The sequence below is a fragment of the Arthrobacter sp. Y3225209 genome, assembly GCF_059090685.1.
In genome coordinates this window covers 1-53,749 of the sequence record NZ_JBNHFW010000013.1, presented here as the reverse complement: position 1 = coordinate 53,749, position 53,749 = coordinate 1, and the positions used below count along the sequence as shown (strand labels likewise).

Sequence of the window (53,749 nt, the reverse complement as noted above, 5' to 3'; positions counted from 1 at the left end):
GCCCCGGGTCATCGCCTGTTTCGACCATCAGCATTCTCATACCCCGCGATCGAGCTCGAATAATTGAACGTTGCATGAGTGCCCGCCCGAGCCCTTTCCCTTGGTGCGCGGGGTCGACAGCAAGAACATAGACCTCACCCATGCTGTCCACGGAATGAAGCCGCGTGCAGACCCACCCGGCAGGTGAGTTGTCGATGAGAGCGACGTCGATATTCTCCGGCTCCCCGTCGAGGGTCGCTCTAAGATCGTCAGTTTGCCGGCTACGCCAACCTTCGGGGTAGAACGACTCATAGACGAAGGCAGAGACAGCAGGTTTGAGTAACGGGAACACTGGTTCCCATGCCCGCAGTGAGAGGGCCAGCAGTGGCTCGCGGTGTTCGGCGGAATACGGGATAATTTCCATGCGCCAACAATAGCTAGAGGAGGTCAGCGCTGAGAGCGTAAGACTTCCGCAAGCCGATCCCTCAGCGCAACATCAGTACCCTGACAGCTGGGAGCATGCCGGCGGCCGGCTCTGCACACCGCAGCGATAGCCCGGGAACGCGGCGCTCCTTACCCGGGACTGGCCCGGGTATGTCGGATACGCCGCACTGTCGTCGATTAAGCTCATCTATGGTTGATCGGCGCTAGGGTAACGGCATGGGGAAGCAACTGCTGGAAGCCTTCGACGTCGTCAAGTCTTTCCAAGGTCAAGGAAGCGCACCCATAACTCGTGTGCTTCGCGGAATTAGTTTGCAGATACGGCCAGGTGAACTCGTTGCAATAGTAGGGCCCTCCGGGTCAGGGAAATCGACCCTCCTGTATTGTTTAGCCGGGTTGGAAACCTGCACGTCCGGAACCGTGAACCTCTTGGGCGGCCCGATCAACGGAATGTCACATAGCCGGCTGGCTGCCCTGCGGCAGCGATCCGTGGGTTTCGTATTTCAAACCTACAATTTGATCCCGTCGCTGAGTGCGCGCGACAACGTGGCGCTGCCCGCGCGCCTGGCAGGAGACAAAGAAGCACTCTCACGGGTTGACGGGGCCCTGGCAGCCGTCGGCCTGAGCGACCGGGGAAGACATGCACCGGCCCAACTCTCCGGCGGGCAACAACAGAGAGTCGCAATTGCCCGTGTATTAGTCATGGCGCCCCGGATCGTCTTTGCTGACGAACCTACCGGTGCTTTGGATTCTCAGACCGGCGCCGCTGTGCTGGATTTGCTACGCGGCATCGCTGCCGGTGAGCGTTCAGTTGTTCTGGTCACGCATGACCTGGAGGCGGCAGCTTGTGCGGACCGGGTCCTGGTGCTGCGTGACGGCATCATCCATGAAGAACTCCATCACCCGGCCCCCAGGGAAATACTCGAATCCGTGGAACGGGCCAGGCTGGAGTCCGGCAGTACAGAACCTAGGCCGTGACCATGGTTCATCTCGTGCTTTCCGAACTGCGGCATAACCTCAGACTCTGGCTTGGCGCTTTCATCATCATCTCCGCTGCGGCTCTCTTCCTGACCCTGTCCGCAGGGATCATCTCCACAGGACTGACCCTGCGGGGAACAGGTCAGATTAGTGCGAAGGACTTTGAAGGAATCGTAGGGTTTGCAGCCACACCAGCAGCCCTGACTACAGTAACCACGGCGGTGGTCATCACCTCGGTAGCCCAGCTCACCGTCAGCGAACAACGCCACTCGTATGCGTTGTGGCAGCTTGCGGGAGTGCTGCCTCGAAGAGTGACCGGTGTTGTGATGCGGCAGCTGGCCGTAATTTCGCTTCTCGCAGCTACCGCAGGTGTCCTTGCGGGGTGGCCATTGGTTAGCCCTCTGTTCGATTGGTTAGGCGCACGGGTGCCGTCTCTGGCGGGCCTGGATTCCTCCCTATCGCCGGCCGCTGCGGCAACCGTCGTCGCGTTCTCAGTTCTGCTGACTCTTACTGCGGGCCTCAGGCCAGCCCGGGCCGCGGGAAGAACGCCGCCGATCGTGGCGTTGCGTTCCCCTGAAACTCTCCGCGGCGTGGTGAGCGCCGTGCGTTGGATATGGTGCGCACTTTTAGTCTTTGCAGGAGTGGGACTGAGCATGGGGATCCAATCGATCCCGTTGCCCGGGATTGGTTCCAATGGTTTCCTCATCCCTTTCCTGTTCGGATGCGCCGTCGCCTGCGCCGGTCCCGCCGTTGTCCCGCTCGTCCTGAAAAGCTGGACAGCTGCTTTTCCGCCCGCACTCTCGTCAGTCTGGTTCCTGGCCCGCAACGCCAGTCGACACCGCGTTGGGCAAAGCGCGAGCACTGTAGTGCCACTGAGCCTGGGCCTCATTCTTGTATGTTCCTTTATGAGTGTCTTTACGATGTTCCAGCAGGCACTTAGCCTCACCTCCGGGACCCCAGGCCCTCCCGTCGACACTGCAGGAAATCTCCTGATCTACGGGGCCCCTCTGGTCTTGGCCACTTTGGCAGCAGCAGTCACCGTGTTCATGTCCGGGCGGGCCCGGGAGCGTGAGAATGCCCTGGTCCTTGCTGCTGGAGGCACCACGTCGACGATCGTGATCACCGCCATGCTGGAGGCTGTTATTTACACAGCCACGGCGGCCATACTCAGTCTGCTTGTCCTCATTCCTACACTGGCAACTGTCTGGGCCGCCATGAACAGCATGGTTCCGGGCACACAGTTTGTGATCAGTTGGACACCCTGGGCCGCGGTGGCCGGCGCTGGGCTGCTTGCTTTACTCCTCTCGACAGTCATTCCCACCCTCTACTCAACGAGGTCCAGCATTCAGGCGGCGCTTAGCGGCTAAGCCAAAGGGATATTGCCCCTCCCTTTAGTTCCACCACTGCGGCCCAAGAGTTCCTCCGCTTGACGTCCCGTAAGTCGGTAGTTCCTCGCGACGCCTAGCAGCGTCGGACGACGCACCTCAGGATTCATGTTTTAGGGATCCTCAAACAGGCGTCAATGCCCGGCCAGATGACTAGGGAAGCAAAGGGCTGAATCGGAGTATCCGTTAGAACAGCATCACGTGACAGTCAGATATGGTCCAGCACACCATCAGGGGACACGCCCTCGTTCAGCTTCTTCAAAGCTTCTTCTGCTTCCTCGAAGTCTTCGGCAAGTTTCTTCGATCGTTTCGTCAGCTTCAGCTGACCCTTCGAGTCACGGTCGCTCCAGTAGCCACCCTCTAGGCGTTTTGCAGGCGAGCCAGTGGCAGAAAGTACGGCTGACCCGTGGTGAATAGCGCTGCGTCCTCGCACCTCCAGGCGCGGCTTATTCGTATAGAGGTAGTACAGCACCCAGGAGCCGTCTTCTTCAGCCACACGTGCAACCGACGATTTCGAGGTGGACTCATCCGAGATAAGCGTGACAGAGGCGGTGGAGCTCGTCTGCCGAATCACTACGTAGACGGTCTTGGCCGGTGAAGACGTACCGGTCGAGGGATCAGTCCAAAACGACTCGAGAGTGGCCGCCCAGGTACCGCTTAAGTTGCGGCTTACCCCAGGGATCCACTGCACGAGTTTCCACTTCCAAATCCATTTATCCCAGACAAAAAGCAAAATCGTGCATGTAAGCACAGCGATGGAGAAAAATCTTAAAAAACTCGTTTCCGGTGTACCAGTGGTGACCCATGATCCGATGACAAAGACTGCCGCAATAATGACTGCGATTACTCGGATAAGAGCGCCGTTAATCATTTAAACTCCATATAATCCCAAGCGTCGCTCGAGAACTTGTGAATCTGTGCGCGAGTCCACTTCTGGGTAGCGTGGAATAAGAACTTCGACCCGTTTGCTTCCAGCCAGCGATTATCATCCGACTCATCCCGGATCGTGTGGTTGAAGATTTCTGCCAAGCATCCGCGCATGGTACCTCGCCAGGTGTCTCGCTTGAAGTACTCTTCGGGGCAGTTATAGATGAGGCACTCGAGCAGATAAGACGGAACCTCTTCGGTCAGGCCCTTCGAGACGAGCTCATTTTCGAGGCGCTTGAGGATACGCACGGTTTTCTTGTACGAGCCGTTGGTGCGAACGTTCTTGGCTTTGCCTTCCTCAAGCTGGAGCTTTGGGTAGTTCACGATGGATGTTCCATCCTTCTTGAACACTCTTGTGCCCTCGCGATACGTACCGTCTGAGAAATAAAGCTTGTACATGAACGACGGCACCACGTCTGCGTTGACTCGTGCTGAACTCGCATCGACCTCGAATGCAGTTGACCCTGCGGTGACGGAGCCCGGAAACTTCTTTTCGAGAGCTGCAGCCACCTCTTTCCTCAGCTTGTCTGGGCTCCAGGGGCCGGTATATGGATTCCCGGATGGGTGACCCCCCTTGGCAGGATCGTGCTCCTGCCAGTAGCAAACATCTCTGCACTCGACGACGACATCGACGTCGCTGTCCGACTTCACATTCGTGTTATTTGCATACGATCCTTTCGCATAAATTGAAAAATCGTTTCGATATCCGTCAAAGCCATCGTGTTCGTTGATGGCTTCGCGAATCATGCGTTCAGTGCGCTCCTGCTTCTCTTTCTCTGTCGGGCTCGAAGGACCCGTCCATCCGGCTAACTTCTCTTCAGTAATCATCGTGATCCTTCGTACTCACTGTCGAACATCTACTCTGTCAATACTCACATGAGCGTCCGCTTTAACGGCGAACACCGCGGGGCCTCGTTAAGCTGTCTGCCGCCAAGTCCGAGAGAAGAGCGGCGAGATTGACTTACTCCAGCTCAGCGAGAAAGCAATTGCGGATGTTCAGATGCTTCACATTCGTTCAGGTCGGCTACTCCACCCTGGAGTAGCTGCTGCAGCCCAGTTGATGATCGGTAGCTCTTGAAAACGGGAGTGAACGACCGCGCTCCCACAAGTACTTTGGTGGGTTTCCAACAAAAGGAATCAGTGGTACCACGACATTTAATTGCAGGTGTCCAAGTACTCTGCGGTAAGATCGCCCCGTAGCAATTGCCGGCACATTGAATAATCAACGTCAGGAACATAAATGTTCAGTTCAAAAAATCAAGAGCCCGAACCGCAGCGAAACCCTTTGGCGGAAATCGAAACGGCCGATCTGAGGCGCGCCGAGAACGCCAGCGAAATCCTATTCGGCCTAGCCCGCGTCCTGGAGGAATATGGGCAGAATCAGGACGTGACGAAATACGTGCGTTCCGCTGCTGATGCGGTTCGCGATATTACCGATCTCGACACTGAGCGGCGGGATAAGGGCGAGCGGGACAGTGTCTTTGGTGCGTGGGAACACAGCAGTGAAATACGCCGTGCGTTGCGGTTGACGGATAGCTAGACCCTTGCGGGGGGTGCAGGCATTGCGCGACGGCCGCCCCCCCCCCCCAGGTGCAACGGACAGGAGCGGCGACTGCCTGCCGTGGTGCCCTTTGGAAGGAAGTAAAAGAGGTAATAGGGCTAATGCCGACGGAGGATGTAGCGGAGCCACTGCCCCGGCAGATCGCCTTGTAGGCCGCGGAGTGCTGGCGGCCGGCTGTGCCCTGGCGGCCGGCCGCCGGCTGTCCTGATTGTTGGCAACCCTCACCCACGACCTCGGCCACCCCGGCTGCTGCGAACAGGGGGATGGCTCCTGGGGTTGGTGCCTGGTAGCTTGCAAGCGGCGCCACAAAGCTGGCTGTGCCCCGCCCGTAAGCCGGTCCACCACCGCTACGGTTCCAGAGCGCCCACCAACGCCTAAACTCGCTATATCGGCCGCATGAATTCCAGTAAGACTCGCCCACAATAGCGCCCGGTGAGGGCAGCTAAAACGCTACAGCCCTACAGTTGCTGGGGGTCTCCCTGCCTCCAGACACACCCTGCGGACCCTTAGCGGCAGGGCCCCTGTCAGCCGCGGAGGAAGGTCAGCCGTTGCTTTCGGCAATCTGGATAAGGTTGCCCACGGTGTCGGAGAAAACCGCCGTCGTCACCGGTCCCATCCGGGTGGGCGGCTGCGTGAAAGCCACGCCCAGGTCCGACAGCCGCTGATATTCATCCTCCACGCTGTCCACGGCGAAAGACGTGAACGGGATCCCGTCCGCTGCGAGGGCCTCCATGAACGGTGCGACGGCGGGATGCCCGGCCGGCTCGAGCAGCAGTTCCACCCCGCCGTCCTCCCCCGGCACCCCCACGGTCAGCCAGCGCGCCCCGCCCGCCGGCACGTCCTGCCGCGGTTCGAAGCCCAGCACACGGGTGCAAAAATCCAGTGCCCTGTCCTGGTCGTCTACAAAAATGCTGGTCACTACAATCCTCATGTATGTTCCCTGCCTGTTCGGGTTTTCGGGGCCGGCTGGCCGGCGGATCCGGGTGTGCACGGCCAGTATCCGGCTTCGCACGCAAAGGCGGGAGGGTGGACGGCGGGTAATGTAGTTCGGCGCAGCCTAGTCCAGCCCCTCGAAAACATCACCGAGCACCGGCGCCCCCGGTGGCCGCGGCGGCCATGCGATGACCAGCGGCTCTGCCCCCGACGTCCGCGTCCACCCCGCGTCCTCCTGCGCGTCCGAAGGCACGCCCGGGGACACTGCGTAGCGTTGGGTGCGGTGTTCCATCAGCCCTGCCACCACCCGCCCCGCGACGCTTCGGACGTCCACCTCGATCCCGATCAGCTCGTCCGGGACCGGACGCAGGTCATACACGCGGGCCTCGTTCCAGGGCTCCAGGCCGTGCCGGATACGGCCGCGGTTCCAGCGTTCCCAAGTGGAGCGCCGCATGGCGCCGTGCAGCAACCGCCGCAGCCCCGGTCCGCCGTCGGTACGCAACAGCTCGAAGGCTGCGTCGGTGGCAGCGCCGACGGCAATGTGATCGGGATGACCGGTGATCCCATCCGGACCAAAGGTAGCCACGACGTCGGGCCGTTCCTGCGCCAGGATCCCGCCGATGCGTTCCACCAGCTCGGTGCGCGGGACATCGCTGAGCGTCCCGTCGTCGTAATCCAGCCATTCGTGGCGGTCCGGAGGGCGGCCGTGCGCGGTCCACGCGGCCTCCATTTCCCGGCGCCGGACCTGGCCAAGCGGCTCATTCAGGGGAGGATAGGCAGGGTCTACTCCTCCTGCACCGCCGTCGGTCGCGTGGATGAGGACAAACCGGAAACCCGGATCGCGTTCATGCAGCGCCACCGTTCCAGCGAGTCCGTACGCGTCATCGTCGGGATGGGCGACGACGAGGGCAAGAACATGGGAACCACCCATGCCGGCACCTCCTGCAGTCCGCGGTTCCGCCACCGTTCCAGCCTAGGACTTCCTCCGCAGTCCGGCAGGGGTTTCCCGAAACCGGTTCGGGTATTCCGTTGCGTCGGGAGCTAGGCTGGACTGCCATGGAGTGGTTCAGCGCCGGGGGCGATGAATTCGCGCGGCAGGTGCTGCAGCGCGGAATCGCCGCCGTCTTCCTGATCGGGTTCCTGAACGCGGCCTTCCAGTTTCCGGCCCTGCTGGGGGAACGCGGCCTGCTGCCCGCTCCCCTGTACCTGGACCGGATCAGGGGCCGCGGTATTCCCACACTTTTCCATTGGCGCTACTCGGACCGTCTCCTGCTCACTGTGGCCTGGTCCGGGGCTGCGGTCTCCGCCCTGCTGGTGGCCGGAGTGCCGCAGTCCGGGCCGTGGTGGCTGCCGATGGCGGCTTTCCTGCTGATCTGGGGGCTCTACCTGTCCATTGTGAACATCGGCCAGACCTTTTACGGCTTCGGCTGGGAATCACTGCTGCTGGAGGCGGGATTCCTGGCTGCGTTCCTTGGGTCAAACGACGTCGCAGCACCGGTGACGGTGCTCTGGCTGTTCCGCTGGCTCGTCTTCCGGCTGGAATTCGGCGCCGGGCTGATCAAACTGCGCGGCGATAGGGTCTGGCGGGACCTTACCGCCCTGTACTACCACCACGAGACCCAGCCCATGCCGAACCCGGCCAGCTGGTTCTTCCACCACCTGCCCAGGCCCCTGCATCGGATCGAGGTGCTCGGCAATCACTTCGCCCAGCTGGTGGTGCCCTTCTTCCTGTTCTTCCCGCAGCCGGTGGCCTCGGTTGCCGCTGCCGTCATCATCCTCACCCAGCTGTGGCTGGTGGCATCCGGCAACTTCGCGTGGCTGAACGTGCTGACCATCCTGCTGGCCTGTACGGCGGTCAGCGATTCCACCGTCCAGGCACTGCTGCCGTGGGCGCAGTTCGGTTCACCGGACCCCGCAGCCACACCGGCGGTGTTCGTCGTCGTGGTGCTCGCCGCCACTGCAGCGGTGCTCTACTGGGCCTGGGCACCGCTGAAGAATCTCTTCAGCCGCAACCAGCTGATGAATGCCAGTTTCAACCGCTGGCACCTTTCCAATGCCTATGGTGCCTTCGGCAGCATCACCCGGCACCGCAACGAGGTGGTCATTGAGGGCACCAATGACCCGCCGGGACCCGGCGCCCGCTGGCGCGAGTATGAATTCCGGGGCAAGCCCGGGGATCCGCACCGGCTGCCCCGCCAGTTCGCGCCCTATCACCTGCGCCTGGACTGGATGATGTGGTTCCTGGCCCTGGGTTCCTACGGCGCCTGGTTTCCCGAACTTCTCCGGAAGCTGCTCGCCGGGGACGCACGGACCCTGCGCCTGTTGCGCAGGGACCCGTTCAACGGCGAACCGCCCCGCTGGATCCGGGCGCAGATGTACCGCTACCGTTACTCCACTGCCGCGGAACACCGCAGCGAGGGTGTCTGGTGGGTGCGCGAACCGGCCGGGATCCTGGTGGATCCGATCGAAGGTCCGGGGCCGGTCAGGCGCCGACCTCCGGCTTGGTAAGAACCGTGTGCGTGGCGTGGTCGTAGAGGAAGCTCAGCGGACCGCCGGCATGCTCAATCTGGATGTTCCCGCCGTCGCGGTGTGCTCCGAATCCGTAGTTTTCCGCCCAGGAACCGTTCAACGCCACCTTGTACTCGTAGCTGCCGGCAGGCAGGTCCAGGGTCAGCTTCCACAGTTCGTCATGACGGTCAAAGCTGAACGTTGCTCCGGCCGGATCCCAGTCGCTGATACCCAGGGCGCTGCCGAAGCTGCCGGCAAGGGCAACGGATTCGGGCTGCGGGAAGGACGGTTCGTAGCCGTTGCCGCTGTCCTGATGTGAACCATTCGGCTCAGCGGGCACGGTGGGAACGGAAACTGCGTCCCGCACCACGTCCTCCAGCACTTCCGCTGCGGGCGGGGTCTTCCGCGCTGCCGACGGGGCGGCGCCGTTGCCCTGCAGGGCGGCGGCGAGCCGGGTGGGTTCGGGGAAGTCCACCAGCGCCTGGCGTCCTCCGCTGGTGATGCTCCAGCCGGACCGGCCTTCCTTGAGGATCCAGCCGGCTTTGACGAGCTTGGTGGTGGCGTTGACCAGGGCGCGTTCCCCGCGGGTGGTGCCGCTGGCCAGTTCTTCGGCTTCCCGCCCGGTCAGCGGGACGCGGTGCAGGGCGGCGGAGATGACCGTTCCCCGGCTGACCTTGCCGGACGGGTCCTCTGCAGCGAGGATCTCGAGGACCGCCCGAAGCCGCAGTGCTGTGTTTTCAACGGTGTCTGAACCCAATGGAAATCCTTTGTGACGTGTGTACTGATCAGCCTGCTGTCAGTTTCCTACCCTAGTCCGGGCACTTCCAGGCGGGAAGCACCGCCGGGCCGGTGTTGCGTCACATCACCTGCCGCAGCGCCTCGAAATCCCCGCCCGCCAGGCGGGCGTACCCGCCGTAGGCCTGCAGGACCGCGTCTTCCACGTCCGCCACCGACAGGCCGGGCACCAGGTCCCGGGCGGCGCCGGCGGTCCGCGGATCCCAGCCCAGTCCCAGTTCGGCATAGCAGTCGGTCAGCACCCTGCGCAGCGGGGTCCCGTTGCCTACCACCAGCACCGTGGAGAACAGCCAGGCGCCGGCCACCACCCGCTGGGCGGTGCCGGCGAGCTTAATACGCTCCCCCGCCGGGCCCTCGCCGTACACGGTGAACTCGCCCGGACAATACTCACCGGGGATTTCGCCGACGCCGGTCTTCAGCCCGGCCTTCTCCAGTGCCCCGGCCAGCAGGACGCCGAAGTCCGCAAACCGGCCGCGCGAGCCGGTGAGGGCGTCGGCGTCGGGTTCCACATGGTCCAGGACCAGACAGTCGGAGTGGTAGGCGGCGGCCCGCCCTCCGGCTTTGCGGACCAGGGGCTCAAAGCCGTGACGCCGGCAGGCAGCCTGGGCGGCGGCGAACCCGGGCAGTTTCGCGTCCCGCTGCCCCAGCGCCACCGTGGGGCGGGGCCGGTAGATCCGCAGGGTGGGTTCCAGCGCCCCGCGGCGGGCGGCATCGAGCATCGCCAGCGCGAAGTCCAAATCCGCGGCGGCGCCCAGCGATTTCTGCTGGCGGACCACCGTCAGGGCGCCGGACACTGTCTAGGCTCCGCCGAGCGGCCGGACGGTGAGGATCTGCTCGCTGCGGCCGAACGGGCCGTGCTCGTCATGCAGGATGGCCGAGGTCAGCCCGATGCCGTCGGTGCCGAAGGTAACCTGCGTGTCCAGGCCCAGCCATTCACCCACCGGGTCGCGGTGCAGGTGCAGCTGCAGGTCCACGTTGGGGAACATGTAACTGTCCCCGCCCGGCGGCACACGGGTGGAAATGCCGTTGGCGGTGTCCGCCATGCCGATCAGCCGGACCAGGTCGGAGGTGGGCATACCCTCCACCATCTCGTGCGGGGTCCGCAGCCAGGCCCGTCCGCGGCCGGGGCGGAGCCCGGGCAGGGCACGCATCTCCACCGATTCGATGAAGGCGCCCGGCCATGCGGTCAGGCCCTCGCGGGTGCCCGCCTCGGCGGGGCCGGGCATGGTCCCGTCCTCCACCGCGGCCACCTCCGACGTCGTGCCCCGGGCCAGCCGCCATGCCGTCGCCCGGACCGCGGTGCGGCCATCCGCGACCATTTCGGCCTGCAGCAGTTCGATGGTGCGGCCGGGGCGCAGGAGCGAGGTCTTCACCTCGAACGTGCTACGCGGAATCAAACCCAGGATGTCATAGCTGATGCGGGCCATCCGCAGGTCCGGCCGCGGCTGGAACTGCTCCAAGCAGTGCGCCAGCAGACCCGAAATGGGAGCCATGTGCTGCTCCTGCGGGTTCCAGGCACCCTGGGTGTGGATGGTTGCTTCATAGACGCCGTTGCCCAGTGAGCGGTAATACGATTCAGCCACGTGCTTTGCTTCTCCCTGCCGTTCGGAATTGGCTTTCAGGCTACCCCAGCACAGTGACCGGTCTGGCCTGGGGTTGCGGTGCGGGTCACAATGGCCCGATGGAATACACCCATCTCGGCCGCTCCGGCCTGTCCGTTTCCCGCTTCTGCCTGGGCACCATGAACTTCGGCCCCAAAACCGACGAGGCGGACGCGCACGCCATCATGGATTCCGCCCGGGACACCGGCATCAATTTTTTCGACACCGCCAACGTCTACGGCTGGGAGCGCAAGGGCTGGACGGAGGAGATCGTCGGCCGCTGGTTCGCCAAGGGCGGCGGCCGCCGCGAGGACACCGTTATTGCCACCAAGCTCTACGGCTCCATGAGCGAGCGCCCCAATGACACGTTCCTGTCCGCCCTGAACATCCGCCGCGCCCTGGACGCCAGCCTGAAGCGTCTGCAGACGGACTACATAGACCTCTACCAGTTCCATCACATCGACCGAAACACTCCCTGGGACGAGATCTGGCAGGCCATGGAAGTGGCCGTGACCCAGGGCAAGATCATCTACAACGGCAGCAGCAATTTCGCCGGCTGGCACATTGCCCGGGCACAGGAGAACGCCGGGCGGCGGAACTTTGCCGGCCTGGTCAGTGAACAAAGCATCTACAACCTGATCAACCGGACCGTGGAGCTGGAAGTTATTCCCGCCGCCCGCCAGTACGGGCTGGGCCTGCTGCCCTGGTCACCGCTGCAGGGGGGGCTGCTGGGCGGGATCCTGCAGAAGGAGGCCGACGCCGGCGGGCGCCGGGCCGAGGGCAGGGTACGTGACCTGCTGGAGAAGCACCGGGGGCAGATCCGGCAGTACGAGGATCTGGCCGCCGAACTGGAGATCCCTCCGGGGGTCCTGGCCCTGGCCTGGCTGCTGCATCAGCCTGCGGTCACGGCTCCGCTGGTGGGACCGCGTACCCAGGAACAGCTGGATGAGGCGCTCCTGGCCCTGGACGTGCCCCTGGACCAAAAGACCCTGGACCGGCTGGACGAAATCTTCCCCGGCCACCGCACAGCACCGGAGGACTACGCCTGGTAGCCGGTCGGCTCAGGCGCTCGCAGGCACGCGCTCACCCTCAGGCGCTCGCAGGCTCAATCAGTTCCGGGCCGTTGTTCCGCACGGAGTTGACCTGACTGGAGACCACCCGCGGGGTCAGGACGGGTTCGGGCACGGCGTCGAGCAGCTGCGCAACGTCGCTGCCCCCGGTCAGCTTCGGGTCGAGCCAGTCCGCGTAGAGGTCCGGCGGGATGATCAGCGGCGTCCGGTCGTGGATGTGGCCCAGGGCGTCGGTGGCCTGCGTGGTGATGATGGTGACGCTCAGCAGCCACTTGTGCTCGTGGTCTTCGGGCAGTGCCGGGTCGGGCCAGAACTCGTAGAGACCGGCAAAGGCCAGCGGATCCTGTTTCTCCGAGTACAGGTACGTGGGGATCTTCCCGTCGGCGGTTTTCTCCCACTCGTAGTAGCCGTCCGCGGGCACCAGGGCCCGGCGCTTAACGGCGGCTTTGCGGAAGGCGGGTTTCTCCAGGATGGTTTCCCGCCGGGCGTTAATCATCCGTGCTCCGATTTTGGGATCCTTGGCCCAGACCGGCACCATGCCCCATTTCGCCGTCGCCAGCCGGCGGACCGGCTCCTCCTGCCGGAACCGTTCAGTGACAATCCGCACGTCATCCGTGGGCGCCACATTCCAGGACGGCAGCACATCCGGGCCCACCGACTGTTCGACGGCGAACGCTGACACGAGGTCCGACGTCGCCCTGGCCATGACATAGCGTCCGCACATGGCACCCATTGTGCACCATGGTCCGCCCGGCCAGGAGCGGCAACCCTCCCCCGCACGGCAGGAACGGTTACTTTCTTTCGAACATATGTTCTATTTTTAAAGCATGAACCAAAACGCTGCCGAGCGGCTCGCTTCCCGCTTGGTCCGGCGGGCAGAGCCCATCGGCCTGACGCCGGAGGAGCTGGACTTCGAGCACAATCCGGTCACCACGTCGGTGCCCGGCGTGCCGGTCTGGGCCTGGATCAGGTTTCCCGGAGCGGCCGAACGGGTAAAGGGTGAGGCCTGCAGCTGGTCCTCCCGGGCAGTGCAGGTGCTGTGGGAGGACGCCGGGCTGCGGCGGGCCACCTGGGTGTGGGCCTCTGCCGTGACCCGGCGGGAAAACAACAGCCGCAAACAGGCGCTGGGCGACAGGACGGCCCGGGACCGGACTCAGGGCTGAAGGACGCAGGGCTGAAGAACGCAGTGCTGAACGACCCAGCGGTGAAGGACGCAAACCGCTAAGGTGCCGCCCGGCAATTGATTTCATGCAAACCCGGCCAGACTGGATCACCGTTGCTGTGAAGGAGGAGCGAACCGCCGTCGGAGTGCCACTTGAGCTCATAATTTCCACTGCTAACCGGCTCGTACCCGTCATCGGCTGTCCAGGAACTGACCTTCCAGCCGATGCCGGCGGCGTTGACGACGTAGACCGTACCGCTGCCGGCAAACAGGAACGAGACTTCGCGCACTGCCACACGGCAACCATCGCTGTTGGCCGGTGAGAGGACGTGATACTTGGCGCTGGAAACATCATCCAGTGCACCCAGCCCGCTGAAGAGGACCGAGACAACCGCCGGCAGGGTCACGAACCAAGGCCACCGGTTGCGCCGGTTCCGGCCCCTGAAGGTACTTGATGATCGCCGTCTGGACGAATCCACTTTCAGCAACGCCACAGCGGCCAGGAGGAGAACACCGCCGACGGCCCACCCGGGAACCGCCTGCTGGCCGAGAACGAACAAAAATCCAGCCCGGCCCATAACACTGCACAGCGGGGCGAGCACCAGCAAAATAACTGAAGCCCGGAAAAGCCTGGACGAAGGCTCCGCCCCGGCCCCGACTGGTCCTGCGGCCCCGGCTGTTCCGGCGGCCCCGGCTGTTGCGGAAGCCCCGTCTAGTCCTGAAGCCCCGGCTCCACGGGCATCACCTGGTCCCACGATCCTCCTTCATCAGCGGTGGCAGATTCCCGACCCCGGACACGTATGCCGGGCGCCGTCCCTCAGTATTGGCTGAAATCGGCCGTCGCCGGGTCCGCACCCAGCCGGCTGCCCTCGTCCAGGCCGTCCAGGACGTCCAGGTCCTCCTGCGCCAGGTCCAGCTGTGCGGCGGCCAGGTTTTCCCGCATCCGCGCTGAATCCGCTGATTTGGGAATGACGATCCTGCCCGACCCCAGATGCCAGGCCAGCACCACCTGGGCCGGTGTGGCAGCGTATTTATCCGCGAGCGCGGCAACTTCGGGCGCGTCGAGGCCGGTGCCCTGCCCCAGCGGCGAGTACGCCTGCACCGCTATCCCCCGCGCCGCTGTCTCGGCGGCGAGCGCTGCCTGGCGGAAACCGGGATGAAGTTCAATCTGGTTCACGGCCGGCAGTATCCGGCTCTGCTCGGCCAGGGCGTCAAGATGCTCCACCAGGAAATTGGAGACGCCGATGGCCCGCATGAACCCGTCCTGATAGAGGCCCTCAAGTTCCTTCCAGGCCTGGACGAAGCGGCCCTGCGACGGGACCGGCCAGTGGATCAGGTAGAGGTCCACGACGTCGAGGTTCAGAGTATGCCGGCTCTCCAGGAACGCCGACCGGGCCCGGCCCTGGTCCCCGTTGCGCAGTTTGGTGGTCACAAAGATCTCCGAGCGCGGAATGCCCGACGCCGCGATGGCCGCCCCCACTCCGGCTTCATTGCCGTAGGCTGCCGCGGTATCGATGTGCCGGTATCCGGCGGCGAGCGCGTCCTCGACCACTTCCTGCGTCCGCTCCGGCGGAACCTGGAAGACACCGAACCCAAGCTGCGGAATGGGCACTGAATTGCCCAGTGTCAGATCCGGGACAGGGATGCCTGGGCTGTCGGTCATTGCGTCGCCCTTCCTGGGAGTCCGCCCCGGCCTGTGGCTTAGGCTGGGTGCAGTTGGGTGCCGGGAACCTCCACCTAAGCCCGGCTTCCCGACCCCGTCAAGGAGCGGGCCGGAGGAACTTCGGTCATGGAACTCTCGAGTAAGGCATCGCGTGGCATTGAATCTGCTCTTCATCGGCGGGACCGGCGTGATCAGTTCCGCCGCCGTCGCCCGCGCTCGCAGCCTGGGGCACCGCGTGGCCGTACTGAACCGGGGCGTCTCCGGGGCGCGCCCGGCACCGGCCGGCGTCGAGCATCTCAGCGCCGATGTGCGGGATCCCGCCGCCGTCCGCGCCGCCTTGGGGAACCGGGAGTTCGACGCCGTGGCGGACTTCGTGTCCTACACTGCCGACCATGTGGCCGCTGCCGTGGAGCTGTACCGCGGCCGTACCGGGCAGTACGTCTACATCAGTTCCGCCTCGGCGTACCAGAAGCCGCCGTCGCAGTTGCCTGTCCGGGAGTCCACCCCGCTGCGTAATCCGTTCTGGCAGTACTCCCGGGACAAGATCGCCGGTGAGGATGTCCTGGTGGAGGCTTACCGTGCGGAGGGGTTCCCGGGAACCATCGTGCGCCCTTCACATACCTATGACGCGACCAAGGTGCCGCTGATCGGCGGCTGGACCGATATCCACCGGATGCGGGCGGGGCTGCCGGTTCTGGTGCACGGTGACGGCACGTCCCTGTGGACGCTGACGCACAGCCGGGACTTTGCCACGGGGTTCGTCGGACTGTTGGGCCGGCCGGCCGCCGTCGGGGAGAGCTTCACCATCACCTCCGATGAGTTCCTGCCGTGGGATGCCGTCTACCGCACCCTGGCCTCAGCGGCGGGGGTGCCGGAACCGCAGCTGGTGCACGTGGCGTCCGAGACCATCGCGGCCCATGATCCGGGGCGCGGCCCGGGACTGCTGGGAGACAAAAGCCATTCCTCCGTCTTCGACAACACCAAGATCAAGGCCCTGGTTCCCCAGTACTGTGCGGCCATTCCCTTTGCTGCCGGCGCCCGCGAAATCCTGGGCTGGTATGACGCCCATCCGCAGGCGCAGGTTCCGGACGCGGGCTGGATGGATGTCAGCGACCGCCTGGCTGCGTGGGCCGGCGCCGGCGCGGCCGACGGCAGGCGGCGGAAGAAGTCGCCGGCAACCGGTGTTTGACTGTTAGAGTGCCTGCAAGAGGCCAAATGAAAGGCAACAGCATGTCGGATAAAAACCCGTTTGCGGGACTGGGTGACGGAGCACGTTCCAATTCCGGTCCCGACGGCGACCAGTACGCCTACCCGCAGTCCAACGAACCGCGGCCGGCACCGCGGCCTCCGGAGTCCCCGGCCCCGCAGCAGGCACCGTATCAGCAGTACCCGAACCAGCAGCAGGGCCAGTATCCGGCCCAGCAGTACCCGGGCCAGCAGCAGGGCCATGCCTACCCCGGCCAGCACCAGACGCCGCCGCAATACCCCGGCTATCCCGGCGGCCAGCCCCCGCAGGCCTACCCGAACCAGGTCCAGAACTACCCCGGCCCCGGGCAGCACCACCCGCAGCCCGGATACGGCCAGAACCAGTTCGGTCCCGCCCCGTACGGGCAGGGACCCTATGCACAGGGTTACCCGTCCCAGAAGTCCCGGGTGGTTGCCGGTCTGCTGGGCGTATTCCTCGGCGCCTTCGGGGTGCACCGCTTTTACCTGGGCAACTCCGGCATCGGCGCAGCCCAGGTGGTGGCGACCGTGTTCACCGGCGGCTTTGCCGGCGTCTGGGGATTTGTGGAAGGCATCATGATCCTCTGCAACGCCCAGCCCTTCCGCACGGATGCACGCGGCATCCCGCTCAAGGGATAACGCGACGCAGGACTGTCCCGTCCGACGACGGCGGGACAGTCAGCCCTGCATGTTACGGCGGTAGCGGTGCTCCAGCAGCAGGCGGGCTCCGTTGACCACCAGCGTTTCGACCGGCACCCCCTGTTCCTCGGCCAGTTCCTCCAGTTCCCGTCCCAGCTTCGGCGGGATCTGTACCTCAATGATCATGGCTTAAATCGTATAGCCGCCGCTGGCCCCTTCCTGACGGAACGTCCGTCAGCTGCGTCACCCGGCAGTGTGCTCCGGCCGGATATGCCTGCCAGTCAGCGGCACGGATACCCGAAGACGGACCCGCCCGGCTGCCGGACCGCCACCGCTGCCCCCGCCCCGACGTCGGCGGTGCTAGTCTGGACATTCGAACGTTTGTTCTAGTGAAGCCCGGCGGGAAGGCGGATACATGGCGGTATTTTCAGCAGACCGTTCCCGCAGGACAACACCGCCGGCGGAGTCCGACGCCGCAGCGGCAGCCGGCTTCCCCAGCCCCGCCCGCGACTATTTCGACGGCCGGATAGACCTCAACCGGCACCTCATTCGCGACCCCACTTCCACCTACGTGGTGCGGGTGGACGGCGATTCGATGGCGGGCACCGGTATCTGCAGCGGCGATGAACTGATCGTGGACCGCTCACTCACTCCGCGGGACGGCGCCGTCGTGGTTGCCGTGGTGAACGGCGAGCTGGCGGTACGCCGGCTGCTGCTGGACGGCGGCCGGATCCTGCTGCGGGCGGACAGCCCGGGGTATGCGGACATCGAGGTGGCGGAACCGTCCGAACTCTCGGTATGGGGCGTTGTGACGCGTTGCCTGCACCATGTCTGACGCGCCCGGGACGGCCGCTTCCGGCGAACGGATTGCCCTGGTGGACGTGAACAGTTTCTACGTCTCCTGCGAGCGCGCCTTCGACCCGAAGCTTGCCGGTGTGCCCGTGGTGGTGCTCTCCAACAATGACGGCTGCGTGGTGGCCCGCTCGGATGAAGCCAAGGCCCTGGGCATCAAGACCGGGACCCCCTGGTTCCAGCTCGCGGAATCCGCCCCGCAGGTGGGCCTGATCCAGCGCTCCAGCAATTACGAGCTCTATGGCGACCTGAGCTCGCGGGTGATGGAACTGCTGGGCCGTTATGCCCTCTGGCAGGAGGTCTACTCCATTGACGAGTCCTTCCTTGGCCTGGCCGGCACCCCCGCCGAACTGGATGCCCAGGGCGCGACCATCCGCGCCGCCGTCGCCCGGCACACCGGCCTGCCCGTCTGCGTGGGCATCGGCAGCACCAAAACCCTGGCCAAGTTCGCCAACCGGATCGCCAAACAGAACCGGCACCTGCAGGGCGTGTGCAACCTGGACACCATGGACCCCGCCGTCGTGGACACCATCATGTCCCGGGTACCGGTGACCGGCCTGTGGGGTGTGGGCTCCCGGCTGGGGGTCCGGCTCGCGGCACTGGGAATCGAGTCCGTGGCGGACCTGCGGGCGGCAGACCCGGCAATGATCCGGCGGAAGTTCTCGGTGATCCTGCAGCGCACGGTGCTCGAGCTCAACGGGACCTCCTGCATCCCGCTCGACGACGAACGCGCGGACCGCAAGCAGCTCATCTTCTCCCGCAGCTTTTCCACGCCCGTGACCACCCTGGCGGATATGCGCCAGGTAATGAGTATCTACGCGCAGCAGGCCGCAGCGCGGCTGGAGCGGGAAGGCCAGCAGGCCTCCGTTCTGACCGCCTATGCGGGAACCTCGCATTTCAGCACCTCCGCTGCGTCCTTCCCGTCCGCCACCGTCCGGCTGGCCGCCCCGACGTCGGACCCGGTCCTGCTCAGCCGGGCCGCGGTCAACGCTCTGGACGCCCAGGTGGTCGAAGGCGTGCCGTACACCAAGGCCGGGGTGATGCTCAGCGGGTTGGAAGCCGCCGGAGCGCAGCCGCTCTTCGAGGAATTCGTCTCCGCCCAGGAACGCCGGAACCTGGGCGAGCTGCTGGGCCGGGTCACGGACAAATACGGGGCGGCGAGCATCGGCCTGGGCATCGCCGGGATGGCAACCGCCAAACCCGAGTGGACCATGTCCCGCAAATACTCCTCCCCGCGCTACACCACCGAGTGGAGCGAGCTGCCGGTAGTGAAGGCGAACTGAGCGGATACCTGCACCCTCCCGCCCGCATAGGTAGTTCCTGACTGAGTGCCGCTGACAGCCCATGGCCCGGCGGGGTAGCCTGCCGACTCAGGAGCAGGGCGGACTCCATCCGCCCGCCGGCTCCTGTCTCGCAGCCGTCCCGGGGGTTCACATGGAAGTATTCTGGCCCGGCGCCGTCATCGGCCCGGTAGTTATGCTGCTCTGCTTCATCGGCTTCAGGAAACGCGAGGCGCTGGCCCGGGGTTTCTTTGCGGGGCAGGAAGCCCTCCACGGAACGCAGCGGGCCAACCGCATCATGGGCGAACCCGCGGCACGGCCGGGCAGGCTCACGGCTCCCCTGCTGGGCGGCATGGCGCTGGGCGCAGTGTTCTTTGTCCTCTCGGTCACCGGAGTCCTGGCGACGGACAGTCCGGCGGCCCCGGCCCCTCCCCCGGGCTTTTTCCTTCTCGCGGCTGCGGGCATCGGCTTTGGCGCGTCCGCCATGGTGTATGTGCTGACCCGGAAAGGACGCAAACCCGTAAGGGCACTGCTGTGGGCACTGGTCCTCTCCGGGATGGCCTGCATCCTCCTCGCCGGGGTGCTGTTCCTGCGCCAATGATGCTGCCGGCCCCTTGGTATCCCGGGACGGCTGATATCCGGGTACGGCCGCTTCCATGCGAGGCTGTAACCATGGATCTGGTGGTATCGCCTGCGCTCACAATCCCGGCAGCGGAGCTCACCTGGCGCTTCTCCCGTTCCTCCGGTCCGGGCGGCCAGCATGTGAACACCTCCGACAGCCGGGTTGAGCTGCTGTGGAATGTTGCCGGGTCGGCGGTGCTTACGGAGGAACAGCGCGGGATGCTGCTCGGGCGCCTGCAGAACCGGCTGGTTGCCGGCGTACTCACCGTGACGGCGTCGGAACAGCGCTCGCAGCTGCGCAACCGCGAGACCGCCCTGGCCAGGCTCGCAGCCCTGGTCGCAGACGGGCTCGCCCCCGCACCGCCGAAGCGGCGCAGGACCAAACCCACCCGGGGCTCGAACTACCGGCGGTTGGATGCCAAGAAACAGCGCTCAGCGACCAAGCAGCAACGGCGGCGTCCCCCACGGGATTAGCATCATCGCCAGGCCAGGTCCGCGCTGCCATAGCGCGGCGGAAGCCAGGGATACTCAAGCTGGTGACCGTTGATCTGCAGCGGCGGCGGTACGTAGGTCAGCGACCCATAGTCTGCAAACCCGCTGCGCAGCACCGGACCGGGCAGCGCCGCAGGCTCTGTCCCCGGCGGCGGACCCGGCAGCGCCAGCAGTTCCTGCGCCGTCCGGGCCAGCGAGAGGTGCGCTGAACCCGCGGCCCCCTGCCGGCGGGCCGCCACCAGGGCGAGCGCGGCAGCGGACATTCCCAGTCCGGTCGCGTAGTCCAGGGCCTGCACCGGGAGCGCGCCGGGCCGCCAGCCGCCGTCTTCCCCGGCACCGCCGTACAGGTACGAGATACCGGTGGCAGCCTGCACAATACTGTCAAAACCCCGCCGCCCGGCCCACGGTCCCCGGTCGCCCCAGGCGTCCAGGGACACCACGGCCAGCTGCGGGTACTCCGCCCGCAGCGAGCCGGCATCCAGGCCCAGCCGGGCCATCGATCCGCCGCGGTAGGCGGTCAGGACGACCTCGGCCTGCGCCAGCAGGGCACGCAGCCGGCGGCAGGCCTCCGCACCGGCGAGGTCCGCAACGGCGCTGCGCTTGGCGAATCCGGTGTCCACGTACTGGTCCTCCAGTTCCGGAATGGCCGGCGGATCCACGCGCAGCACATCGGCGCCGAGTGCGCCCAGAAGGCGGCTCCCCGAAGGGCCGGCGATGACCCGGGTCAGGTCCAGCACGCGCAGCCCGTCCAGGGGCCCGGCGTTTCCGGGGCGGGGCGGCAGAGCAGGATCCACTGCGTCGAGCTCCAGCCGCAGCCAGGGTTCGGCCTGCAGGACACGCCCCTGCTCCGAGTCCGCCCATGCCTGCGGTGTCCGCACCTCGGCTGCCAGCCCGCCGTGCGCCGTTACCACCGCTTCCACCTCCGCCGAGGTACGGCCCCGGACCGCGGCGTCCACCTCCCCGGGGTGCTCCGCCCCGAGTGCCGTGAACAGGGCCCGTTCATGGTGTGGATAGTTCGCATGCAGCCGCACCCAGCCGTCGGCCGTGGGGCGGAACCCGGAGAGCGGAGCGAACCCCTGGGCCTGCCTGTTGTTGATCCGCACGTGCGCGTAGGAAGCGAAGGCGGCAGCAGCGCCGTCGGACGTAAAACTGATCCGCGTCCCGCGACCAGTAGACGACGCGTAGGCGGCGACGGCGGCAGCCAGCATCTGCAGGGAACCCAGCGCGAGCCCTTCAACGTCCAGCCGGCCCGCCCACCACCAGCGCCGCCCGGACCAGGACACGGCGTCCCCGGCCTGCTCCGGCAGCAGGCGGGCCAGGCTGTGCAGCAGCGGCGGTACTCTCCCGGGCAGGCTCATGAAAGGATTATGCACCCGGCGCAGCTTCCGGAAACCACCGGGTTTAGGCTTGGCACATCGGGGCGGTTCCCGACCCTCGAAAGGCATTCCCGGACAAAGGAGCATCATGGCAGCGGATGTACTGGTAATCATTGGCGTGGGCGGCATGGGACTGGCTGTGCTGCGCCGGTCCGGGGCCGGCCGGAAGGTCCTCCTGGCCGATTTCAACGAGGACCTGCTCGAAGTGGTGCATGCCGCGGCGCTCGGCGAGGGGTTCGACGCCGTCTCCGCCCAGGTGGATGTCTCCTCCCGCGACTCGGTGGCGTCCCTTGCCGCCACTGCGCGCGAGCTGGGCACCGTGACGGGCGTGGTGCACACGGCCGGGCTCTCCCCCGTCCAGGCCCCGGTGGAGGCCATCTGGAAGGTGGACCTGTTCGGTGTGGCCGTGGTGCTGGAGGAATTCGAGAAAGTGATCGCTCCGGGAGGTTCCGGCGTCGTGATTTCGAGTATGGCCGGTTACCTGGGCGGCGGCGGGCTTTCCGCAGAGGATCTGGCCAGCCTCGCGGCCAAGCCCGCCGATGATCTCCTGCAGCTTCCGCTGGTTGCCGGCATCGATAACCCGGGATATGCCTACAGCGTGGCCAAGCGGGCCAACCAGGTCCGGGTCCAGGCCGCCAGCCCGCGCTGGGGTGCCCGCGGGGCACGGGTGAACAGCATCAGCCCCGGGGTCATTGCCACCCCGATGGGCCAGCAGGAACTTGCCGGAGAATCCGGCGCACAGATGCGCGCCATGATCGAGGGCTCCGGCACCAAGCGGGTAGGCACCCCGGCAGACATCGCCAATGCGGCTGCCTTCCTGCTCAGCCGCGACTCCAGCTTCATCACCGGCACCGACCTGCTGGTTGACGGCGGCGTTGTGGCCGCCGTCGAAACCGGCGGGCGCAGCAGGCTGGCCGGCTAGGTGTACTGAGACGGCCAGGAAGGCGGCTCCATGACTGAGCAGCAGGGACCGGATGCGGAGCACACCCCGTATCTGGCCCTGCTGCGCGGCATCAACGTTGGCGGCCGCAACAAGGTGCCCATGAAGGCCCTGAAGGGACACCTCGAGGACCTGGGCTACCGGGACGTTTCCACGTACATTGCCAGCGGCAACGTCCTGCTCTCCTCGGATCAGGACGCTGCCACGGTGGGGCGGGGCATCGAGGCAGCGCTGACCCGGCACTTCGACCTTGACGATGAACTGATCAGGGTCCTTGTCCTGACCCGGGATCAGCTGCAGGCGGTGGTGGACCGGAAGCCGGAGAACTTCGGCGAACGTCCGGACCTGTACCACTCCGATGCGGTCTTCCTCATGGATATCGACGCCGGAACCGCCATGGGTGCCTTCCGCCCGCGGGAGGGCGTGGACACGGTCTGGCCGGGCGACGGCGTGATCTACTCCCAGCGGCTCAGCGCCGAGCGTACGAAGAGCCGGCTGAGCGCGATTGTTGCGTCCCCGCTGTACAAGTCCATGACCATCCGCAGCTGGAACACCACCATGAAGCTCAGGGACCTGTTCTAACCGCTCAGTGTTAGGGTCCATGCATGGATCCGATGCCGACCGAGAATACTTTTGACCACAGGCGCAGCTGGGACAGCCAACACGTCGGGTACATCCATGTCACCGAGGACGGAAGGTTCGTGCCCTTCGACCTCCTGCACCGCATGCGTACCGGCCCCGGGGATCTGGATGCTGCCGAAACCCTGCTCGATGATCTGGGGCTGCAGATGTTCACCGAGGACTGGTGGCTGGACGTCGACGGCGGACAACGGCTCCCCGTGCTGATCCAGGAAGTCCACCGGGACCGGATCACGGTGGCGCCCACAGCGGAAGGCGCCATTGCGAAGGCAGTCGATATGACTGCCGCCACGGTCCTCCTGCTCCCAACCGACCGGCTGCATCAGGCCGGGCGCTAGGACCGTTTTTACGGGATCACGTTGCCGGAGATCCGGGCGCGAAGCTGCTCATTTTCCGCATCCCACTGTCGAAGCCCCGCGATAATCTTCTGCAGGAAGTCATCCACTCCATCCTGGTCATAACCCTCCCGGAATTTTGTGGGCGAGAACTTCTGGTTAATGACCTGATCTGCGCTCATGCCCGGGTTCGCGGTGAACACCGGCTGGCTGAGCGGATTGATGATGTGCCGTTGAAGCAGCTCATTTTCTTCCTGGAGCCGGCGCAGTTCCCCGACAATCGTGTCCAGGAACCTGTCCACTTCATCCTGGTCATATCCTTCCCTGAATTTGGTCGGCTGGAACCGCTGCGCCACCACGTCCTCGGCCGTCATTGCCGAGTTGCCCTGCGCCGCTTTTTGCCCGCCCGGCTGCTTATCCGCCGCTGTCTTGGACTTTTTGACCAGTGAAAACACGAAGTAAATCAGCAGGGCAATTCCCAGAGCCCACCAAAGGATTACGGAGCCGCCGTCGTCGCTGCTTTCCTGGGCCATTGCCGCAATATTCGCCAGGAACATGATGTGCTGCCTCTCCTCGGTCTGCCAAAACAATTCGCCCTGAATACTACCGGCAATACCGGATTCCTTTCAGCAATCCCGCAGGTTTTATTTTAGCTATTCCGTGCCGCCGTTAGTGACGAACCTGCCGCCCATCGCGTCAGCAAGTTCGGAGACTTCGTTGCTGCCCGGAACTGTACCGTCGCGGCCCGGAAGGACCAGCACATGCCAATTGTTCCCTTCGGCAAAATAGCCGGGCCCGTTCTCCGCACCCTCGATCAGTTCCGTGGCCTCCATCCGGTCCGCCTCGTTGTCGTAGCGGATGATCTCGACCGTTTCAGTGCACATACGGTACTGGGGCAAATAGCCGTCAATCTCCACGGTCACAGGCTCGGCCGTGGTGGCTGGATCGCAGTCCAGGGTCGCGGCAACGGCGTCGTAGGCTTCATCAACGGAGGCGAAGGAGGACAGGGCCGGTTCCGTGGAGGAAGCAGCGGTGCAGGCAGCCAACAGGAACGCCGCAGGCAGCAGCACCAGCGCAGAAGCAGTCCTTTTCATTCCATGTCCCCCGTCCGCGGCAATTTCGCATATCCTCGCACGCTTCGGCGCGTATGCCCACCACCTTCTGCCCGCCGGTGAGGCCTGCCGGGACGGCCGGCGCGCCGGAAAAAACGGATAGCGTAGACACATGAGCTACGCGTACGACGTCGAGATCCTGCACTTGCTCGTCTCGGGCGGACACGCCTACTTCGGCCGCGCCAAGGACGGTCCCGCCGATGTTGAGACCGCCGACGCAGATCGGGCAGAGGTAGTGGCGGGCAAGGGCATTGTGGGTGACCGGTTCTTCGGCAAGGCAGCCCACATGGACGCGGCCGTGACCCTGTTTGCAGTCGAGTCCCTGGAAGCCATCGCGGCCGATATTGGTGCCGGCCCCTTCAACCCGCTGCTCACCCGGCGCAACGTGGTTCTCCGCGGCGCCGAATTGGTGCCGCTCATCGGACAGGACTTCACCCTGCGGACCCCCGGCGGCAGCGTGGACTTTCACGGCGGCCGGCACGCGCACCCCTGTGCGTGGATGGATACCGTCCTGGCTCCCGGCGTACACAGGGCGATGCGGGGCCGGGGCGGGCTGCGCTGCCGGCCGGTCAGCAGCGGCCTGCTGCAGCGGGGACCTGCGGTGCTGATCAGTCCGGTCCCGCTGGACCCTGCCCGGGCGGGAGAACCCACGCTGCTGCGCCCCGGCCGGCTGCCCTAGGTGCCCTCCTGGTTTGTGGACGGGGCCCGCAAGTGATTGAATCCCCCGGCTTCGAGCACGGCGGCAAGACGCTGACGGGTGCGTGCAACGTCCCCCATCACAGCCTGACCATAGCTGGGTTAAAGCAACGCGCCGCAGCAGGCCTCGAAGGCCCGCCGCGGCAGTGCTTATGAGATTCCGCATTACTTAGCCATATCCCGAGATAGATGGTCATCCTCCAGTGTCGTTGGCCAACCGTTCTGCCGGGAGTCCATCTGGGCTGCCGCCGACCAGCCTCCTGATGACGAGGAGGTAATCGCTGATCGGACGCGAAGCCCCGGCAACGAGTGCGCCGGCAATAAGGGCGCTGCACAGGTCCAGCAGAGGAAAGACAGGCGAACGCGTTAGGATGGCGCCCACGCCGAAAAATTACACAATGGGGGAAGCATGATTTCGGAAAGCCAATTCTCGACACTTATGACAGAGGACGTCTTCGGCAAAATCGAAGCTCCCGAATGGCTTGTCTCAGAACCGGGCGGCCCTTTCAGCCAGCACGCGAGCTGGGCCGTCTGGAGCAAGCGCACAGATGTAGGCCCCGTAAAGGCATCCCAGGACATGACGGTGGTGGAATCCTACGACGCCCTCAAGGACATCATCCATAACAACGTCATCCTGCTTGGCTTCAACAGCGGGACGCACGCACCCGGTGCGGGTGCCGGACAGCCCTGGGCAAACTTCCACTGCGGCAGCCGTGACTACCTGACGGCCTACGGCACTGCTGGAACGCCCTTGGAGGGTGCCTACATCACCGACTTTTACAAGGGACTTCCAACCAGAAACTCGAAGGAGCTTAAAGACAAGCTCAAGGCGGGCGGTCCGGAATACGAAGCCGGTATCAACAAGCTGATGACGGCTGTCTTTGATCGGGAAATGGAGATTATCGGCGCCGCTCCCGAAGTCCCCGTTATTTGCCTCGGTTTCGATACCTACCAGGCATTCAGCAAGGCGTTCGGCGACAGCCGACCAGCTTTCCGTGCACCCCACGCCGGCCATGTTGCGCTCAACAAAGCGGACTTTGCCGACGAAATGCGCCCGGTCATCGCTGCCGCCGGCCTGTAGATCCCACTGCAACCCAGGCCGCCGAAGGGAAACGGAACTCTGCACAGGCGTCCGCCCCATCGCCCCGCCCCGCCCGGAGCCTTCTGGGACCGAGCGGGGCGGTCGTGCGTCTAGGCACACCCGGGAGATGCCCCTGGTTCAGGCTCGTCGCCTGGGTATCCGAATCCCGCCGCGTTTCATTGACTATGCCGCACACGTGTAGACACAAAGAGCAGCCGCGACTGCAAGCGCTGAATATTCAGAGTCTCCAGAAACATCAATATCCTAGGGCTGGCACTCCTTGAGGGAATCCAGCATCGCCTTTATTGAGTCCCCGCACCGGAAGATTGCATTGAAAACCTTCACTAAGTTCCTACTCCTCATCGCCACGGTCAGCGCTGTGATTACTGTCGCTATACTTTTCTCCGATCAAACCCGTGCGGTTGATGAACGGCTCCCTGTCCCCGCAGAGTTCGCCACCTCAGAGCACAGGGTCAGGGAAGTCGCACCAGACAGCGGAAGGAAGAGAGATTGGGAGTACGAGGATTCTTCAGGCAATAGCATGAAAATGTCGAAATGTGATGATTCCGGCTTTTTCTCGTCGTCCAAGACCTGCTTTGTAACTGAAGATAAAATGGTGTGGTTCGAATATATAGACACCAGAGGCCAATCCCAGGAAGTAATCACTTACGACGGAGTTGAGTACAAGGCAGAATGTATCCGGAACGGCAGTTTCTGGGACTGGAATGTCAAAATGTACTGCGGATCAGAGCCTCGCTGAATCTCCCCTCCCGCGGTGGTGGACACTGGGCCTGGCCGTCACCCGGCAGCTCCGAGACGGCCGCGATGATCACCGCCACCCGGCCGCCGGGCTTCAGTAAGTTGCCTGACACTGGCCAACTAACTTGTCAGCTCATAGTAAAAACCCGCGGCACCGGACCTTTCGATCCGGTGCCGCGGGTTTTTACTGCGGATTTTTTAGTTCTTCAGCAGCCAACCACCCGGGTGCTGAAAAACGGAACTAGAAGTCCCAGTCGTCGTCTTCCGTGTTCACGGCCTTGCCGATCACGTAGGAGGAACCGGAGCCGGAGAAGAAGTCGTGGTTCTCGTCGGCGTTCGGGGACAGGGCGGAAAGGATGGCCGGGTTCACGTCCGTCAGGGTGGACGGGAACATGGCCTCGTAGCCCAGGTTCATCAGCGCCTTGTTGGCGTTGTAGTGCAGGAACTTCTTGACGTCCTCGGCCAGGCCGACGCCGTCGTACAGATCGTGCGTGTACTGGACTTCGTTTTCGTACAGCTCGAAGAGCAGCTCGTACGTGTAATCCTTCAGTTCCTGGCGGCGTTCCTCCGGCAGGGTCTCCAGTCCACGCTGGAACTTGTAGCCGATGTAGTAGCCGTGCACAGCCTCGTCACGGATGATCAGGCGGATCAGGTCTGCCGTGTTTGTCAGCTTGGCCCGGGAGGACCAGTACATCGGCAGGTAAAAGCCGGAGTAGAACAGGAAGGACTCCAGCAGGGTGGAGGCAATCTTGCGCTTCAGGGGATCATCACCGCGGTAGTACTCGGTGACAATCTGCGCCTTCTTCTGCAGGTTCTCGTTCTCGGTGGACCAGCGGAACGCCTCGTCAATCTCCTTGGTGGAAGCCAGGGTGGAGAAGATCGAGGAGTAGCTCTTGGCGTGCACGGACTCCATGAACGCGATGTTCGTGTAGACCGCTTCCTCGTGCGGGGTGAGCGCATCGGGGATCAGCGACACGGCGCCAACCGTGGCCTGGACGGTGTCCAGCAGCGTCAGTCCGGTGAACACGCGCATGGTCAGCTGCTGCTCTTCCGGGGTGAGCGTGTTCCAGGACTGGACGTCGTTGGACAGCGGCACCTTCTCGGGCAGCCAGAAGTTGTTGACCAGACGGTTCCAGACTTCTACGTCTTTCTCGTCCTGGATGCGGTTCCAGTTGATCGCCTGCACGTGGTCGATCAGCTTCAGCTTCTCGGTCATGAATGTTTCCTTGTCTTCAAAAGTTCCGGGGAGGGAGTGCGGTTGGTGCAGGCCTTACAGCATGCAGGAAACGCAGCCCTCAACCTCGGTGCCTTCCAGGGCGAGCTGGCGCAGGCGGATGTAGTAGATGGTCTTGATGCCCTTGCGCCAGGCGTAGATCTGCGCCTTGTTGATGTCGCGGGTGGTGGCGGTGTCCTTGAAGAACAACGTCAGGGACAGGCCCTGGTCCACGTGCTGCGTGGCAGCGGCGTAGGTGTCGATGATCTTCTCGTAGCCGATTTCGTAGGCATCCTGGTAGTACTCCAGGTTGTCATTGGTCAGGTACGGGGCCGGGTAGTAGACACGTCCCAGCTTGCCTTCCTTGCGGATCTCGATCTTCGACGCCACCGGGTGGATGGAGGAGGTGGAGTTGTTGATGTAGGAGATCGAGCCGGTGGGCGGCACGGCCTGCAGGTTCTGGTTGTAGATGCCGTGGGCCATCACCGAATCCCGCAGCTCGGCCCAGTCAGCCTGGGTCGGGATCTTCACGCCGGCGAACAGTTCGCGCACCCGCTCGGTCTGCGGTACCCATTCGGAGTTGATGTACTTCTCAAAGTACTCACCCGTGGCGTACTTGGACCGCTCAAAGCCGGCGAACTTGCGGCCGGTCTCGATGGAGAGCAGGTTTGAGGCCCGCACGGCGTGGTAGACCACCGTGTAGAAGTAGATGTTGGTGAAGTCGATGCCCTCTTCGGAACCGTAGTGGACCCGCTCGCGGGCCAGGTAGCCGTGCAGGTTCATCTGGCCCAGGCCAATGGCGTGGGACTGGTCGTTGCCCTTGGCAATGGACGGAACGGAGCCGATGTGGCTCATGTCCGAGACAGCGGTCAGCGCACGGATGGCTGTTTCAATGGTCCGGCCGAAGTCCGGGGAGTCCATGGTCTTGGCGATGTTCAGCGAGCCAAGGTTGCAGGAGATGTCCTTGCCGGTCTCGTCGTAGGACAGGTCATCCTTGTACGTGGTGGGCTCGGAGACCTGGAGGATTTCCGAGCACAGGTTGGACATGATGATCTTGCCGTCGATCGGGTTGGCACGGTTTACCGTGTCCTCGAACATGATGTACGGGTAGCCGGACTCGAACTGGATCTCGGCAAGGGTCTGGAAGAACTCGCGGGCACGGATCTTGGTCTTCTTGATCCGGGCGTCGTCCACCATCTCGTAGTACTTCTCGGTGACCGAGATGTCGGAGAACGGCATGCCGTAGACCTTCTCGACGTCGTACGGGGAGAACAGGTACATGTCCTCGTCGCGCTTGGCCAGTTCGAAGGTGATGTCCGGAACGACGACGCCGAGGGAGAGGGTCTTGATGCGGATCTTCTCGTCCGCGTTCTCACGCTTGGTGTCCAGGAACCGGTTGATGTCCGGGTGGTGGGCGTGCAGGTACACGGCACCGGCGCCCTGGCGGGCACCGAGCTGGTTGGCGTAGGAGAAGCTGTCTTCGAGGAGCTTCATCACGGGGATCACGCCGGAGGACTGGTTCTCGATCTGCTTGATCGGCGCGCCGACCTCGCGGATGTTGGTCAGCGCGAAGGCCACGCCGCCGCCGCGCTTGGAGAGCTGCAGTGCGGAGTTGATGGAGCGGCCAATGGACTCCATGTTGTCTTCGATGCGCAGCAGGAAGCAGGAGACCAGCTCGCCGCGCTGGGCCTTGCCGGCGTTCAGGAAGGTGGGGGTGGCGGGCTGGAAGCGGCCCTCGATGATTTCATCCACCATCTGCACGGCCAGCTTCTCGTCGCCGCGGGCCAGGTGCAGGGCAACCATGCACACGCGGTCCTCGTAGCGCTCCAGGTAACGCTTGCCGTCGAAGGTCTTCAGCGTGTAGGAGGTGTAGAACTTGAACGCGCCCAGGAAGGTCTCGAAACGGAACTTCTTCTTGTAGGCACGCTGGTAGAGGTCCTTGATGAAGTTCATGGAGTACTGGTCGAGCGTTTCGCGCTCGTAGTACTCATTCTTCACCAGGTATTCCAGCTTCTCTTCCAGGTCGTGGAAGAACACCGTGTTGTTGTTAACGTGCTGGAGGAAGTACTGGCGCGCAGCAGCGCGGTCGGCGTCGAACTGGATCTCGCCGTTCTTGCCGTACAGGTTCAGCATGGCGTTGAGCTCGTGATAGCCCAGGTCCTTGTAAGCCTCGGGGAGCTCCTTGGAGGCTGTCATGCCGGCTTCTGCGACTGATGTGTCCAAAACTTTTCCAATCCTTCGTTAACCTTGGCGACGTCCTCGGACGTGCCCATGAGTTCAAATCGATACAGCACGGGGACCTGGCATTTCACGGCGATGATGTCCGCCGCGAGGCAATAGGAGTCCCCGAAGTTTGTGTTGCCCGCCCCAATCACTCCCCGGATCAAGGAGCGGTTGTGCTCGTTGTTCAGGAACTTGATGACCTGTTTGGGCACGGCGCCCTTGGCCGCGGCCCCCGGCTGTGCTGCGGTTCCCCCGTAGGTGGGGAGCAACAGCACATAGGGCCGGCGGGCCAGCAGGGTGGGCCGGGGAGTGTGGAGCGGGAGCTGGGCCGCGGGGACCCCGAGCTTTTGTACAAAGCGTCGGGTGTACCCGGAGGCCGATGAGAAGTAAATCAGGGACGCGTCCGTTTCCGGGTGCCTCTCTTCTGCGGATGCCTCTGCCGGAATGCCGGCCTGGTCTGCCATCCCCAGTGTCATGGTTGCTGCGCTCCTGACGGGTTCTGCGCGGGTGGTGCGTGGTGCGGTGATGCGAGGTGCTGCTAAGGGAAACCGTGGGCCGGAGGGCCCGTGGGATTCTTAGGCGACGGAGGAGACCTGCGCCTGGGCCAGCTCTTCGATCTTGTCGGGACGGAAGCCGGACCAGGAGTCCTGCTCGGTGACGACAACGGGGGCCTGCATGTAGCCCATGGAACGGACGCGCTCAAGGGCCTCGGGGTCCTGGGACATGTCCACGCTCTGGTACACAATGCCCTTCTTGTCGAGGGCGCGGTAGGTGGCGTTGCACTGAACGCAGGCGGGCTTGGTGTAAACCGTAACGGTCATGGTCTGGTCTCCCCTAGTGAAGCTGTGAAAGCTGTTCTGTTGCTGGGTTTTGGTTGCTGGTTGTAGCTGGGTGAAGTCTGTTGCTGCGGTGATGCGGGAGCTTTCTGTGAAGCTCGAAGTCTGTTCCTAGATACTACATCCAGTTACCTGCCCAGACACTACATCTAGTGCGCACCTCTAGGGGGAACCCCCACATGATGTATTACAAGTATGTCATTACAGGGGGTCTTCGTCCACAGTTTGTGCACAGGGATTACCGCGGTATTCGTGAGGTTTACGCGGTTCCGGCAGGGTTCTCCACAGCCTGTGCAGAACCGAATGCACATGTGACGAGATCGGCAAGATGCTTGCGTGTCGCGTACCGTGGGCGTGTCGCCTCTAGTACCCCCGAACACTAGATATTGTGGTCGACGCCCCGGGGCAACGAAGAAGGAGCTGGCATGGTGAACCCGATCCATTTGAAGACCCTCCTTGAGGTGCTCCGTACCGGCTCCTTCGCCGCCGCAGCCCTGCGCCTGGGGTACACCGCCTCCGCCGTGTCGCAGCAGATGTCCGCCCTCGAGCGGGACACGGGCACCCAGCTGTTTGTCCGCTCTGCCCGCACGGCCTCCCCCACTGAGGCCGCTGTTGTGATGGCCCGGCACGCCGCGAAGGTGCTGACGGACATGGACGCACTTCTGGCCGCAGCTGCGCGTACCGGCCAGGACACCGGACACGAACTGCGGTTGGGTATTTTTCCCAGCCTCGCCACGTTCGCCCTGCCGGAGCTGCTCTCCTCTCCCGGCTGGCAGGAGCTGGGCATCAGCCTGAAGCTCTCCGTTGCCGAGCCCGCCCAAACCATCCAGGGACTGCGCACCGGCGGGGATCTGGACGTCGCACTGGTGTACCAGGTGGGTCAGGGCGGACTTGCCTGGCCGTCCACGATCAGCCGCCAGTGGCTCGGGGATGACAATTTCAGGGTGGTGCTGCCGGAGTCCTGGGGAATCCGCGACGGCGCGGAAGTCACTGCCGAGCAGCTCGCCGGCATGCCCTGGATCATGCATCATCCCGGCACGCCGGATGCACTGGTGATTGAGCGGCTGTTTGCCAGCTGCAGCCTGCACCCCCGGGTCTCTGCATGGTGCGATGACTTCAACGCCAGCCTGGCCATGGCCGCGGCAGGCCTGGGCGCGGCCCTGGTGCCGGAACTGGCCATGCTGAACCGGCCCGCGGGGACGGTGGTGCTGGACGTGCCGGAGATCCGGCTGGCCCGCAGCATTTTCGCCCTTCTTATTCACGAACAGAACGTGCAGGTGCGCCTGTTCCTGGACCGGCTGGCGGACGTTTTGGGCAGTCGGAGCATTGTGCCGCTGCCCACATCCGGCAGCCGGGACGGCTGAAAAATCGTCGTCCCGGCACCGCCGGGGCAATACTGGCCTAATGACCACCGGCGAACAGTCCCTCTACAAACGGTCATTCAGTGCCGTCACCAACCGGGTTACCGGCTTCCTGCGCTACACGCGCCTTCAGCTCGCACTGAAGGCTGCCATCGCCGTCGGCATTGCCTGGACCCTGGCCCCGCACGTCCCCGGGGTGGCATCACAGTACCCGTACTACGCACCGCTGGGCGCGCTGGTGAGCATGTATCCCACCGTCTTCGGTTCCCTGCGAACCGGCCTGCAGACCCTGGCCGGTCTCGTGGTGGGCATGGCCCTGGCCCTGGGCGCGCTGCTCTTCGGTGCCCCGAATGTCCTGACCATTTCCCTGATTGTGGGACTCGGCGTCCTGCTGGCCGGCCTGCCCCATCTGGGCGCCTCGGGCCGGGATTACGTGCCTGTCGCCGCACTGTTTGTACTGGTACTAGGCGGTGATGATCCGGACGGGTATTCCTTCGGCTATATGGTGCAGATGCTGGTCGGAGTCGTCGTCGGGCTGGTCGTCAACGCCACCGTGTTCCCGCCGCTGCACCTGAACGGCGTCGTGAACGGACTCGTGGCCCTGCGCCAGTCACTTGCCAGGCAGCTGCGGGACATGGGCAGCGCCCTGGGAGAAACCTGGCCGCCGGAGCATGAGGAATGGTCCCGTCGCGAAAGCGAGCTGGACGGGCTTACCGGCGAGGTTCGGGAGGCCGTGGAACTGGCTGACAGCAGCCGCCACGGAAATATCCGCAGCCGCAAGTACCGGCGCGACTTCGACGCCGACTACCGGGCCCTGCGGGCGATGGAGCGCGCAACGGCACACGTTAAGGACATGACAGACGTGCTCACGGACGCCATCTGGCGCAACCCGGAGAACGTGGCAGTCCCGGCGCCGCTGGCCGAGCCGCTGGCCAGGGCCGTGGCGGCGTGCGCTGAAGCCGTGGAGGTTTGGGATCCGGAAAGCGACGAGCACGCGGCGGCCACCGAGTCCCTGGTCGAGCTGGTGCGCCTGGTGAACACCTCGGGTTCCGCTGACAGTCCGGTAGATGCCACCGCGGCAATGGCCATGGACCTTCGCCGCATCCTGCGCACCGTTAGTACGGTGGCCGAACAGTAGTTGCAGGACATCGGGAACAATTCTTTCCAATGTCTGAATCCCGCAGCAGCGCTGGGAAGGGCGGCCCTCATGGAACCCTGTACCCGCAGGCAACGGTTGACACTTTTCCGCACAGTGGCAGACTCGCACTACATAGTGGAAAGTTGACGCACCATCCGTTGGGGTCGGCCGCCCGTGAATCCGGGCAGACATTTATGGTGGGCCTCCCGAGTACAGGGGGAACCAAATGCCAGCGAAAATGCACAGGAGTACCGGCACGATATTCGCCGCCATGGCGGTGGCCGTCATGGCCGCCTCCGGATGTTCCGGAACGGAGACAGGCACCCGTTCCACGGACACCGGCGCCACTGACGTCCCGGTGACAGAGCAAACCCGATCGGTGAGCGGTACGCCTGCCGCTGCACCCCGGGACAGGGGCCCGCTCGTCACGCGGATCAAGACCAACGACGACGGCGCGCCCGGCTCCATGACGGTCGAAGGACTCACCACGGATTCGGAGGCCCTCGAGTTCGAGGTGGCCTGCGACCGGGAGGACACCATCAGGGTAGAGGTTGCGCGGATCGGTTTTGTGCAGATGACCTGCCCCATGACCGAGGGCCTGACCCATACCACCACCATGGACATCAGCGGCTTGGAACAGGACATAACGACGGGTGAGCGTGAACTGCAGATCACGGCCACCGGGACCGAAGGCACGGTTTGGGAAGTAGCGGTCACCAAGGCAGACCGGGCCTGACTCCGCGGCGGACCCGCGGCGCGGCCCCTCCCCTATTCGGCCTCGGTGAGCAGGCCCAGCTCGGCCAGCTGCCGTGACATTCCCGCCCCGTCAGGTGCATAGATCCACGGCACGTCAACCGGTGTCTGGCCGGGACGGCCCGTCCGTCCGCCAGCCAGGACCGCTTCGCCGGCAGAGAGCTGGCGGATGGCAATAGCCCGCACCTTGTCGGGGTGCTCCTGCGCGAAGGCGGCATAGATCTCTTCATCATGCTGGCCGTCGTCGCCGATCAGCAGCCACTGGATGTCCGGGAATTCCTCCGTCAGGCGGGCCAGCTGGGTGCGCTTGTGTGCCTGACCGCTGCGGAACCAGCGGTCGGTGGTGGGGCCCCAGTCGGTGAGCAGCAGGGGGCCGGCAGGGTAAAGGTTCCGCGTGATGAAACGGGTCAGTGTTGCTGCCACGTTCCATGCTCCGGTGGAGAGGTAAAAGACCGGGCCTACCGGATTCTGGCGGGCGAGCCTGTCCATCATCACGGCCATGCCGGGGGTGGGGGTACGTGCGTGTTCATCCAGCACAAAGGTGTTCCAGGCTGCCAGCATCGGCCGCGGCAGGGCGGTGACCATGATGGTGTCGTCAATGTCTGAAACCACACCCACCCTGGCCGCAGGATCCACCACATAGACCGGGGCCACCGTTTCTTCCCCGTCCTCGGAATGCAGGGTCACGGTGGTCCAGCCGGGCTCCATCTGCGCCGGCAGGCGAACATCAATCACGCCGCCGCGGTCCGCGGTGACTACGTGCTTGCTGTCCCCCACCTGAACAGTGATGGTGGCCTTGTTGACCGGGGGGCTGATGAAGTTGCGCCAGCCGCGGATGCCGTCGGCAATGGCCTTGGACGCCAGTGATTTTTCGTTTCCGCGGAAGTATCCGGGCTTGGCCAGGACGACGCGGCCCAGCACCCGCACCCAGGTGGTGGAACCGTACCCGGTGAACGGCAGGACAGTCTGAACGTCTCCCCGCTTTCGGGCATGTTCCTCACGCCACGCATGCAGGGAATCCTCCAGGCGCATACCGAGGTGGGCAACCGGGGTTTTCCCGGCGGGACGGTCCGTCGTGTTGTGTGCCATTTTCCCAGTCTGTCAGAAACGGGCGGCCGCCGTTTCCGGCGGCCGCATCGGCTTCCCTGCGTTAGACCCGGTATTTCGTTGTCACCGGGCAGTCGAACGGATCGCGGGCCGCAAGGCCCACCTTGTTCAGATACTTCACCACAATCCCGTAGGACTGCAGCAGGGTGGTTTCCGTATAGGGGATGGAGTGCTTGGCGCAGTGTTCCTTGACCAGTTCGCTGGCCCGGGCCAGGTGCGGCCGGGGCATGCTGGGGAAGAGGTGGTGCTCCACCTGGTAGTTCAGCCCGCCCATCAGGGTGTTCATGCCGCGGCCCACGATGTTGCGTGAGGTCAGCACCTGCCGGCTGAGGAAGTCCACCTTGGAGTCCTTCGGAATGATCGGCATGCCCTTGTGGTTCGGGGCAAAGGAAGCGCCCATGTACACGCCGAACACTGCCATCTGGACACCGATAAACGCGAACGCCATGCCCACGGGAAGGAAGAAGAAGACAGCTGCCAGGTAGAGGCTCAGCCGCAGCAGGACAACGGTGATTTCCCAGGCCCGGCCCTTGACCGCGTTCTTGGAAAACAGGTGCCGGATGGAGGTGACGTGCAGGTTGATGCCTTCAAACATCAGAATCGGAAAGAACAGCCATCCCTGCCGGCGGGCAAACCATGCCATAAAACCCTTTTGCCGCGCGGCCTGTTCCGGCAGGAAGGAGATGGTGTCCATCTCGATGTCCGGGTCCTTGCCCACGGTGTTCGGGTTGGCGTGGTGCCTGCTGTGCTTGTTCATCCACCACTGGTAGCTGATGCCCACCACTGCGTTGGCCAGGAAGCGGCCCGCCCGGTCATTTGCCGGACCGGATTCGAACACCTGGCGGTGCGAAGCCTCGTGCGAAATGAAAGCAAGCTGGGTCAGCAGCACCCCCAGTGCGGCGGCGATCAGCAGCTGGAACCAGCTTTCCCCGATAAAGAATGATCCCGTTGCAGCGGCAATAAGTCCGGCGAACAGGAATGCGGCGGTGGTGATGTAGAAAGACCGCCGGCGCTTCAGCAGGCCCTCGTCACGGACGGCCTTAAGCAGTCCGGAGTAGGTGCTGGTGATACTGGCCCGGCGGGGCTTCTTTTCACTCGGCTCTTCATTTACGGGTGCAGTGGGGGGTGCGGTTATGCTCATTCGGCCTTCTGGTCGTCTGCGACTTCCCAGCCGAGGTGGTGAACGGATTCGTTCTGTAGATGTGACTACCCTAACCCGGAATGCTGGTATTTCGCTGTGACCGTTCCGTAATCTGTCCGCCGTATTGACTCCCGGGGCGTCCGCGCGCCTGTCTCCGCACCGCTGGACACCGCGTTTAGGCTGTTCCAAAACGGAGGAGGGAACATGGCCGGCAACGTCAGCGGCGGAAGCCGGAAAGGCGGACTGCAGTTCTTTCCGCAGTCCGCACAGGAAAGCAGCAGTGCCCCGCCCCGCCCCTGGCTAAATCCCGCGGCGTACTGGCCTTCCCTGTCCGATGCGACAGCCGGGCTTCCGGCGCCCGTGGCAGTGCTGGGCATGGAGGCCCTGCGCTTCAACGCGGCTGACCTGGTTCGGCGTGCCGACGGCGTCCCGCTGAGGATCGCCAGCAAATCACTGCGTGTCCGCGGCATTATTGAGTCCCTGCTCCGGGCTCCGGGGTTCCGCGGCGTTTTCGCTTACACACTGGCGGAGGCCTTATGGCTGGCGGAGTCCTGTGCTGACGTCCTGGTGGGCTATCCCAGCACCGACCGTGCGTCCCTGAGCCGCCTGCTGGGTGACGACCGGCTCGCTGCACGGGTGACCCTGATGGTGGATGAGGAATCCCAGTTGGACCTGGTGGATTCCCTGGCTCCCCCCGGCCGGCGCGCGCCTGTGCGGATCTGCCTGGATGTGGACGCGTCCTGGCAGGCGCCGGTCCTGGGTTTTATTGGAACCCGCCGCTCTCCCCTGCACCGTCCGGACGACGCCGTGGGGCTGGGCGCCCGGATAGCCGCCCGCCCGGGGTTTCAACTGGTGGGCCTGATGATGTACGAAGCGCAGGTCGCCGGCGTGGGCGATGCCGTTCCCGGCGCCCGGGCGGGAAATGCCCTGATGCGCCGCATCCAGTCCCGGTCCATGGCGGAGCTCCGCGCGCGGCGGGGCAGGATTGCCCGGGAGCTGCGGAACCTGGCGGATCTTGAATTCGTCAACGGCGGCGGCACCGGCTCCGTGGAGGCAACCCGCGAAGATGCCTCCGTGACCGAGATCACCGCGGGGTCCGGCCTTTTTGCCGGGCACCTCTTTGATACCTACCGTTCCTTCTCCCCCGCCCCCGCGGCGGCCTTCGCGTTCGACGTCGTGCGCCGGCCCGCACCGGATACCGCCACCATACTGGGCGGAGGGTGGATCGGTTCCGGACCCCCGGGAGCATCCCGCGTCCCGCAGCCTGTCTGGCCGCCGGGACTGAGCCTGCTGCCGCGGGAAGGAGCCGGTGAAGTGCAGACCCCTTTGCGCGGCGGTGAAGCACGTCGGCTGCGCCCCGGGGACCGGGTCTGGTTCCGCCACCCCAAGAGCGGTGAGCCGGCCGAACACGTCAATGAATACCATCTGGTGGAGTCCGGGGAGGTAGTCGGAGTGCTGCCCACCTACCGTGGCGAAGGGAAGGCGTTCCTGTGAGCGTGGATAACGTGTGGCGGAACTGGGGGCGGAACGTCACCGCTGTACCGCTGCGGAGCGAACGTCCCGCCGGAATGGCAGATCTGCAACGCAGCGTGGCCCGGGCGTCAGCTGCCGGACTGAGGGTGAAGGCGGTGGGCGCCGGACACAGCTTTACGGCTGCTGCCGCCACCGACGGAGTCCAGCTGAACCTGGACGGCCTGCAGGGGCTGGTCAGTGCAGACACCGCAACGGGCAGGGTACGGCTGCTGGCCGGCACCCGGCTGTACCAGGTCCCGGCGCTGCTGGCACCCTATGGGCTGGCCATGCCCAATCTCGGGGATATCGACCGGCAGTCACTCGCCGGCGCCATCTCCACCGGCACTCACGGTACCGGTGCGGCGTTCGGCGGGCTCTCAACGCAGGTCCGCGGCCTGACCCTGGTCCAGCCTGACGGCGGGCTTCTGGACCTGACCCACGATGATCCGCTGCTTCCAGCCGCCGCACTGGGCTTGGGTGCGCTCGGGGTGATTGCCGATGTAACCCTTCAATGTGTACCTGCCTTTGTCCTCCGCGCCGAAGAACGGTCCGAACCGCTGGCGGAGGTCCTTGCCGGACTCACGGACCGGGTGAAGGCGGCGGATCATTTCGAGTTCTACTGGTTTCCCCACACAGACCGCGCCGCCACTAAAACCAATACCCGCCTGCCGGGCACGGCACAGGTCAGGGCGCTGTCCCCTGCGGGGCGGTGGCTGGACGAGACCCTGCTGTCCAACACCGTCTTCCGTGCCACCTGCGCCGCAGGCCGGGCAGCGCCGGCAGTTATCCCGGCGGTGAACCGCGCGGCCGCCCGGATGCTGGGTGGCCGGGACTACGCTGACGCCTCTGACCGGGTATTTGCGCAGCGGCGCACGGTGCGGTTTCGGGAAATGGAGTACGCCCTGCCTGCGGCACGGCTGGAGTCCGCCTTCACGGCCCTGCGACAGTTGGTCCGGGAGCGCCGGTGGCGGATTTCGTTTCCGGTGGAAGTGCGCTGGGCGGCGGCCGACGGACTCTGGCTATCCACTGCCCACGGACGGGACACCGCCTACATTGCCGTACACCGGTATTACCGGGAGGAGTACCGGGACTATTTCGACGCCGTCGAAGAGGTGATGCTGGCACACGGCGGGCGGCCCCACTGGGGGAAGCTGCATACCCTTACCGCGGCGGACCTGGCCGGCCGGTATCCGCACTTCACGGATTTCCTGGCGGTTCGGGACCGGTTGGATCCGGACCGGGTTTTTGCCAACGCCTATCTCGACCGGGTGCTGGGGCCATGACGACGCATCATGCGGCTCCACTCCGCCTGCCCGTTATCCAGCCGGCCGCACCCTAGGATGGGGGCAGCCCGAGCCAAAGGAACCTTCGTGACATCAATGCCCGCCCATGATCGGACCCCTTCCCTCCCCCGGAGATGGTGGTGGGGCTTCGTGCCCTTTATTGCGCTCTCCGTGATCCATGTGGGTGCCAGGTTCGCCGGTGCTGCCGACATAGCGGATCCGACAAAGCTGACCCTGATGCCGCTGCTGGCGGTCGCCGCAGTCTGGGCATTCCGGGGAGCCGGTCCCCGGACCGGGCGCTCCCTCGCGGTGCCGGCAGTGCTGCTGCTGGCAGCCCTGCTGTTCTCCTGGTTCGGTGACGGGGCAGCAACCCTGTTTCCCTTTGCACCGGAACTGCCGGTAATGCTGGCATCCTTTGGGATCGCCCATATCTGCTACATCTGGCTCATGACCCGACACATCGCGGACCGGCCCTTTCCCCGCTGGGCACTGGTATTTCCACTGTGGTGGATAGCCATGCTGGTGGCGCTGTGGCCGGCCCTCGGCTCCCTCGCCCCGGCGGTGGCAGCGTACGGAATTGTGCTGGCCGGAACGGCGGCGACGGCGGCCCGCTGCGGCAAGGCAGTGGCTTCGGGCGGCCTGCTGTTCCTCGCCTCGGACACCATCCTCTCCTTCCGGATCTTTATGCCGGAGGCCATGCCGGACTGGACAAGCGGCATGGTGATGCTGACGTACTGCGCCGGGCAGGGCCTGCTCGTAGCGGGAATTGCACTGCACCGTACTTCGCCCCGCACCGCGGAGGGGAAGCAGGCCGGTCTGGCAGCGCGGCCGGCGAGGCCGCTGGCATCCTAACCGGCCGCTAATACCCAAGCCGTTCACGGAACTGACCGGCACTCATGACCGAAGCGCCCGCCCGGCGGCTGCGTTCGGCCAGTTCCCGGTCACTGGTGGCCACCGTGACACGGTGTCCGCTCCCGGCCAGCTGATTGGCCAGGAGGGCGACGGCGTCGTCCCCGGATCCGTCCGCCCGGACCAGGCGGAGCGGCGGTTCCGGTTCGGCGACCGCGCGGGCCGCCCCTTCCACAACAACCACGAACCCGGGAAACCAGAGCCCTTCCGGCAGATCAAGCACCGGACCCGGCATCCCGCGCGCTTGCAGGTCCCCGACCGCGGCCAGCAGCCGGGCAGCGGCACCTGCACGGTCTTTCCACCATCCGTCAGGGACGGAGCCGATAACGTTGGCTGCGTCCACCACTACCACCGGCCGGATCTGGAGCAGTGCGGCAAGACGCGGCCAGGAGCGCGCGAACGCAGGGTGCAGGGGGAAGGACTCCACCTCCCCCACCGGCACCCACTCCAGCGCCAGGCTCTCGGGATCGCTGATGACCGGCTCGAAGGCCTGCACCACGTCCCCCAGCAGGGTGGAATACGTCCAGACACCAAGGTCCAGGACGCTCATCATCCGCGGACGGATCGACGCCTGCGGTACCCCTGCCTCCTCCGCGGCTTCACGCAGGGCAGCGGCCTGCGCCGATTCATTCCGGTGCCTGGCTCCCCCGGGCAGCGCCCAGGTCCCGCCGTGGTGGCTCCAGCCCGCCCGGTGCTGGAGCAGGATTCCGCGCTGCGGATCAAAAGCGAGCAGCCCCGCCGCACCGAACCGGCCCCAGTAACGCCGGCCATCCGGCGCCGTCGTCCAGGCGTCTCCTGAATCGCGCGGCGGCCGGCCCGCTCCGCCCGGCGCAGAAGGTCCAGTACTCATGCGCCCAGCCTGCCATAACCGGCCGGAAACAGCTGCCGCGCAGCCCCGCCCGGACCGCGGGCTGCGCCTAGTCCCTTCGTGCGGGCCGGACCAGGGGCGGACTCAGGTGCTCGTCCGCAACCGTGTAGACGGTGGCCGGTGCACCCTTGGCCCGGCCGGCCTTACGGCCCGTATCGTGCAGCGCGCCCGCCATTTTCCGGGTGAAGTTCCCGGGATCAAGCCGGGGAACGTTCCACACGGCCTGGTAGACACGGCGCAGCTGATTCAGCGTGAATTCCTCCGGGAGCAGCTTTGCACCGGTAAGTGTGTACTCGATTTTGCCCGCGAGCCGTTCAACGGCAGCCGTGAGGATGTCCCGGTGGTCGAAGGCCGGCTTCTCATTGGCCAGGACCTCGTACGCCGGCATCCACTGCGCCGTTGCGGTCCCTGTGCCGGCGCTCAGGACCGGCAGTGCCCTGCCGTCGGTTTCCAGCAGCGCCAGGTGCGCCACGGATACCACGCGCATGCGCGGGTCCCGCCGGGGGGAGCTGAAGGTCGCGAGCTGCTCAACGTGGGCGCGGTGCTCCCCCAGCTCCAGGCCGGTCTTTTCCCGCAGCACACGCCAGGCTGCCTCGAGGGCGTCCTCCTCCGGTCCCACAAAGCCACCGGGCAGGGCCAGGGCCCCCTCCCAGGGCCGGTCGCGGCGGCGCACCATTGCCGTGTACAGCGTTCCGGCCGAGACGGCGAAAACCACCAGGTCCGCTGCCAGGGCAACCGACGGGTAGGCCCGCGGGTCATAGTCCCTGAGGAAGCGGTATTCATCGTGAGACATCAGACTCCTGCCAGTACCGTGCGCGTGGCCCAGGGCGGGGACGAAAAGCGGAACCGGTCCTCGATGATCAGATCAGTGATCCGGGTGGCCGTGGCCAGGCGTTCGGCGTGGTCCCCCGACATCAGGACCCATGAGTGTCCGGCCGTGGTGAGCTCTTCCTTGAACCACTCCGTCATCTCTTCCCGGGGGTGCCCGGCTTCCCGCCACCCGTCGTCCTCGAAGGCAACGCCGTCGTGGTCCGTAACGAGGTAGAGATCGCGTCGGGGCAATTGCTCGACGGCGCGGTAGGACCCGTAGCTCTGTTCACCGATGTAGACGCGTTCGAAGAGTGCGGTGGTGATGACGTCGGTGTCGGCTATGACCAGGGGGCACCGGGCCGCTGCATCGTTTTCCAGCTGATTCTGCCGTTCACCGATGTGGGCAAAGTCCGCGGCGGTCCAGATCATGTCGGAGAGCGCGGACCCCGGACTGGCAGCCTGCGCCGCAGCGAACTTCTCGTAGGTGTACTGCCGGCCGTATTCCGGAACGTCGGCAAGCTCCGGATAGCGGGAGCGGTAGTGCGCTGTCAGGGCACGGGCAAGGGTGGTGGTGCCGGTGGACTGTGCGCCCACCACAATGATCCGGACGGCCAGATCCTGCCGGGCCGGGTCAATAATGTTGGGCCAGGCCGCGGCAAGGTCATCGCGGCATAGAGTGCCACTGACCGGGTGGGTCACGCGGGAAGGATCCACCGGCACATGGGCCGCACCGAAGTCGCCGGCGAGCTGCCAGCCGTACTCCTCCGAGCTGAAGACCGCGTCCACGGAGGTGATGCCATTCATCTTCAGGGCCAGGCGGAGCGACTCGTTGTGGGCCTTCCACATGGCCGCCGAGGAATAGTCCACGGGGGCATCGTTGGGCATGCCGATGACGCTGACGTTCCCCTGCCCGAATTCCGCCGTAAGCCACTTCACCCGGTCCTCCAAGGTGATGCTTTCAAACCGGCTGCCCAGCACTACCACTGCCAGCCGGTCCGACTGCTCCGCTGCACGGGCGATCAGGTGCCGGTGGCCGGCGTGGGGCGGGTAGAACTTGCCGATGATGACGCCCTGGCCATAGCGGTTCATGCCGGGACCTTTCCTGCCGCGGCGGCGGGGGCCGCAGCATTGCGTGTGCGCTTCCAATCAACGAGCCCGTAGATACAGAGGGCCAGGAATCCCATGTACAGGATTGCGGTGAGGTTCAGGCCCCGGGAGAAGTACAGCGGAATGCTGACCAGATCAATGACAATCCAGGCGTACCAGTGCTGGAAAATCTTCCGGGCCTGTCCGTAGGTGGCCAGGAGCGATGCGGCAAGGACAAAGGCATCAGGCCAGGGAACCTCGGAGTCGGTTCCATGGGTGAGGATCATGGCTATGGCCACCGTGGCCAGGGCTACGGCCCCCACCCCGCACGCAAGCTCCCTGGGGCCTGCGTCCCGGATCGGCAGGTCCCCGGTGGAGTTGGTATCCCTGGCTCCGCGGACCCAGTTGTACCACCCATATACGGAGACGGCTGCGAACACAGCCTGCAGCAGGGTCTCCCCGTAGAGGCCGGCCCCGAAGAACAGGATCATAAAGGCTACGTTGTTGATGATGCCGATTGGCCAGTTCCATGCCCGCTGCCGGGCGACGCCGTAGACACAGGCCGCACCGGTAACAAACCCGATAACTTCTATCCAGCTGACGGGCGCTCCGAGCAGATCTGCTGCCGGGGCATTCATCCAGTCCAGTATTGCGTCCATGGCGTCCACGTCCTTATTTATTGTCACTATGACAATTAGTAGCCTAGACCGGCTGGACAGGAAGGGATAGGCCCCAGGTGAACCGGATGTGTGACCTCAGCCACCATCCGGACCAGCGGCCGCGCATGGGGCCGGGGCATTCCGGCAATAAAAAAGCCCCGCCCGAAGGCGAGGCACTTTCCATGAATATTTGGTGGAGCTGAGGGGACTCGAACCCCTGACCCCCTGCATGCCATGCAGGTGCGCTACCAGCTGCGCCACAGCCCCAAATATTTCAGTGTTGTAGTAATCCAGAGGATTTCTTTCCACCGCAAACCCTTCGGTTTCCCGAAGGTTTTGGTGGAGCTGAGGGGACTCGAACCCCTGACCCCCTGCATGCCATGCAGGTGCGCTACCAGCTGCGCCACAGCCCCAAAACTTGAGTTGTTCGCCTCACTTTTCCGGTGACCGGGGCGAAGCAACTCCTCTACCTTAGTACAAATCGGCAGGAGCGCAAAATCCAGCCCGGGCCCGGTTTAACGGGCCGTGCGGCGGGGTTTTCAGCCCTCTACCGGTCCGGTGGGGAGGGAGTCCAGGCCCACGTTGTGCTGGGTCAGATGCCAGGCCGGATGGCCATGCCGGTCCGGGGTTTCCTGCAGCACTGACCAGTGACAGTTGGAGACACTGGAGATGACTGCCCAGGATTCAGTGGGCAGCCCGAGCAGGGCACAGATTCCCGCGCGGATCGCTCCCCCGTGGCTCACGGCCACCAGGGTGCCACCGGCCGGCACGTCCTGCACGGCCTCGTTCACCGCTTCTGCAACGCGCATGCCGACGTCGACACGTGTTTCGCCGCCGCCGGCGCGGACGCTGCCGACACCGGCAGACCAAGCTGCCAGCATCGCAGCGTCCTGCTCGGCTATTTGGGCGAAGGTTTTCCCTTCCCACTGCCCGGCGTAGGTCTCCCGCAGCCGTTTGTCCTGAACTACCGCCGGTGCCGTATGCGCGGCCAGGGCCAGGGCCGTGTTCAGGGCACGTCCCAGGTCGGAGGAGATGATGGCATCGGGCTGCAGATGCCGCAGCACCTGCGCGGCGTGGGCCGCCTGCCTTTCACCGCCCGCGTCCAGGGCAATGTCCTGCTGGCCCTGGAACCGTCCCACCCGGTTCCACTCGGTACGCCCGTGCCGCCAGAACACCAGCCGGCGGGAAGCGGACCCGGGATCCCAGGGGGCAGGGGCACTCATGCTCTGTGCTTACTCGCCGCCCGCAGGGGCGTCTTCCAGCTGAAGGTCAACTGCCGGGCAGTCCTTCCACAGGCGCTCCAGTGCGTAAAACACCCGGTCCTCCTCATGCTGGACGTGCACTACAACAGTTGCGTAGTCCAGGAGCACCCAGCGGCCCTCGCTGCGTCCTTCGCGGCGGACCGGCTTGAGGTCCATCTTGGACAGTTCCTCTTCGATGCCGTCAACGATGGAGTTGACCTGGCGTTCGTTCGAGGCTGAGGCGATGAGGAAAACGTCGGTGATGGCAAGCCGTTCACTGACGTCGATAGCAACAATGTCATCGGCAATCTTGGCAGACGCCGCTTTGGCCGCCGCCCGTGCAATGGCGATGGATGATTCGGTGGCGCTCAAAGTGGTTCTCCTTGGTGTAATCGGTCAGCCGCCAAGGCCGCCGACGATCATTAGTACTCCGACGATCAGGGCAAGTGTGCCCAGACCTGCAACACCGAAAACGGCAAAACGCAGTTTCCGGGTACGGCCGAGTCCGGCCGTCATAACATCAAGTGGGTCCAGGCCGAAGGCGTTGCGGGCACCGACGGGCCGTGCGGCCTCTTCGGACGCCAAGGGCGGATTCACCAGCGCATCGGCGCGGGCCAGTATCCGGGAATGCCGCACATCCGCGGCGTCCGCAGTGCGGCGCGGGGCGCCCGCAGGCTGCCTGGTCGGCGCCTTGCCCGGGACCACGGGAAGGGACCGCGCCGGCGGGGCATCCGCCTTGGGAGTGGATGACGTCACAATCGGCACATGGGAGGTGGGCGGTGCCTTCATGACGGGATGTTCCATCCCGGGCACCTTCACAAACTCCAGCGGTGTGACCATGGCCAGATTGTGCGCCGTCGACGGATCGTTGGAGGAAGGCCTGCGCTCCTCGTTTTCCCGGGAGAGTTTCTGCATGGCCTCCGTGCGGCGGTTCAGGACCTTTGCACGCTCAGCCAGGGCTTTCTGCTGCGCCAGCAGTTCAAGGTCAACCGCGTGCGGATCATCCGCCTGCATGGCTTCCATGGCGGCGATCTGGTTACGGGCCTGCCCCTCGAGTGCCTCGCGGGCGGCCAGTGCCTGCTCAACAGTCATGCCGGCAATGTCGGCGTTGGGATCACCGCCGGTCTCACCGCCCGCGGCACCCTTGGCCGGCCTGGCGGTTCCGGGCCGGCCGGTGCCTTCCCGGGCTGAGCGGGTCTGGGCTTCAGGGGTCTGAGCTTCGGGGGTCTGGGCTTCAGGGGTCTGGGCTTCGGCGGTTGGCGCCGCCGGGCTTTCCGTTTCGGGGCCGTCCGCTGCCGGGGCCGCAGAACCCGCACCGGCATTACGGGCCCGACGCCGGGACTCGACTCCCTGCGCCGGCTTCCCGGGGGTCTTCGGCGAGTCGGTCTTCTCCCCGGCATGCACGGGCTTTGCCGATACTGTCTCTTGTGCTGAACCACCGCGGGCGGATGCGTCGGGTCCGGTTTCAGTCCTGGTCCGGCCCTCGGACACCTGTTCCCGGGCAGCATCGGCAGCCGGCTGGCGGCGGCGTTCACGGCGCAGGGGCGCCGCGTCAGCGGAGGTAGCAGCGGCCGCCGGTTTCGACGGTTCCGGGACGGAGGTCGCTTCCGGAACCGGTGCTACGGCGTCATTCCCGCCCAGCGCCGCCGGTGCTGAAGACCTGGTGTTCGCCGCTGCAGCCCGCTGCTGCTGCTGCAGCCGAAGCTGGCGGCGGGTGGGAGGAGCGGTTCCGGAGTCACTGCGTTCCGGCGTTTCGGCCAGCGCCTTGTAGGCACGCAGTGCTTCGCGGTCGCGGGCACGCTGCTGGGATTCACGTTCCCGCGGGCCGGCCGGCGAATCCACCGGTGCGTCAGCCGCCCTACGGCTGCGCCTCGGCGCTTCTGCAGACTCTGGACCGTTAGTCATTTCCTACCCATCCGGTATGTGTGTTTACGCTACTGGTTCTGTTTTGGTTTCCACGTGGTTTGCCGCCTGGCCGGCGGGGGCATAGAGCCGGTGCTTAGCGATGTACTGAACCACGCCGTCCGGTACCAGGTACCAGACCGGCTTCCCCTCAGCCACCCGCCGTCGGCAGTCCGTGGAGGAGATGGCCATGGCCGGCACCTCCATCAGCGAGACATCCTCGCGGCCGACGTCTTCAAGCACATGCCCGGGACGGGTTACACCTACAAAATGCGCCAGGGACCATAGTTCCTGGATGTCCTTCCAGGACAGGATCTGGGCCATGGCATCGGCTCCGGTGATAAAGAACAGTTCGGCATCCGGCCGGGCCGCCTTTAAGTCACGCAGCGTATCGATTGTGTAGGTGGGGCCGGGCCTGTCGATGTCCACCCGGCTGACCGTGAAGCGTGGATTGGAGGCAGTGGCTACCACCGTCATGAGGTACCGGTGCTCAGCAGGGCTGACCTGCTGGGCGGCCGGCTTGTGCCACGGTTCCCCCGTGGGCACAAAAACGACTTCGTCCAAGTTGAACATGGACGCCACTTCGCTGGCCGCTACTAGGTGGCCGTGATGGATCGGGTCAAAGGTTCCACCCATCACGCCCAGGCGAACCCTGGGTGTACCGTTCCTATCGGTGCTCTGCGGTTCACCCATGGGGAAGAACGCCTCCGCTGACTCCACGTGTCAGGTCAGTCCTGAATGGCCTGGCCGTGATCGTGCTTGTTGGGGAACTGCCGCTGCGGATCTACGTGCTCTGCCTCTGCCTCATGCCGGTTGCCGACGTTGGTGAAGGACACCGTGATCAGCATCATCAGCAGGAACGCCGCGAAGATCACTCCGCCGTAGACGTACGGTGACGCCGGCAGTTCGACGTGGTGTTCCTCGGCCATTTCCGCAGCAGTAAGCACGGCGCCCGTAAGCTGGATCAGCATGTATCTCCCCTAGAGAGCAGTAGTCGCCGGGTAGCCGGCGGGGTCGGTTTCTAAGTCAATGGTACGCGTAACGCGCTGCACATCGCAGCCGGACGCCACCGGGGGCGGCCGGAGAGCATCTGCGGGTCCGTTAGGCGCGGGTATGCCCGTCGCCCTGGATGATCCATTTCGTGGTGGTGAGCTCCTTCAGCCCCATGGGTCCGCGCGCGTGCATCTTCTGTGTGGAGATGCCTACCTCCGCGCCCAGGCCCAGTTCACCGCCGTCGGTGAAGCGTGTGGAGGCGTTGACGATGACGGCGGCCGAGTCAATATCGGCGATGAACCGTTCCGCGTTGGCCAGGTCATTGGTGATGATGGCCTCAGTGTGTCCCGTGGTCCACCGGCGGATGTGTTCCACTGCCTCGTCCATGGTCCCGACCACGGCCACGGCCAGGTCCATATCCATGTATTCGCGCCCCCAGTCGCCGTCGTCGGCAGGCTCGGCGGTGACTCCCGCCGGCAGCAGTGCCATGGCGCGCGGATCGGCATGGAGGCGCACCCCGGCCCCGGCCAGTGCGGCCAGCACATCGGCCGCTGCCGGGGCGTCCTGGTGGATGAGCAGGGTTTCGACCGTGTTGCAGACGCTGGGCCGCTGCGTTTTGGCGTTGAGGAGGATGTCCACGGCCATCTCCACCGGCGCGCTGCGGTCCAGGTAGATGTGGACGTTGCCCTCCCCTGTTTCGATCACGGGGACCGTGGCGTTGGTGACCACTGACTGGATCAGTGACCGCCCGCCGCGCGGAATCAGCACATCCACCCGCCCGCGGGCCTTCATCAGGATGTTCGCTCCCTCACGGCCGAACCGGTCAACGCTCTGTACCGCGTCCGCGGGCAGTCCCTCCGCCTCGAGTGCGTCGCGGATAATGTCCACGAGCACGGCGTTTGTCGCAGCTGCAGCAGAGCCGCCCCGAAGAATCACGGCGTTACCGCTCTTTAGCGCGAGTCCGGCAATGTCCAGGGTGACGTTGGGGCGGGCCTCGTAGATGGCGGCCACCACGCCCATGGGCACGTGCACCTGGCGCAGCCTCAGGCCGTTGGGCAGGGTCTGCCCGCGGGCCACGGACCCCACGGGATCCGGCAGCCCGGCAAGGTTCTCCAAGGCGCCAACCAGCGCCGTGATCCGTTCCGGGGTGAGCGACAACCGGTCCAGCAGCGCCTGGGAGGTGCCGTTCTCCCGGCCCGCGGCAACATCCTTGGCGTTGGCTGCCAGGATGGCTTCCTGCTTTTCCTCCACGGTCCGGGCGATCCGCACCAGGGCCCGGTCCTTCCAGGCCCGGTTGGCACGGGCCAGGTACCTGGCCGCGCTGCGTGACCTGTCGGCCAGGGCATATACCTGTGCCTCGACGCCGGTGTCACCGGATTCCGGAAGGCCGGTATCCGCGCTGCTGCCGGCGGTCGGCGTTTCCAGGTTCGCGGTGTTCACTTCAGATGTGTTCACGGAAGTCATTCCCCCAGTGTAGGTCCAGTACCGGCGTCCGTCTCGGGGGCCGGTGCCTGCTGCTGGCGCAGCAGAACGAGGTCGTTGACGTGTACTACGGCGCGCTCGTAGCCGCGTCCCAACTCGCGGGAGAGCTCCCGGGTGGACCGGCCCAGCATGGAAGGCAGCTCGTCCGATCCGTAGTTGGTCAGCCCGTGGGCGATCACGCGTCCCGCGGCGTCCTGCAGGGCCACCGCGTCGCCGGGCTCAAAGGAGCCCTTGACGGCAACAATTCCGGCGGCGAGCAGTGAGCGGTGCCGGTCCCCCACGGCCCGGGCGGCGCCGTCGTCCAGCACCAGGGTTCCCTGGATCCGGGCGAGGTGGGCCAGCCACAGCAGCCGGATGGACTGGCGGCGGCCGCGGGTGGTGAACCAGGTGCCCACGTCCTCTCCGGCCAGGGCAGCGGCGGCGTTGGCCGTGGACGTGACGAGCGCCGGGATGCCCGACTCCGCGGCAATGGTTGCGGCTTCGACCTTGGTGGCCATGCCGCCGGTTCCCACGCCGGCCTTGCCCACGCGGCCAATGCGGACATCGGCAAGGTCCCTGGGACCGGTCACTTCGGGAATGCGGCGGGCACCTTCGGCAGGCGGGCCGTCATAGAGTGCGTCGACGTCGGAAAGCAGGATGAGGGCATCGGCCTTGACCAGGTGAGCCACGAGGGCGGCGAGCCGGTCATTATCGCCGAACCGGATTTCGTGGCTGGCAACCGCGTCGTTTTCGTTGACAATGGGCAGCACGCCGAAGTTCAGCAGCCGCTCCATGGCCCGGTGGGCGTTGGCATGGTGGGCACGGCGCATCAGGTCCTCGATGGTGAGCAGCACCTGGCTTACGGTGACACCATGCTCGCCGAAAGCTGCGGTGTAGCGGGCCATCAGCAGTCCCTGGCCCACGCTGGCGGCAGCCTGCTGAGAGGACAGCTGGGTGGGGCGTTTGCTCAGCCCCAGCGGGGCCAGTCCGGCACTGATGGCCCCGGACGAGACGAGGATAATCTCCGTTCCCTGGGCGTGCCGGGCGGAGAGCACATCGGCCAGGGAACGCAGCGCCGTATCGGAGATTCCCCCCACCACGGAGGTCAGGGAGGAAGAGCCGACCTTGACGACAATGCGGCGTGCACGTGCCAGTCCGGACCGGGAGGTAAGCGCACGGCGGGCAGGAGCGGCGAATTCGGTGTGTTCACTCATATCCTGCCCAGCCTATGCGTTAGTTCCGGCCGCCTGCCGGTGTGTGAAGCCTTTAGTCCGCTTCATTACCCTCGGTGTCGGCCGGCCGGGACGAGTGCTTGTAGTTGACCGATTCCGTCCAGATACCGGCCCGGCGCTCGTTTTCCAGCTCCTCGCGGGCAGCAGCCCGGGCATCCCTGCGCTTCTGGTGGTCTTCGCGCTTCTCCTCGCGGGTGGGGCGGGAGAATTCCTCAATGCGGATATCGCTGCCACGCGGCGAGGCTGCGAGCAGTTCCGCGCCGCCGATCATCGTCGGCTCCCAGTCAAAGACCACGCCGTCGCCCTCGCCAATCACTACGGCGTCGCCGGGCTTGGCGCCTTCCTTGAACAGCCGTTCCTCCACCCCGAGCTTGGCCAGGCGGTCTGCCAGGTAGCCCACGGCCTCGTCGTTGGTGAAGTCGGTCTGCTGCACCCAGCGGACCGGCTTTTCACCGAGGACACGAAAGAGGGGCTCCAGGTTCCGCTCCTCGCGGCGGATGCTGAATCCGCCCTTGCCGTTGACCGATCGCGGCTTCAGGACCGGCGGCTGGACGCGCGGCGGAGCCTGCTCGACCGAGTCGCGGGCTTCCTGCACAATCGCGGCCATGGCGAAACCGAGCTCGCGCAGGCCTTCGTGGCTGGCTGCGGATACTTCAAACACGCGGTAACCGCGCTCTTCCAGTTCGGGGCGCACGAATTCGGCCATGTCGCGGCCGTCCGGCACATCCACCTTATTCAGCGCGACCAGGCGCGGACGGCGGTTCAGCGGTACGACGTCGCCGTCAGCGCCCGCGTAGCTCATGTCCACTTCGTACTTCTCGAGTTCCTGCTCGATGATTTCAAGGTCACCGATCGGATCCCGGTCGGTTTCCAGTGCGGCGCAGTCCAACACGTGCACCAGTGCCGCACAGCGTTCCACGTGCCGCAGGAAGTTGTGCCCCAGGCCCTTGCCCTCGGAGGCGCCCTCGATCAGCCCGGGCACGTCGGCCACGGTGAAGCGGACATCGCCGGACTGCACCACACCCAGGTTCGGGATCAGGGTGGTGAAGGGGTAGTCCGCAATCTTGGGGCGTGCCGCTGACATCGCCGCAATCAGCGAGGACTTACCGGCTGACGGGAAGCCGACCAGAGCAATGTCGGCAATGGACTTCAGCTCCAGGACAATGTCCCGCTCCTCCCCCGGGATGCCCAGGAGGGCGAAGCCGGGAGCCTTGCGCTTCTGCGAGGACAGGGACGAGTTGCCCAGGCCGCCCTGGCCGCCGGCAGCGGCAATGTACTCGGCGCCCTGGCCAACCAGGTCCGCGAGGACTTCGCCGTCCTTGCTCTTCACCACGGTGCCGTCCGGAACCGAGAGCACGAGGGTTTCGCCGGTCTTGCCTGCACGCCAGTCACCCATACCGTTGCCGCCGTTGGTGGCGTGGCGGTGCGGGGCGTGGTGGTAGTCGAGCAGCGTGGTGGTCTGGCCGTCCACGCGCAGGATGACGTCGCCGCCGTCGCCGCCGTTGCCGCCGTCGGGTCCACCGAGGGGCTTGAACTTCTCACGCTTGACGGACACGCAACCATGGCCGCCTGTACCGCCCGAAACATGCAGCACTACGCGGTCTACAAAACTGGCCATGGTTCTCCTTCAAAGGAACTTCTTGATCATGCCAATTCTACTTGGCTTAAAAAACGACGGGGCGGGCCATCAAGGCCCGCCCCGTCGGAAAAGCTAATTGCCGGTGATTACTCGGCGGCTGCAGCAGCCACGATGTTCACGACGCGGCGGCCGCGACGGCTGCCGAATTCAACTGCTCCTGCTTCCAGGGCGAACAGCGTGTCGTCGCCTCCGCGACCAACACCCTCACCCGGGTGGAAGTGGGTGCCACGCTGGCGAACGATGATTTCGCCTGCCTTGACAACCTGGCCGCCGAAACGCTTTACGCCGAGGTACTGGGCGTTGGAGTCGCGACCGTTGCGAGTGGAACTCGCACCTTTCTTATGTGCCATTTCTTTGCCTGCCTTTACTAACTGATATTGAAACCCTCAGGCGGGATCACACCCGCGTTCCCGGCCCTGGGGCCGGCAGGAGAATCAGGAGTTGATGGACGTAACCTTGACCTTGGTCAGCGAGGAGCGGTAGCCCTGACGCTTCTTGTAGCCGGTCTTGTTCTTGAACTTCTGGATGACAATCTTCGGACCCCGGAAGTTCTCGACGATTTCTGCAGTCACGGTAACCTTGGCCAGGTCCTGTGCAGCAGAGGTGACCTTGTCGCCATCAACCAAAAGCAGGGCAGGCAGCTCAAAGGTGCTACCGGCTCCACCGGGGACGCGGTCCAGGGTTACGAGGTCTCCGACGGAAACCTTTTCTTGGCGGCCGCCAGCGCGGACAATCGCGTACACCACTTGGGAACTCACTTCTCTCGACGTTTAATACTTGGATGCGCATTTAGCGGGGCCAGATTTGTGCCCGCCTTGCGCCATGCAGTCACGCCCTGTACCGAAAAACGGATTCGAAGGCGTTCGCACCGAAGTTCAAGGCTACGCTAAGGGGCCACAACCCGCAAATGCGCTCGGTGGATACACCCTGCACATATACGGTGAGCCCCCGCCACCGACTTCCGGTGTCACTGCTCGGAGTCTACTTTATCCCATGGAAGCGCGGTTCCGGGCATTCACGCGCCGAAGCCGGCCGCTAACAGCCTTAAAACGCGGCGGGCGGCCCGGTCCGAGGGGACCAGGCCGCCCGTCGGCGGTTTCGGGGGGAGGCGGCTACAGCTCCGAAGCCGGTACGCCTACGCCCAGGATCACCGGAGCGGGGCTGCCCGCGGTTTCCTGACGGACGGCCTGCTGCCGGGGCTCGGCCGTCACGGTGTGGCGTGCCTGGACCTGCGGCGCAGAGTCCCCTGCCGGAGCCGTCACTTCAGCGGCACCCTGCGGGCTGCTGGCTGCACGGCGGCGGCGTGCCCGGCGCACGGGCGCCTGCTCCTGCT

At 65.0% G+C, this 53,749-nt stretch carries 60 protein-coding genes, 2 tRNA genes and 1 pseudogene (1 of these 63 cut by a window edge); 24 read left to right on the top strand and 39 right to left on the bottom strand.

Going from position 1 to position 53,749, the window contains the following annotated elements; all coding sequences use genetic code 11:
* Positions 1–403, bottom strand: the 5' portion of a protein-coding gene (locus tag AC5RVB_RS09150; RefSeq protein WP_494142538.1) for a GNAT family N-acetyltransferase. Its footprint begins 89 nt before the window's first position; only the first 403 of its 492 coding nucleotides appear in the window; the start codon lies at positions 401–403; its stop codon lies beyond the left edge, outside the window.
* A 236-nt stretch (positions 404–639) separates the two neighbouring features.
* Here AC5RVB_RS09150 and AC5RVB_RS09145 point away from each other — a divergent pair, with 236 nt between their 5' ends.
* Positions 640–1,398, top strand: coding sequence for an ABC transporter ATP-binding protein (locus AC5RVB_RS09145; protein ID WP_494142537.1), 759 nt, complete (start codon positions 640–642; stop codon positions 1,396–1,398).
* Positions 1,399–1,400: 2 nt separating this feature from the next.
* Positions 1,401–2,765, top strand: a complete 1,365-nt coding sequence (locus AC5RVB_RS09140) for an FtsX-like permease family protein (RefSeq protein ID WP_494142560.1) — start codon at positions 1,401–1,403, stop codon at positions 2,763–2,765.
* A 226-nt stretch (positions 2,766–2,991) separates the two neighbouring features.
* On the opposite strand, the gene AC5RVB_RS09135 is transcribed toward AC5RVB_RS09140, so the two are convergent.
* Positions 2,992–3,654, bottom strand: a complete 663-nt coding sequence (locus tag AC5RVB_RS09135; RefSeq protein WP_494142536.1) for a Cap15 family cyclic dinucleotide receptor domain-containing protein — start codon at positions 3,652–3,654, stop codon at positions 2,992–2,994.
* Positions 3,651–4,538, bottom strand: coding sequence for a nucleotidyltransferase domain-containing protein (locus AC5RVB_RS09130; protein WP_494142535.1), 888 nt, complete (start codon positions 4,536–4,538; stop codon positions 3,651–3,653). Before AC5RVB_RS09130 ends, AC5RVB_RS09135 begins: the two co-directional genes overlap by 4 nt.
* Positions 4,539–4,950: 412 nt before the next feature.
* On the opposite strand from AC5RVB_RS09130, the gene AC5RVB_RS09125 reads away from it, so the two are divergent.
* Positions 4,951–5,250: a hypothetical protein gene (locus AC5RVB_RS09125; protein WP_494142534.1), complete on the top strand. Its 300-nt coding sequence runs from the start codon at positions 4,951–4,953 to the stop codon at positions 5,248–5,250.
* Between the two features lie 562 nt (positions 5,251–5,812).
* Here AC5RVB_RS09125 and AC5RVB_RS09120 read toward each other — a convergent pair.
* Together AC5RVB_RS09120 and AC5RVB_RS09115 are read right to left on the bottom strand one after the other, a co-directional pair.
* A complete protein-coding gene (locus AC5RVB_RS09120; RefSeq protein ID WP_494142533.1) occupies positions 5,813–6,190 on the bottom strand; it encodes a VOC family protein in 378 nt (125 codons plus the stop codon).
* A gap of 138 nt (positions 6,191–6,328) precedes the next feature.
* Positions 6,329–7,135 carry a PIG-L deacetylase family protein gene (locus tag AC5RVB_RS09115; RefSeq protein WP_494142532.1) on the bottom strand — a complete coding sequence of 269 codons (807 nt, stop codon included), beginning with the start codon at positions 7,133–7,135 and terminating at the stop codon, positions 6,329–6,331.
* A 125-nt stretch (positions 7,136–7,260) separates the two neighbouring features.
* Between AC5RVB_RS09115 and AC5RVB_RS09110 the strand changes: the two genes are divergently transcribed.
* The gene (locus tag AC5RVB_RS09110) at positions 7,261–8,712 is read left to right on the top strand and encodes a lipase maturation factor family protein (protein WP_494142531.1); all 1,452 of its coding nucleotides are present in this window, start codon (positions 7,261–7,263) and stop codon (positions 8,710–8,712) included.
* Here AC5RVB_RS09110 and AC5RVB_RS09105 read toward each other — a convergent pair.
* The 3 genes from AC5RVB_RS09105 to AC5RVB_RS09095 form a co-directional block, all read right to left on the bottom strand.
* Positions 8,687–9,469, bottom strand: coding sequence for a pullulanase X25 domain-containing protein (locus AC5RVB_RS09105; protein ID WP_494142530.1), 783 nt, complete (start codon positions 9,467–9,469; stop codon positions 8,687–8,689). The genes AC5RVB_RS09110 and AC5RVB_RS09105 overlap by 26 nt on opposite strands.
* Before the next feature lie 100 nt (positions 9,470–9,569).
* Positions 9,570–10,301 (bottom strand): lipoate--protein ligase family protein, encoded by a 732-nt coding sequence (locus AC5RVB_RS09100; RefSeq protein WP_290244961.1) that lies wholly within the window; start codon positions 10,299–10,301, stop codon positions 9,570–9,572.
* A gap of 3 nt (positions 10,302–10,304) precedes the next feature.
* Complete coding sequence (locus tag AC5RVB_RS09095; protein WP_227927704.1) at positions 10,305–11,090, bottom strand: thioesterase family protein; 786 nt, start codon at positions 11,088–11,090, stop codon at positions 10,305–10,307.
* A gap of 98 nt (positions 11,091–11,188) precedes the next feature.
* Between AC5RVB_RS09095 and AC5RVB_RS09090 the strand changes: the two genes are divergently transcribed.
* The gene (locus AC5RVB_RS09090) at positions 11,189–12,160 is read left to right on the top strand and encodes an aldo/keto reductase (RefSeq protein ID WP_494142529.1); all 972 of its coding nucleotides are present in this window, start codon (positions 11,189–11,191) and stop codon (positions 12,158–12,160) included.
* 37 nt (positions 12,161–12,197) lie between these two features.
* On the opposite strand, the gene AC5RVB_RS09085 is transcribed toward AC5RVB_RS09090, so the two are convergent.
* Positions 12,198–12,902, bottom strand: a complete 705-nt coding sequence (locus AC5RVB_RS09085) for an SOS response-associated peptidase (protein ID WP_494142528.1) — start codon at positions 12,900–12,902, stop codon at positions 12,198–12,200.
* A gap of 103 nt (positions 12,903–13,005) precedes the next feature.
* Here AC5RVB_RS09085 and AC5RVB_RS09080 point away from each other — a divergent pair, with 103 nt between their 5' ends.
* Positions 13,006–13,341: a hypothetical protein gene (locus tag AC5RVB_RS09080; protein WP_494142527.1), complete on the top strand. Its 336-nt coding sequence runs from the start codon at positions 13,006–13,008 to the stop codon at positions 13,339–13,341.
* 58 nt (positions 13,342–13,399) lie between these two features.
* Here AC5RVB_RS09080 and AC5RVB_RS09075 read toward each other — a convergent pair whose 3' ends face one another.
* Positions 13,400–13,747 carry a hypothetical protein gene (locus AC5RVB_RS09075; protein WP_494142526.1) on the bottom strand — a complete coding sequence of 116 codons (348 nt, stop codon included), beginning with the start codon at positions 13,745–13,747 and terminating at the stop codon, positions 13,400–13,402.
* A gap of 410 nt (positions 13,748–14,157) precedes the next feature.
* Entirely contained in the window at positions 14,158–15,003 is an 846-nt protein-coding gene (locus AC5RVB_RS09070; protein WP_494142525.1) for an aldo/keto reductase, read from the bottom strand.
* A 151-nt stretch (positions 15,004–15,154) separates the two neighbouring features.
* Between AC5RVB_RS09070 and AC5RVB_RS09065 the strand changes: the two genes are divergently transcribed.
* Together AC5RVB_RS09065 and AC5RVB_RS09060 are read left to right on the top strand one after the other, a co-directional pair.
* Complete coding sequence (locus AC5RVB_RS09065; protein ID WP_494142524.1) at positions 15,155–16,192, top strand: SDR family oxidoreductase; 1,038 nt, start codon at positions 15,155–15,157, stop codon at positions 16,190–16,192.
* A gap of 41 nt (positions 16,193–16,233) precedes the next feature.
* Positions 16,234–16,866, top strand: a complete 633-nt coding sequence (locus AC5RVB_RS09060; protein ID WP_227901641.1) for a TM2 domain-containing protein — start codon at positions 16,234–16,236, stop codon at positions 16,864–16,866.
* Positions 16,867–16,905: 39 nt separating this feature from the next.
* On the opposite strand, the gene AC5RVB_RS09055 is transcribed toward AC5RVB_RS09060, so the two are convergent.
* Complete coding sequence (locus AC5RVB_RS09055; protein WP_227901639.1) at positions 16,906–17,052, bottom strand: hypothetical protein; 147 nt, start codon at positions 17,050–17,052, stop codon at positions 16,906–16,908.
* Between the two features lie 229 nt (positions 17,053–17,281).
* On the opposite strand from AC5RVB_RS09055, the gene AC5RVB_RS09050 reads away from it, so the two are divergent.
* The 4 genes from AC5RVB_RS09050 to arfB all read left to right on the top strand — a co-directional run bounded on the left by AC5RVB_RS09050 (position 17,282) and on the right by arfB (position 20,093).
* Positions 17,282–17,701, top strand: a complete 420-nt coding sequence (locus tag AC5RVB_RS09050; RefSeq protein WP_494142523.1) for a LexA family protein — start codon at positions 17,282–17,284, stop codon at positions 17,699–17,701.
* Positions 17,694–19,001, top strand: a complete 1,308-nt coding sequence (locus AC5RVB_RS09045) for a Y-family DNA polymerase (protein WP_494142522.1) — start codon at positions 17,694–17,696, stop codon at positions 18,999–19,001. Before AC5RVB_RS09050 ends, AC5RVB_RS09045 begins: the two co-directional genes overlap by 8 nt.
* 151 nt (positions 19,002–19,152) lie before the next feature.
* Positions 19,153–19,599 carry a hypothetical protein gene (locus AC5RVB_RS09040; protein WP_290244953.1) on the top strand — a complete coding sequence of 149 codons (447 nt, stop codon included), beginning with the start codon at positions 19,153–19,155 and terminating at the stop codon, positions 19,597–19,599.
* A gap of 71 nt (positions 19,600–19,670) precedes the next feature.
* On the top strand, positions 19,671–20,093 hold the full coding sequence (gene arfB, locus AC5RVB_RS09035) for an alternative ribosome rescue aminoacyl-tRNA hydrolase ArfB (RefSeq protein ID WP_227927695.1): 423 nt from the start codon (positions 19,671–19,673) through the stop codon (positions 20,091–20,093).
* Positions 20,094–20,095: 2 nt separating this feature from the next.
* Here the strand turns inward: arfB and AC5RVB_RS09030 are convergent, their stop codons facing one another.
* Positions 20,096–21,469 carry a CoA transferase gene (locus tag AC5RVB_RS09030; RefSeq protein WP_494142521.1) on the bottom strand — a complete coding sequence of 458 codons (1,374 nt, stop codon included), beginning with the start codon at positions 21,467–21,469 and terminating at the stop codon, positions 20,096–20,098.
* A gap of 106 nt (positions 21,470–21,575) precedes the next feature.
* Between AC5RVB_RS09030 and AC5RVB_RS09025 the strand changes: the two genes are divergently transcribed.
* Genes AC5RVB_RS09025 through AC5RVB_RS09015 form a run of 3 tightly spaced genes read left to right on the top strand, consistent with a single transcriptional unit; the run spans position 21,576 to position 23,404 of the window.
* On the top strand, positions 21,576–22,409 hold the full coding sequence (locus AC5RVB_RS09025) for an SDR family oxidoreductase (protein WP_494142520.1): 834 nt from the start codon (positions 21,576–21,578) through the stop codon (positions 22,407–22,409).
* 30 nt (positions 22,410–22,439) lie between these two features.
* Positions 22,440–23,009 carry a DUF1697 domain-containing protein gene (locus AC5RVB_RS09020; RefSeq protein WP_494142519.1) on the top strand — a complete coding sequence of 190 codons (570 nt, stop codon included), beginning with the start codon at positions 22,440–22,442 and terminating at the stop codon, positions 23,007–23,009.
* Between the two features lie 23 nt (positions 23,010–23,032).
* Positions 23,033–23,404 carry a serine/threonine protein phosphatase gene (locus AC5RVB_RS09015; protein ID WP_494142518.1) on the top strand — a complete coding sequence of 124 codons (372 nt, stop codon included), beginning with the start codon at positions 23,033–23,035 and terminating at the stop codon, positions 23,402–23,404.
* Positions 23,405–23,412: 8 nt separating this feature from the next.
* On the opposite strand, the gene AC5RVB_RS09010 is transcribed toward AC5RVB_RS09015, so the two are convergent.
* The 3 genes and pseudogenes from AC5RVB_RS09010 to AC5RVB_RS09000 all read right to left on the bottom strand — a co-directional run bounded on the left by AC5RVB_RS09010 (position 23,413) and on the right by AC5RVB_RS09000 (position 24,495).
* Complete coding sequence (locus AC5RVB_RS09010) at positions 23,413–23,583, bottom strand: DivIVA domain-containing protein (protein WP_494142559.1); 171 nt, start codon at positions 23,581–23,583, stop codon at positions 23,413–23,415.
* Positions 23,584–23,622: 39 nt separating this feature from the next.
* Positions 23,623–23,775 (bottom strand): annotated as a pseudogene (locus AC5RVB_RS09005) (DivIVA domain-containing protein); the annotation flags it as partial.
* Positions 23,776–24,054: 279 nt separating this feature from the next.
* A complete protein-coding gene (locus tag AC5RVB_RS09000) occupies positions 24,055–24,495 on the bottom strand; it encodes a hypothetical protein (RefSeq protein WP_227927690.1) in 441 nt (146 codons plus the stop codon).
* Between the two features lie 130 nt (positions 24,496–24,625).
* Here AC5RVB_RS09000 and AC5RVB_RS08995 point away from each other — a divergent pair, with 130 nt between their 5' ends.
* The 3 genes from AC5RVB_RS08995 (at position 24,626) to AC5RVB_RS08985 (ending at position 27,050) form a co-directional block, all read left to right on the top strand.
* Positions 24,626–25,192 (top strand): MOSC domain-containing protein, encoded by a 567-nt coding sequence (locus AC5RVB_RS08995; RefSeq protein WP_494142517.1) that lies wholly within the window; start codon positions 24,626–24,628, stop codon positions 25,190–25,192.
* A gap of 426 nt (positions 25,193–25,618) precedes the next feature.
* The gene (locus tag AC5RVB_RS08990) at positions 25,619–26,290 is read left to right on the top strand and encodes a hypothetical protein (protein WP_494142516.1); all 672 of its coding nucleotides are present in this window, start codon (positions 25,619–25,621) and stop codon (positions 26,288–26,290) included.
* A gap of 280 nt (positions 26,291–26,570) precedes the next feature.
* Complete coding sequence (locus AC5RVB_RS08985; protein WP_494142515.1) at positions 26,571–27,050, top strand: hypothetical protein; 480 nt, start codon at positions 26,571–26,573, stop codon at positions 27,048–27,050.
* Between the two features lie 240 nt (positions 27,051–27,290).
* Here the strand turns inward: AC5RVB_RS08985 and nrdF are convergent, their stop codons facing one another.
* The 4 genes from nrdF to nrdH form a co-directional block, all read right to left on the bottom strand.
* The gene (gene nrdF / locus AC5RVB_RS08980) at positions 27,291–28,265 is read right to left on the bottom strand and encodes a class 1b ribonucleoside-diphosphate reductase subunit beta (protein WP_227901618.1); all 975 of its coding nucleotides are present in this window, start codon (positions 28,263–28,265) and stop codon (positions 27,291–27,293) included.
* Between the two features lie 54 nt (positions 28,266–28,319).
* Entirely contained in the window at positions 28,320–30,458 is a 2,139-nt protein-coding gene (gene nrdE, locus AC5RVB_RS08975; RefSeq protein WP_227901617.1) for a class 1b ribonucleoside-diphosphate reductase subunit alpha, read from the bottom strand.
* Complete coding sequence (nrdI, locus tag AC5RVB_RS08970) at positions 30,455–30,961, bottom strand: class Ib ribonucleoside-diphosphate reductase assembly flavoprotein NrdI (RefSeq protein WP_423723262.1); 507 nt, start codon at positions 30,959–30,961, stop codon at positions 30,455–30,457. The genes nrdE and nrdI overlap by 4 nt, the downstream gene beginning before the upstream one ends.
* A gap of 99 nt (positions 30,962–31,060) precedes the next feature.
* Positions 31,061–31,306 carry a glutaredoxin-like protein NrdH gene (gene nrdH / locus AC5RVB_RS08965; RefSeq protein WP_227901614.1) on the bottom strand — a complete coding sequence of 82 codons (246 nt, stop codon included), beginning with the start codon at positions 31,304–31,306 and terminating at the stop codon, positions 31,061–31,063.
* Positions 31,307–31,746: 440 nt separating this feature from the next.
* Here nrdH and AC5RVB_RS08960 point away from each other — a divergent pair, with 440 nt between their 5' ends.
* The 3 genes from AC5RVB_RS08960 to AC5RVB_RS08950 all read left to right on the top strand — a co-directional run bounded on the left by AC5RVB_RS08960 (position 31,747) and on the right by AC5RVB_RS08950 (position 34,556).
* On the top strand, positions 31,747–32,685 hold the full coding sequence (locus AC5RVB_RS08960; protein WP_227901613.1) for a LysR family transcriptional regulator: 939 nt from the start codon (positions 31,747–31,749) through the stop codon (positions 32,683–32,685).
* Between the two features lie 40 nt (positions 32,686–32,725).
* Complete coding sequence (locus AC5RVB_RS08955; protein WP_227901612.1) at positions 32,726–33,820, top strand: FUSC family protein; 1,095 nt, start codon at positions 32,726–32,728, stop codon at positions 33,818–33,820.
* A 379-nt stretch (positions 33,821–34,199) separates the two neighbouring features.
* Positions 34,200–34,556: a hypothetical protein gene (locus AC5RVB_RS08950; protein ID WP_290244942.1), complete on the top strand. Its 357-nt coding sequence runs from the start codon at positions 34,200–34,202 to the stop codon at positions 34,554–34,556.
* A 32-nt stretch (positions 34,557–34,588) separates the two neighbouring features.
* On the opposite strand, the gene AC5RVB_RS08945 is transcribed toward AC5RVB_RS08950, so the two are convergent.
* Together AC5RVB_RS08945 and AC5RVB_RS08940 are read right to left on the bottom strand one after the other, a co-directional pair.
* On the bottom strand, positions 34,589–35,662 hold the full coding sequence (locus tag AC5RVB_RS08945) for an App1 family protein phosphatidate phosphatase (RefSeq protein WP_227927686.1): 1,074 nt from the start codon (positions 35,660–35,662) through the stop codon (positions 34,589–34,591).
* Between the two features lie 61 nt (positions 35,663–35,723).
* Positions 35,724–36,821 (bottom strand): fatty acid desaturase family protein, encoded by a 1,098-nt coding sequence (locus AC5RVB_RS08940; protein ID WP_227901608.1) that lies wholly within the window; start codon positions 36,819–36,821, stop codon positions 35,724–35,726.
* A gap of 204 nt (positions 36,822–37,025) precedes the next feature.
* Here AC5RVB_RS08940 and AC5RVB_RS08935 point away from each other — a divergent pair, with 204 nt between their 5' ends.
* From AC5RVB_RS08935 to AC5RVB_RS08925, 3 genes are all read left to right on the top strand, one after another.
* Complete coding sequence (locus AC5RVB_RS08935; protein WP_290244940.1) at positions 37,026–38,315, top strand: alanine racemase; 1,290 nt, start codon at positions 37,026–37,028, stop codon at positions 38,313–38,315.
* Entirely contained in the window at positions 38,312–39,616 is a 1,305-nt protein-coding gene (locus AC5RVB_RS08930) for a D-arabinono-1,4-lactone oxidase (protein ID WP_494142514.1), read from the top strand. The genes AC5RVB_RS08935 and AC5RVB_RS08930 overlap by 4 nt, the downstream gene beginning before the upstream one ends.
* A 96-nt stretch (positions 39,617–39,712) precedes the next feature.
* On the top strand, positions 39,713–40,468 hold the full coding sequence (locus tag AC5RVB_RS08925) for a lysoplasmalogenase family protein (protein WP_227901966.1): 756 nt from the start codon (positions 39,713–39,715) through the stop codon (positions 40,466–40,468).
* Positions 40,469–40,475: 7 nt separating this feature from the next.
* Here the strand turns inward: AC5RVB_RS08925 and AC5RVB_RS08920 are convergent, their stop codons facing one another.
* The 17 genes from AC5RVB_RS08920 to AC5RVB_RS08840 form a co-directional block, all read right to left on the bottom strand.
* Complete coding sequence (locus AC5RVB_RS08920) at positions 40,476–41,375, bottom strand: NUDIX domain-containing protein (RefSeq protein WP_494142513.1); 900 nt, start codon at positions 41,373–41,375, stop codon at positions 40,476–40,478.
* A gap of 67 nt (positions 41,376–41,442) precedes the next feature.
* Complete coding sequence (locus tag AC5RVB_RS08915; RefSeq protein ID WP_494142512.1) at positions 41,443–42,186, bottom strand: NUDIX hydrolase; 744 nt, start codon at positions 42,184–42,186, stop codon at positions 41,443–41,445.
* Entirely contained in the window at positions 42,186–43,292 is a 1,107-nt protein-coding gene (locus AC5RVB_RS08910; RefSeq protein ID WP_494142511.1) for an AAA family ATPase, read from the bottom strand. Before AC5RVB_RS08910 ends, AC5RVB_RS08915 begins: the two co-directional genes overlap by 1 nt.
* Complete coding sequence (pnuC, locus tag AC5RVB_RS08905; RefSeq protein ID WP_494142510.1) at positions 43,289–43,975, bottom strand: nicotinamide riboside transporter PnuC; 687 nt, start codon at positions 43,973–43,975, stop codon at positions 43,289–43,291. The genes AC5RVB_RS08910 and pnuC overlap by 4 nt, the downstream gene beginning before the upstream one ends.
* Positions 43,976–44,139: 164 nt before the next feature.
* Positions 44,140–44,215: transfer RNA gene (locus AC5RVB_RS08900), tRNA-Ala, on the bottom strand.
* A 70-nt stretch (positions 44,216–44,285) separates the two neighbouring features.
* Positions 44,286–44,361, bottom strand: a tRNA-Ala gene (locus AC5RVB_RS08895).
* 126 nt (positions 44,362–44,487) lie between these two features.
* On the bottom strand, positions 44,488–45,171 hold the full coding sequence (locus tag AC5RVB_RS08890) for a histidine phosphatase family protein (RefSeq protein WP_494142509.1): 684 nt from the start codon (positions 45,169–45,171) through the stop codon (positions 44,488–44,490).
* Between the two features lie 9 nt (positions 45,172–45,180).
* On the bottom strand, positions 45,181–45,561 hold the full coding sequence (rsfS, locus tag AC5RVB_RS08885) for a ribosome silencing factor (protein WP_227901596.1): 381 nt from the start codon (positions 45,559–45,561) through the stop codon (positions 45,181–45,183).
* Positions 45,562–45,585: 24 nt separating this feature from the next.
* Positions 45,586–47,094, bottom strand: coding sequence for a hypothetical protein (locus AC5RVB_RS08880; protein ID WP_494142508.1), 1,509 nt, complete (start codon positions 47,092–47,094; stop codon positions 45,586–45,588).
* Between the two features lie 24 nt (positions 47,095–47,118).
* Positions 47,119–47,784 (bottom strand): nicotinate-nucleotide adenylyltransferase, encoded by a 666-nt coding sequence (gene nadD, locus AC5RVB_RS08875; protein WP_227901965.1) that lies wholly within the window; start codon positions 47,782–47,784, stop codon positions 47,119–47,121.
* A 35-nt stretch (positions 47,785–47,819) separates the two neighbouring features.
* A complete protein-coding gene (locus AC5RVB_RS08870) occupies positions 47,820–48,062 on the bottom strand; it encodes a hypothetical protein (RefSeq protein WP_227901593.1) in 243 nt (80 codons plus the stop codon).
* A 130-nt stretch (positions 48,063–48,192) separates the two neighbouring features.
* Positions 48,193–49,548 (bottom strand): glutamate-5-semialdehyde dehydrogenase, encoded by a 1,356-nt coding sequence (locus AC5RVB_RS08865; RefSeq protein ID WP_494142507.1) that lies wholly within the window; start codon positions 49,546–49,548, stop codon positions 48,193–48,195.
* Positions 49,545–50,759 (bottom strand): glutamate 5-kinase, encoded by a 1,215-nt coding sequence (gene proB / locus AC5RVB_RS08860; protein ID WP_227927677.1) that lies wholly within the window; start codon positions 50,757–50,759, stop codon positions 49,545–49,547. Before proB ends, AC5RVB_RS08865 begins: the two co-directional genes overlap by 4 nt.
* 52 nt (positions 50,760–50,811) lie before the next feature.
* Positions 50,812–52,395, bottom strand: coding sequence for a GTPase ObgE (gene obgE, locus AC5RVB_RS08855; protein ID WP_227901589.1), 1,584 nt, complete (start codon positions 52,393–52,395; stop codon positions 50,812–50,814).
* A gap of 107 nt (positions 52,396–52,502) precedes the next feature.
* The gene (gene rpmA, locus AC5RVB_RS08850) at positions 52,503–52,766 is read right to left on the bottom strand and encodes a 50S ribosomal protein L27 (RefSeq protein ID WP_104053918.1); all 264 of its coding nucleotides are present in this window, start codon (positions 52,764–52,766) and stop codon (positions 52,503–52,505) included.
* Positions 52,767–52,850: 84 nt separating this feature from the next.
* Entirely contained in the window at positions 52,851–53,162 is a 312-nt protein-coding gene (rplU, locus tag AC5RVB_RS08845) for a 50S ribosomal protein L21 (protein ID WP_146361875.1), read from the bottom strand.
* 366 nt (positions 53,163–53,528) lie between these two features.
* The coding region (locus AC5RVB_RS08840) for a hypothetical protein (RefSeq protein ID WP_494142506.1) at positions 53,529–53,749 on the bottom strand (221 nt) is incomplete at its 5' end.

What these genes read in the sequence shown, in the direction of transcription:
- AC5RVB_RS09045 (WP_494142522.1), top strand. Translation starts at nt 17,694, where the DNA reads ATGTCTGACGCGCCCGGGACGGCCGCTTCCGGCGAACGGATTGCCCTG.
- nrdH (WP_227901614.1), bottom strand. Translation starts at nt 31,306, where the DNA reads ATGACCGTTACGGTTTACACCAAGCCCGCCTGCGTTCAGTGCAACGCC.
- nrdE (WP_227901617.1), bottom strand. Translation starts at nt 30,458, where the DNA reads ATGACAGCCTCCAAGGAGCTCCCCGAGGCTTACAAGGACCTGGGCTAT.
- AC5RVB_RS08910 (WP_494142511.1), bottom strand. Translation starts at nt 43,292, where the DNA reads ATGAACCGCTATGGCCAGGGCGTCATCATCGGCAAGTTCTACCCGCCC.
- AC5RVB_RS08890 (WP_494142509.1), bottom strand. Translation starts at nt 45,171, where the DNA reads ATGAGTGCCCCTGCCCCCTGGGATCCCGGGTCCGCTTCCCGCCGGCTG.
- AC5RVB_RS08870 (WP_227901593.1), bottom strand. Translation starts at nt 48,062, where the DNA reads ATGCTGATCCAGCTTACGGGCGCCGTGCTTACTGCTGCGGAAATGGCC.
- AC5RVB_RS08880 (WP_494142508.1), bottom strand. Translation starts at nt 47,094, where the DNA reads ATGACTAACGGTCCAGAGTCTGCAGAAGCGCCGAGGCGCAGCCGTAGG.
- AC5RVB_RS08945 (WP_227927686.1), bottom strand. Translation starts at nt 35,662, where the DNA reads ATGGCACACAACACGACGGACCGTCCCGCCGGGAAAACCCCGGTTGCC.
- AC5RVB_RS08955 (WP_227901612.1), top strand. Translation starts at nt 32,726, where the DNA reads ATGACCACCGGCGAACAGTCCCTCTACAAACGGTCATTCAGTGCCGTC.
- rpmA (WP_104053918.1), bottom strand. Translation starts at nt 52,766, where the DNA reads ATGGCACATAAGAAAGGTGCGAGTTCCACTCGCAACGGTCGCGACTCC.
- AC5RVB_RS08940 (WP_227901608.1), bottom strand. Translation starts at nt 36,821, where the DNA reads ATGAGCATAACCGCACCCCCCACTGCACCCGTAAATGAAGAGCCGAGT.
- AC5RVB_RS09085 (WP_494142528.1), bottom strand. Translation starts at nt 12,902, where the DNA reads ATGTGCGGACGCTATGTCATGGCCAGGGCGACGTCGGACCTCGTGTCA.
- AC5RVB_RS08925 (WP_227901966.1), top strand. Translation starts at nt 39,713, where the DNA reads ATGCCCGCCCATGATCGGACCCCTTCCCTCCCCCGGAGATGGTGGTGG.
- nadD (WP_227901965.1), bottom strand. Translation starts at nt 47,784, where the DNA reads ATGGGTGAACCGCAGAGCACCGATAGGAACGGTACACCCAGGGTTCGC.
- AC5RVB_RS09090 (WP_494142529.1), top strand. Translation starts at nt 11,189, where the DNA reads ATGGAATACACCCATCTCGGCCGCTCCGGCCTGTCCGTTTCCCGCTTC.
- AC5RVB_RS08960 (WP_227901613.1), top strand. Translation starts at nt 31,747, where the DNA reads ATGGTGAACCCGATCCATTTGAAGACCCTCCTTGAGGTGCTCCGTACC.
- AC5RVB_RS09135 (WP_494142536.1), bottom strand. Translation starts at nt 3,654, where the DNA reads ATGATTAACGGCGCTCTTATCCGAGTAATCGCAGTCATTATTGCGGCA.
- AC5RVB_RS09050 (WP_494142523.1), top strand. Translation starts at nt 17,282, where the DNA reads ATGGCGGTATTTTCAGCAGACCGTTCCCGCAGGACAACACCGCCGGCG.
- AC5RVB_RS09140 (WP_494142560.1), top strand. Translation starts at nt 1,401, where the DNA reads ATGGTTCATCTCGTGCTTTCCGAACTGCGGCATAACCTCAGACTCTGG.
- obgE (WP_227901589.1), bottom strand. Translation starts at nt 52,395, where the DNA reads ATGGCCAGTTTTGTAGACCGCGTAGTGCTGCATGTTTCGGGCGGTACA.
- arfB (WP_227927695.1), top strand. Translation starts at nt 19,671, where the DNA reads ATGGATCTGGTGGTATCGCCTGCGCTCACAATCCCGGCAGCGGAGCTC.
- AC5RVB_RS09080 (WP_494142527.1), top strand. Translation starts at nt 13,006, where the DNA reads ATGAACCAAAACGCTGCCGAGCGGCTCGCTTCCCGCTTGGTCCGGCGG.
- AC5RVB_RS09040 (WP_290244953.1), top strand. Translation starts at nt 19,153, where the DNA reads ATGGAAGTATTCTGGCCCGGCGCCGTCATCGGCCCGGTAGTTATGCTG.
- AC5RVB_RS09125 (WP_494142534.1), top strand. Translation starts at nt 4,951, where the DNA reads ATGTTCAGTTCAAAAAATCAAGAGCCCGAACCGCAGCGAAACCCTTTG.
- AC5RVB_RS08990 (WP_494142516.1), top strand. Translation starts at nt 25,619, where the DNA reads ATGATTTCGGAAAGCCAATTCTCGACACTTATGACAGAGGACGTCTTC.
- AC5RVB_RS09145 (WP_494142537.1), top strand. Translation starts at nt 640, where the DNA reads ATGGGGAAGCAACTGCTGGAAGCCTTCGACGTCGTCAAGTCTTTCCAA.
- AC5RVB_RS09055 (WP_227901639.1), bottom strand. Translation starts at nt 17,052, where the DNA reads ATGATCATTGAGGTACAGATCCCGCCGAAGCTGGGACGGGAACTGGAG.
- AC5RVB_RS09060 (WP_227901641.1), top strand. Translation starts at nt 16,234, where the DNA reads ATGTCGGATAAAAACCCGTTTGCGGGACTGGGTGACGGAGCACGTTCC.
- AC5RVB_RS09015 (WP_494142518.1), top strand. Translation starts at nt 23,033, where the DNA reads ATGGATCCGATGCCGACCGAGAATACTTTTGACCACAGGCGCAGCTGG.
- AC5RVB_RS08920 (WP_494142513.1), bottom strand. Translation starts at nt 41,375, where the DNA reads ATGAGTACTGGACCTTCTGCGCCGGGCGGAGCGGGCCGGCCGCCGCGC.
- AC5RVB_RS09130 (WP_494142535.1), bottom strand. Translation starts at nt 4,538, where the DNA reads ATGATTACTGAAGAGAAGTTAGCCGGATGGACGGGTCCTTCGAGCCCG.
- AC5RVB_RS09110 (WP_494142531.1), top strand. Translation starts at nt 7,261, where the DNA reads ATGGAGTGGTTCAGCGCCGGGGGCGATGAATTCGCGCGGCAGGTGCTG.
- AC5RVB_RS08935 (WP_290244940.1), top strand. Translation starts at nt 37,026, where the DNA reads ATGGCCGGCAACGTCAGCGGCGGAAGCCGGAAAGGCGGACTGCAGTTC.
- AC5RVB_RS09010 (WP_494142559.1), bottom strand. Translation starts at nt 23,583, where the DNA reads ATGAGCGCAGATCAGGTCATTAACCAGAAGTTCTCGCCCACAAAATTC.
- AC5RVB_RS09000 (WP_227927690.1), bottom strand. Translation starts at nt 24,495, where the DNA reads ATGAAAAGGACTGCTTCTGCGCTGGTGCTGCTGCCTGCGGCGTTCCTG.
- AC5RVB_RS09115 (WP_494142532.1), bottom strand. Translation starts at nt 7,135, where the DNA reads ATGGGTGGTTCCCATGTTCTTGCCCTCGTCGTCGCCCATCCCGACGAT.
- AC5RVB_RS09070 (WP_494142525.1), bottom strand. Translation starts at nt 15,003, where the DNA reads ATGACCGACAGCCCAGGCATCCCTGTCCCGGATCTGACACTGGGCAAT.
- AC5RVB_RS09030 (WP_494142521.1), bottom strand. Translation starts at nt 21,469, where the DNA reads ATGAGCCTGCCCGGGAGAGTACCGCCGCTGCTGCACAGCCTGGCCCGC.
- nrdF (WP_227901618.1), bottom strand. Translation starts at nt 28,265, where the DNA reads ATGACCGAGAAGCTGAAGCTGATCGACCACGTGCAGGCGATCAACTGG.
- proB (WP_227927677.1), bottom strand. Translation starts at nt 50,759, where the DNA reads ATGAGTGAACACACCGAATTCGCCGCTCCTGCCCGCCGTGCGCTTACC.
- AC5RVB_RS08865 (WP_494142507.1), bottom strand. Translation starts at nt 49,548, where the DNA reads ATGACTTCCGTGAACACATCTGAAGTGAACACCGCGAACCTGGAAACG.
- AC5RVB_RS08995 (WP_494142517.1), top strand. Translation starts at nt 24,626, where the DNA reads ATGAGCTACGCGTACGACGTCGAGATCCTGCACTTGCTCGTCTCGGGC.
- AC5RVB_RS08915 (WP_494142512.1), bottom strand. Translation starts at nt 42,186, where the DNA reads ATGTCTCACGATGAATACCGCTTCCTCAGGGACTATGACCCGCGGGCC.
- nrdI (WP_423723262.1), bottom strand. Translation starts at nt 30,961, where the DNA reads ATGACACTGGGGATGGCAGACCAGGCCGGCATTCCGGCAGAGGCATCC.
- AC5RVB_RS09020 (WP_494142519.1), top strand. Translation starts at nt 22,440, where the DNA reads ATGACTGAGCAGCAGGGACCGGATGCGGAGCACACCCCGTATCTGGCC.
- AC5RVB_RS09025 (WP_494142520.1), top strand. Translation starts at nt 21,576, where the DNA reads ATGGCAGCGGATGTACTGGTAATCATTGGCGTGGGCGGCATGGGACTG.